This is a genomic window from Parathalassolituus penaei (assembly GCF_026626885.1).
GTDB classification, from domain to species: domain Bacteria; phylum Pseudomonadota; class Gammaproteobacteria; order Pseudomonadales; family Oceanobacteraceae; genus Oceanobacter; species Oceanobacter penaei.
Window position 1 is genome coordinate 285187 of record NZ_JAPNOA010000016.1, and the last position, 57671, is coordinate 342857.

The 57671-nt window shown below is 55.8% G+C and carries 54 protein-coding genes (2 of these 54 only partly in view); 29 read left to right on the forward strand and 25 right to left on the reverse strand.

Annotated features, from left to right (window positions below):
• Nucleotides 1–568: the 3' portion of a DUF1329 domain-containing protein gene (locus OUO13_RS04470; RefSeq protein WP_283172652.1), read on the forward strand. Its footprint begins 773 nt before the window's first position; only the last 568 of its 1341 coding nucleotides appear in the window; the start codon falls outside the window, past its left edge; it ends in the stop codon at nt 566–568.
• A 70-nt stretch (nt 569–638) separates the two neighbouring features.
• Here the strand turns inward: OUO13_RS04470 and OUO13_RS04475 are convergent, their stop codons facing one another.
• From OUO13_RS04475 to OUO13_RS04485, 3 genes are all read right to left on the reverse strand, one after another.
• Nucleotides 639–1130 (reverse strand): outer membrane beta-barrel protein, encoded by a 492-nt coding sequence (locus tag OUO13_RS04475; protein ID WP_283172653.1) that lies wholly within the window; start codon nt 1128–1130, stop codon nt 639–641.
• Nucleotides 1131–1191: 61 nt separating this feature from the next.
• The gene (locus OUO13_RS04480; protein WP_283172654.1) at nt 1192–2175 is read right to left on the reverse strand and encodes a serine/threonine protein kinase; all 984 of its coding nucleotides are present in this window, start codon (nt 2173–2175) and stop codon (nt 1192–1194) included.
• A 42-nt stretch (nt 2176–2217) separates the two neighbouring features.
• The gene (locus tag OUO13_RS04485) at nt 2218–2889 is read right to left on the reverse strand and encodes a ComF family protein (RefSeq protein WP_283172655.1); all 672 of its coding nucleotides are present in this window, start codon (nt 2887–2889) and stop codon (nt 2218–2220) included.
• A 216-nt stretch (nt 2890–3105) separates the two neighbouring features.
• On the opposite strand from OUO13_RS04485, the gene OUO13_RS04490 reads away from it, so the two are divergent.
• The 3 genes from OUO13_RS04490 to OUO13_RS04500 all read left to right on the forward strand — a co-directional run bounded on the left by OUO13_RS04490 (nt 3106) and on the right by OUO13_RS04500 (nt 5888).
• Nucleotides 3106–3369 (forward strand): hypothetical protein, encoded by a 264-nt coding sequence (locus OUO13_RS04490; protein ID WP_283172656.1) that lies wholly within the window; start codon nt 3106–3108, stop codon nt 3367–3369.
• 41 nt (nt 3370–3410) lie between these two features.
• The gene (locus tag OUO13_RS04495) at nt 3411–3692 is read left to right on the forward strand and encodes a hypothetical protein (RefSeq protein WP_283172657.1); all 282 of its coding nucleotides are present in this window, start codon (nt 3411–3413) and stop codon (nt 3690–3692) included.
• Nucleotides 3693–4079: 387 nt separating this feature from the next.
• Complete coding sequence (locus tag OUO13_RS04500) at nt 4080–5888, forward strand: acyl-CoA dehydrogenase C-terminal domain-containing protein (protein WP_283172658.1); 1809 nt, start codon at nt 4080–4082, stop codon at nt 5886–5888.
• 174 nt (nt 5889–6062) lie between these two features.
• Here OUO13_RS04500 and OUO13_RS04505 read toward each other — a convergent pair whose 3' ends face one another.
• Nucleotides 6063–6425: an HPF/RaiA family ribosome-associated protein gene (locus OUO13_RS04505; protein ID WP_283172659.1), complete on the reverse strand. Its 363-nt coding sequence runs from the start codon at nt 6423–6425 to the stop codon at nt 6063–6065.
• A 501-nt stretch (nt 6426–6926) separates the two neighbouring features.
• On the opposite strand from OUO13_RS04505, the gene OUO13_RS04510 reads away from it, so the two are divergent.
• From OUO13_RS04510 to trpC, 5 genes are all read left to right on the forward strand, one after another.
• Nucleotides 6927–7610, forward strand: a complete 684-nt coding sequence (locus OUO13_RS04510; protein WP_283172660.1) for an HAD family hydrolase — start codon at nt 6927–6929, stop codon at nt 7608–7610.
• A 238-nt stretch (nt 7611–7848) separates the two neighbouring features.
• Entirely contained in the window at nt 7849–9333 is a 1485-nt protein-coding gene (gene trpE / locus OUO13_RS04515) for an anthranilate synthase component I (protein ID WP_283172661.1), read from the forward strand.
• 48 nt (nt 9334–9381) lie between these two features.
• Complete coding sequence (locus OUO13_RS04520) at nt 9382–9969, forward strand: anthranilate synthase component II (RefSeq protein WP_283172662.1); 588 nt, start codon at nt 9382–9384, stop codon at nt 9967–9969.
• A 12-nt stretch (nt 9970–9981) separates the two neighbouring features.
• A complete protein-coding gene (trpD, locus tag OUO13_RS04525) occupies nt 9982–11028 on the forward strand; it encodes an anthranilate phosphoribosyltransferase (RefSeq protein WP_283172663.1) in 1047 nt (348 codons plus the stop codon).
• A 44-nt stretch (nt 11029–11072) separates the two neighbouring features.
• The gene (gene trpC, locus OUO13_RS04530) at nt 11073–11879 is read left to right on the forward strand and encodes an indole-3-glycerol phosphate synthase TrpC (RefSeq protein ID WP_283172664.1); all 807 of its coding nucleotides are present in this window, start codon (nt 11073–11075) and stop codon (nt 11877–11879) included.
• A 141-nt stretch (nt 11880–12020) separates the two neighbouring features.
• Here the strand turns inward: trpC and crp are convergent, their stop codons facing one another.
• Entirely contained in the window at nt 12021–12671 is a 651-nt protein-coding gene (crp, locus tag OUO13_RS04535) for a cAMP-activated global transcriptional regulator CRP (protein ID WP_283172665.1), read from the reverse strand.
• Nucleotides 12672–12859: 188 nt separating this feature from the next.
• Between crp and OUO13_RS04540 the strand changes: the two genes are divergently transcribed.
• The gene (locus OUO13_RS04540) at nt 12860–13282 is read left to right on the forward strand and encodes an OsmC family protein (protein ID WP_283172666.1); all 423 of its coding nucleotides are present in this window, start codon (nt 12860–12862) and stop codon (nt 13280–13282) included.
• Between the two features lie 77 nt (nt 13283–13359).
• Complete coding sequence (gene speD / locus OUO13_RS04545) at nt 13360–14151, forward strand: adenosylmethionine decarboxylase (RefSeq protein WP_283172667.1); 792 nt, start codon at nt 13360–13362, stop codon at nt 14149–14151.
• Nucleotides 14152–14176: 25 nt separating this feature from the next.
• On the opposite strand, the gene OUO13_RS04550 is transcribed toward speD, so the two are convergent.
• From OUO13_RS04550 to OUO13_RS04560, 3 genes are read right to left on the reverse strand one after another with little or no spacing between them, the layout of a single operon-like run.
• Nucleotides 14177–16054, reverse strand: a complete 1878-nt coding sequence (locus tag OUO13_RS04550; RefSeq protein ID WP_283172668.1) for a TonB-dependent receptor plug domain-containing protein — start codon at nt 16052–16054, stop codon at nt 14177–14179.
• An 18-nt stretch (nt 16055–16072) separates the two neighbouring features.
• Nucleotides 16073–17080 (reverse strand): class I SAM-dependent methyltransferase, encoded by a 1008-nt coding sequence (locus OUO13_RS04555; protein WP_283172669.1) that lies wholly within the window; start codon nt 17078–17080, stop codon nt 16073–16075.
• Nucleotides 17077–17997, reverse strand: coding sequence for a MerR family transcriptional regulator (locus OUO13_RS04560; RefSeq protein ID WP_283172670.1), 921 nt, complete (start codon nt 17995–17997; stop codon nt 17077–17079). The genes OUO13_RS04555 and OUO13_RS04560 overlap by 4 nt, the downstream gene beginning before the upstream one ends.
• 170 nt (nt 17998–18167) lie before the next feature.
• Between OUO13_RS04560 and OUO13_RS04565 the strand changes: the two genes are divergently transcribed.
• Entirely contained in the window at nt 18168–18629 is a 462-nt protein-coding gene (locus OUO13_RS04565) for a PAS domain S-box protein (protein WP_283172671.1), read from the forward strand.
• A gap of 77 nt (nt 18630–18706) precedes the next feature.
• Here the strand turns inward: OUO13_RS04565 and ppa are convergent, their stop codons facing one another.
• The gene (gene ppa, locus OUO13_RS04570) at nt 18707–19240 is read right to left on the reverse strand and encodes an inorganic diphosphatase (RefSeq protein ID WP_283172672.1); all 534 of its coding nucleotides are present in this window, start codon (nt 19238–19240) and stop codon (nt 18707–18709) included.
• 385 nt (nt 19241–19625) lie between these two features.
• Between ppa and OUO13_RS04575 the strand changes: the two genes are divergently transcribed.
• The 3 genes from OUO13_RS04575 to OUO13_RS04585 are packed head-to-tail and all read left to right on the forward strand — an operon-like array spanning nt 19626 to nt 24617.
• A complete protein-coding gene (locus OUO13_RS04575) occupies nt 19626–21812 on the forward strand; it encodes a TonB-dependent receptor plug domain-containing protein (RefSeq protein ID WP_283172673.1) in 2187 nt (728 codons plus the stop codon).
• A 16-nt stretch (nt 21813–21828) separates the two neighbouring features.
• Nucleotides 21829–22713: a hypothetical protein gene (locus OUO13_RS04580; RefSeq protein WP_283172674.1), complete on the forward strand. Its 885-nt coding sequence runs from the start codon at nt 21829–21831 to the stop codon at nt 22711–22713.
• On the forward strand, nt 22710–24617 hold the full coding sequence (locus OUO13_RS04585) for a response regulator (protein WP_283172675.1): 1908 nt from the start codon (nt 22710–22712) through the stop codon (nt 24615–24617). Before OUO13_RS04580 ends, OUO13_RS04585 begins: the two co-directional genes overlap by 4 nt.
• Nucleotides 24618–24658: 41 nt before the next feature.
• On the opposite strand, the gene OUO13_RS04590 is transcribed toward OUO13_RS04585, so the two are convergent.
• Entirely contained in the window at nt 24659–25630 is a 972-nt protein-coding gene (locus tag OUO13_RS04590; RefSeq protein ID WP_283172676.1) for a class 1 fructose-bisphosphatase, read from the reverse strand.
• Nucleotides 25631–25836: 206 nt separating this feature from the next.
• On the opposite strand from OUO13_RS04590, the gene mpl reads away from it, so the two are divergent.
• The 6 genes from mpl (at nt 25837) to OUO13_RS04620 (ending at nt 29800) form a co-directional block, all read left to right on the forward strand.
• A complete protein-coding gene (gene mpl / locus OUO13_RS04595; protein WP_283172677.1) occupies nt 25837–27210 on the forward strand; it encodes a UDP-N-acetylmuramate:L-alanyl-gamma-D-glutamyl-meso-diaminopimelate ligase in 1374 nt (457 codons plus the stop codon).
• Complete coding sequence (locus OUO13_RS04600; RefSeq protein WP_283172678.1) at nt 27210–27833, forward strand: flavin prenyltransferase UbiX; 624 nt, start codon at nt 27210–27212, stop codon at nt 27831–27833. The genes mpl and OUO13_RS04600 overlap by 1 nt, the downstream gene beginning before the upstream one ends.
• On the forward strand, nt 27826–28164 hold the full coding sequence (locus OUO13_RS04605) for a PA3694 family proteiin (RefSeq protein ID WP_283172679.1): 339 nt from the start codon (nt 27826–27828) through the stop codon (nt 28162–28164). Before OUO13_RS04600 ends, OUO13_RS04605 begins: the two co-directional genes overlap by 8 nt.
• A gap of 84 nt (nt 28165–28248) precedes the next feature.
• A complete protein-coding gene (locus OUO13_RS04610; protein ID WP_283172680.1) occupies nt 28249–28509 on the forward strand; it encodes a DUF2175 domain-containing protein in 261 nt (86 codons plus the stop codon).
• A gap of 26 nt (nt 28510–28535) precedes the next feature.
• Nucleotides 28536–28910 (forward strand): hypothetical protein, encoded by a 375-nt coding sequence (locus OUO13_RS04615; RefSeq protein ID WP_283172681.1) that lies wholly within the window; start codon nt 28536–28538, stop codon nt 28908–28910.
• Nucleotides 28911–28978: 68 nt separating this feature from the next.
• The gene (locus OUO13_RS04620) at nt 28979–29800 is read left to right on the forward strand and encodes a sugar nucleotide-binding protein (protein WP_283172682.1); all 822 of its coding nucleotides are present in this window, start codon (nt 28979–28981) and stop codon (nt 29798–29800) included.
• Nucleotides 29801–29862: 62 nt separating this feature from the next.
• Here the strand turns inward: OUO13_RS04620 and OUO13_RS04625 are convergent, their stop codons facing one another.
• From OUO13_RS04625 to leuS, 4 genes are all read right to left on the reverse strand, one after another.
• Nucleotides 29863–30456 (reverse strand): hypothetical protein, encoded by a 594-nt coding sequence (locus OUO13_RS04625; protein WP_283172683.1) that lies wholly within the window; start codon nt 30454–30456, stop codon nt 29863–29865.
• 267 nt (nt 30457–30723) lie between these two features.
• Nucleotides 30724–31722, reverse strand: a complete 999-nt coding sequence (gene holA / locus OUO13_RS04630; RefSeq protein WP_283172684.1) for a DNA polymerase III subunit delta — start codon at nt 31720–31722, stop codon at nt 30724–30726.
• Complete coding sequence (locus tag OUO13_RS04635; RefSeq protein WP_283172685.1) at nt 31719–32243, reverse strand: LPS-assembly lipoprotein LptE; 525 nt, start codon at nt 32241–32243, stop codon at nt 31719–31721. The genes holA and OUO13_RS04635 overlap by 4 nt, the downstream gene beginning before the upstream one ends.
• 3 nt (nt 32244–32246) lie before the next feature.
• Nucleotides 32247–34832 (reverse strand): leucine--tRNA ligase, encoded by a 2586-nt coding sequence (gene leuS, locus OUO13_RS04640; RefSeq protein ID WP_283172707.1) that lies wholly within the window; start codon nt 34830–34832, stop codon nt 32247–32249.
• A gap of 306 nt (nt 34833–35138) precedes the next feature.
• On the opposite strand from leuS, the gene OUO13_RS04645 reads away from it, so the two are divergent.
• The 5 genes from OUO13_RS04645 to OUO13_RS04665 all read left to right on the forward strand — a co-directional run bounded on the left by OUO13_RS04645 (nt 35139) and on the right by OUO13_RS04665 (nt 44051).
• On the forward strand, nt 35139–35768 hold the full coding sequence (locus OUO13_RS04645) for a c-type cytochrome (RefSeq protein ID WP_283172686.1): 630 nt from the start codon (nt 35139–35141) through the stop codon (nt 35766–35768).
• Nucleotides 35769–35851: 83 nt separating this feature from the next.
• Nucleotides 35852–39532, forward strand: a complete 3681-nt coding sequence (locus OUO13_RS04650; RefSeq protein ID WP_283172687.1) for a hydantoinase B/oxoprolinase family protein — start codon at nt 35852–35854, stop codon at nt 39530–39532.
• Between the two features lie 96 nt (nt 39533–39628).
• Nucleotides 39629–39946: a Grx4 family monothiol glutaredoxin gene (grxD, locus tag OUO13_RS04655; protein ID WP_283172688.1), complete on the forward strand. Its 318-nt coding sequence runs from the start codon at nt 39629–39631 to the stop codon at nt 39944–39946.
• A gap of 325 nt (nt 39947–40271) precedes the next feature.
• Nucleotides 40272–42761, forward strand: a complete 2490-nt coding sequence (locus OUO13_RS04660) for a LuxR C-terminal-related transcriptional regulator (protein ID WP_283172689.1) — start codon at nt 40272–40274, stop codon at nt 42759–42761.
• A gap of 117 nt (nt 42762–42878) precedes the next feature.
• Entirely contained in the window at nt 42879–44051 is a 1173-nt protein-coding gene (locus OUO13_RS04665) for a response regulator (protein WP_283172690.1), read from the forward strand.
• 59 nt (nt 44052–44110) lie between these two features.
• On the opposite strand, the gene OUO13_RS04670 is transcribed toward OUO13_RS04665, so the two are convergent.
• The 11 genes from OUO13_RS04670 to OUO13_RS04720 all read right to left on the reverse strand — a co-directional run bounded on the left by OUO13_RS04670 (nt 44111) and on the right by OUO13_RS04720 (nt 55459).
• Entirely contained in the window at nt 44111–45073 is a 963-nt protein-coding gene (locus tag OUO13_RS04670; RefSeq protein ID WP_283172691.1) for a LysR family transcriptional regulator, read from the reverse strand.
• Between the two features lie 205 nt (nt 45074–45278).
• A complete protein-coding gene (locus OUO13_RS04675; protein WP_283172692.1) occupies nt 45279–46535 on the reverse strand; it encodes an SAM-dependent methyltransferase in 1257 nt (418 codons plus the stop codon).
• On the reverse strand, nt 46516–47439 hold the full coding sequence (locus tag OUO13_RS04680; RefSeq protein ID WP_283172693.1) for a DUF1365 domain-containing protein: 924 nt from the start codon (nt 47437–47439) through the stop codon (nt 46516–46518). The genes OUO13_RS04675 and OUO13_RS04680 overlap by 20 nt, the downstream gene beginning before the upstream one ends.
• Nucleotides 47436–48749, reverse strand: coding sequence for an NAD(P)/FAD-dependent oxidoreductase (locus OUO13_RS04685; RefSeq protein ID WP_283172694.1), 1314 nt, complete (start codon nt 48747–48749; stop codon nt 47436–47438). Before OUO13_RS04685 ends, OUO13_RS04680 begins: the two co-directional genes overlap by 4 nt.
• A complete protein-coding gene (locus tag OUO13_RS04690) occupies nt 48746–49552 on the reverse strand; it encodes an SDR family NAD(P)-dependent oxidoreductase (protein WP_283172695.1) in 807 nt (268 codons plus the stop codon). The genes OUO13_RS04685 and OUO13_RS04690 overlap by 4 nt, the downstream gene beginning before the upstream one ends.
• Nucleotides 49549–49980: a nuclear transport factor 2 family protein gene (locus OUO13_RS04695; protein ID WP_283172696.1), complete on the reverse strand. Its 432-nt coding sequence runs from the start codon at nt 49978–49980 to the stop codon at nt 49549–49551. Before OUO13_RS04695 ends, OUO13_RS04690 begins: the two co-directional genes overlap by 4 nt.
• A gap of 33 nt (nt 49981–50013) precedes the next feature.
• Nucleotides 50014–51468 (reverse strand): deoxyribodipyrimidine photo-lyase, encoded by a 1455-nt coding sequence (gene phrB / locus OUO13_RS04700; protein WP_283172697.1) that lies wholly within the window; start codon nt 51466–51468, stop codon nt 50014–50016.
• Nucleotides 51461–52402 carry a MerR family transcriptional regulator gene (locus OUO13_RS04705; protein ID WP_283172698.1) on the reverse strand — a complete coding sequence of 314 codons (942 nt, stop codon included), beginning with the start codon at nt 52400–52402 and terminating at the stop codon, nt 51461–51463. The genes phrB and OUO13_RS04705 overlap by 8 nt, the downstream gene beginning before the upstream one ends.
• Nucleotides 52392–53375 (reverse strand): YbgA family protein, encoded by a 984-nt coding sequence (locus tag OUO13_RS04710; protein ID WP_283172699.1) that lies wholly within the window; start codon nt 53373–53375, stop codon nt 52392–52394. Before OUO13_RS04710 ends, OUO13_RS04705 begins: the two co-directional genes overlap by 11 nt.
• 609 nt (nt 53376–53984) lie before the next feature.
• Complete coding sequence (locus OUO13_RS04715; protein ID WP_283172700.1) at nt 53985–54449, reverse strand: sirohydrochlorin chelatase; 465 nt, start codon at nt 54447–54449, stop codon at nt 53985–53987.
• Nucleotides 54446–55459 (reverse strand): NAD(P)/FAD-dependent oxidoreductase, encoded by a 1014-nt coding sequence (locus tag OUO13_RS04720; RefSeq protein ID WP_283172701.1) that lies wholly within the window; start codon nt 55457–55459, stop codon nt 54446–54448. The genes OUO13_RS04715 and OUO13_RS04720 overlap by 4 nt, the downstream gene beginning before the upstream one ends.
• Nucleotides 55460–55568: 109 nt before the next feature.
• Here OUO13_RS04720 and OUO13_RS04725 point away from each other — a divergent pair, with 109 nt between their 5' ends.
• The 3 genes from OUO13_RS04725 to OUO13_RS04735 all read left to right on the forward strand — a co-directional run.
• Nucleotides 55569–56504, forward strand: coding sequence for a TIGR01777 family oxidoreductase (locus tag OUO13_RS04725; protein ID WP_283172702.1), 936 nt, complete (start codon nt 55569–55571; stop codon nt 56502–56504).
• A gap of 191 nt (nt 56505–56695) precedes the next feature.
• A complete protein-coding gene (locus OUO13_RS04730; protein ID WP_283172703.1) occupies nt 56696–57019 on the forward strand; it encodes a hypothetical protein in 324 nt (107 codons plus the stop codon).
• Nucleotides 57020–57221: 202 nt separating this feature from the next.
• A protein-coding gene (locus tag OUO13_RS04735) for an FMN-binding glutamate synthase family protein (protein WP_283172704.1) crosses the window boundary here: on the forward strand, nt 57222–57671 show its 5' end (the start). It continues 1080 nt past the right edge of the window; only the first 450 of its 1530 coding nucleotides appear in the window; its start codon is at nt 57222–57224; its stop codon lies off the right edge, out of view.

Below are 57671 nucleotides of genomic sequence, written 5' to 3' on the forward strand. Positions count from 1 at the left end.
GCGTGCTCCGGAAGTGGCTTATGACGGTCCGGGGACGGCATCGGATGGTATGCGTACCTCGGATAACTTCGACATGTACAACGGCAGCCCCGATCGTTATGAGTGGAAGCTGATCGGCAAACAGGAAATGTACATTCCGTACAACTCCTACGAGCTGAAGAGCAGCGCCCACAAATACGATGAAATCGTAAAAGCTGGCCACATCAATCAGGATCTCGCCCGTTACGAACTGCACCGGGTCTGGAAAGTCGAAGCCACCCTCAAGGATGGTATGCGTCATGTGTATGCCAAGCGGGTGTTCTACTTTGACGAAGATACCTGGCAAGCCAGTGTGATTGATCACTACGATGGCCGTAATGCCCTCTGGCGGGTGGCGGAAGCTCATGCCCTGATGTACTACGATGCCACCGTGCCATGGTATGCCGTGGAAGTGTTGTATGACCTGACCTCAGGTCGTTACCTGGCACTGGGTCTTGATAACGAAGAACAGGGCACCTACCAGTTCGGCTTCCAGCGTAGCCAGAACGATTACACTCCGGCCGCCTTGCGACGCTCCGGTAAACGTTAAACCCGGCGGTTTTCCGCTGTCAGAAACACAAAAGGCCGGATCATCCGGCCTTTTGTGTTTCTGGCTTGTGTCATAGTTTGACCACGACCGAGCCCAGCATCTGGGTGGTGGCATCACGGTTGATGTATTCGGCGCGCAGCTGCACGGCTGGATCAATCATAAAACCGAAACCAACCCCCATCAGAACACCATCGTCATCCCCCACATCCAGACCCACACGGCCAATCACCGACAGGCGAGGGTCAACCTCGCGCACGGCGCGTTGGCCCACCAGGGCCACCCATGGGCCAGCGACGTTGTCATGGTATTCGTCAAAACGGTCGGTGCGGTTAAAACCGACTTCCACGCTGGTATCAATGGCATTCCAGCCACTGTCGAATTCGTAACCCACAAACATGTTCACGCCATTGGCATCTTCACTATGGCCATGGCGAAAGGGTGAGTCGATCTGGTTGTAGGATAAACCGCCGCCAACTTGCAGATGGTCAATGGCATTTTCGGCATGTACCAGCGTGGCACCGCTGATCAGCAGTGGTAACAAGGCAATAACGGACTTTTTCATAACATGTTCCTTCAAGTGAGTCGGGCGACTGATCAGGCCCGGCTCACTCGAAAGAGCGCCGTCAGCCTGGTAAATAGAGTGGCTCACTGATCAGGGCCGCCTGTTGCTCGCGTAAGGTCAGAATGTGCTCTGACCAGAAACGGTGGCTTTCAAACCATGGGAAAGCCGCCGGAAATGCCGGGTCTTCCCAACGCTGGCACAACCATGCTGCGTGTTTCATGACCCGTACCGTTCGGAGTACCTCGATGCCGGAAAGTTCCTGGCGCGGGAAGGGCCGGAACATCTCATAACCTTCACGGATGGCGTCCAGCTGCGCCAGTTGCTCATCGCGCTGGCCGCTCAGCAGCATCCAGATATCCTGCATCGCCGGGCCTTGCATACAGTCGTCAAAGTCGACCAGATACAGCTGTTCATCGCGCAGCAGCAGGTTGCCGGAGTGCATATCGCCATGCAGACGCAGGGTGCGGAACTGGTCCGGGCTGTAGCGATCTTTTACCAGTGCCGACAGGTCACGATGCAGGCTCTGATACACCTCGCGATAGTCATTCGGCATCAGGCCGGACGACAGTACCGCTTCAGCCGCCTGATCGAGATCGGCGACACCCCGGAATTTTGGCCGGTGTTTGAAGGCTTTGGCGCTGCCGGTCTGGTGTAAACGGCCTAGCCAGCGTCCGATCAGTTCCAGATCGTCAAAACTGGCCAGCTCTGGTGCATGACCACCGCGACGCGGGAACAGGGCAAACCAGAACGGGTCGGCAAAAAACAGGGTTTCACCCTCAAATTGCAGTGGCGCGACTACTGGCACGTCGTTGGCGGCCAGCTCCAGCAAAAACGCATGTTCCTCACGAATCGACTCGGCTGACCAGCGGCCCGGGCGATAGAACTTGGCGATAATTGGCTGCTCGTCTTCAATGCCAACCTGGTACACACGGTTTTCATAACTGTTCAGCGGAAAGATGCGTGCATCACAGAAAAACCCGAGGGCCTCGATGGCGTCCATCACGCGTTCGGGGGTCAGGGTTGAATAGGGGTGAGTATTGGTCATGGCAGGTTCCGCAGTCAGATCATGGCGGAATTATGCCTGAACTTATGGCGCTGTGTGGGATTGTGGTGCGGGAGTGCGGGCCAGAGTCCAGACGCCGACCATCGCCGCTCCCTGTTGTTTCAGCAGCTGTGCCGCCCAGTTGGCGGTGGCACCGCTGGTGACCACATCTTCGATCAGTAACAGCCGTAACCCCGCCAATGGCTGCTGACCACCTTGCATACTGGTGCGGATTTGCCGGTGACGTTCATTGACCCGCAAATGCCGTTGTTCCAGATGACGCACCCGCAACAGGGTGTGGTCGAGCAAGGGAATATCCGAATAGCGGCTGATCTGGCCGGCCAGCATGGCGGCCGGGTTATAACCGCGCCACAACAGGCGTTGCCAGTGCGACGGGATGTAAACCAGCGCATCAACCATATCCAGCGGCGGTACAGGGCCGCTCCACATCAGCTGCGCCAGCCGCACCATCCACTCTGGCTGGCGTTTGTCCTTGCCGAGTCGAATCCATTGATCAATCGGGCTGCTGAAGCTGAAACGGCTGATGCAATAGTCGTACGCCGGTGGCTTTTGCTGGCAACGCAGACAGCGTTTGCCCCGGAACTGGCGTGGCAAACTTTCGCCACACTGGCAACAAGGGTTGTGCACCACCGGCAGTTGTAACCAGCAGTGCTGACACAGAAAGTGGCAAGGACTATTGGTCGTGAGTGATTCCATGCAAATTTCACAGCGGCACTCGCGTTTGAGCAAATCGCCGACGTTGGTTCGTAACGCCTGTATGAATGGTCGCCATGTTTTGCCGGACATTCCGGGTGGCCTCCTGCCGGGAGTGATCAAGGAATAACCGGTCAATCATGGCAGTGGTCTGGTTGTTTTGTGAACAGGCTGGTAGCGTGAAATGTGACGTCCTTTGCCAACAAAACGGAGGTGTCTATGAATATCGGTTCAACGTTTGGCTCCAGTATGAACAATCTCTGGTCCCAGGCGACTCAGCAAATTGCCGATGCTGGGCAACGATTAGCGGGGGTCAATCGTGAACCCGCAGCGGTAATGACAGAACGTGCAGTGGAAAATACCGGGGAAACGGCAGAAGCCGCTGTTGACCTGAACGAGGGAAAGCAGCTGGCGGCGGCAGCAGGCAAACTGATGGAAGCGGAGAAAAAGACTCTGGGTGTCCTCCTCGATACCAGCGCCTGAACGATCCTTCTGAACTGGTGATGGCGGCGCTGAGTGCGGATATGTCCGACTCCTGTCGCCAACAACTGTTAATAAGAGCCCGGGATCTGTCGGCCGCCATTGATGATGCACGCGGACGCAGGGATGCCATGCTGGAACCACTCACTTCTGCAGCCGGTACGGCACCGGGCGGCCTTGAGGAACAGCAATCGGTTGCGGAAAGTGCGGCGCTAACGTTGGCGAGATTGCGAATGTCGAATCAGGTGATTCTGACTCTGGCATTGCGGGCTCCGGTAACGGATGCCAGCCATCTGTTGGGGCAGTTATTCGATCAGCAGGTATAAACGAACATGCGTTAGAAATAACGGGAAATCAGACATCTGGTTTCCCGTTTTTTTATGGGCGCAATTTGCCTTGTTGCAGAGTGCGGATGACCTCGGTCAGCGATCACGAATCGGTATCGAGGTCAGTTTTGTGGGCCTGGTTGACGGTGTTCTGTTGTCGCTGTGCGGTTCCGGAATGTTGGATTGGTAAACCTCGTCGATGCAGAGCGGGTAACGTGCTTGACAATACTTTGATGCGAACGTATGTTTCAAACGGTTGTTTAAATTAAGCGCCCGGCAGACAGATGCCGTCGGATACAAAAACAAACAACAAGAAACCGCTAAACTGAAAACAAGAACCGGTGGATGCCTGTCCAACCGGAAAACGGAACAGCGTTGAGGTGTGTTATGCCAGACTACAAAGCTCCCCTGCGTGAGATCAGATTCGTAATGGACGAACTGCTGGAGATGCCTGCGCATTACGCTCGCATCCCGGCTTATGCCGAGGTGGCTACTCCGGAAATGATCGACGCCATCATTGCCGAAGGTGCCCGCTTTTGTGAGCAGGAGCTGGCTCCCCTCAATCGTGTGGGGGATACCGAAGGCTGTGTGCGTAACGAAGACGGTTCGGTGACGACCCCGACCGGTTTCAAACAGGCCTACCAGAAATTTGTAGAAGGTGGCTGGCCATCGCTGGCACACGAAGAACGCTTTGGTGGTCAGGGTCTGCCGGAATCGCTCGGTATCGTGATTTCCGAAATGATCGGTTCTTCCAACTGGTCATGGGGGATGTACCCGGGCCTGTCTCACGGCGCCATGAACACCATCGAGCAGCACGGCACAGAAGAGCAGAAAGAGCTGTACCTGAGCAAGCTGGTGAGTGGTGAGTGGACCGGCACCATGTGCCTGACCGAACCACACTGTGGTTCCGACCTCGGTATTCTGAAAACCCGGGCTGAACCGGCTGCCGACGGTTCTTACCGTATTACTGGCACCAAGATTTTTATTTCCGCGGGTGAACACGATATGGCCGACAACATCGTCCATATCGTACTGGCGCGCCTACCGGGCGCACCGGAAGGCACCAAGGGGATTTCCCTGTTTATTGTTCCGAAAGTCCTGCCAACGGCTGATGGCGGCCTGGGCGACGTCAATGCCGTCAGCTGTGGTTCGCTGGAACACAAGATGGGCATCCATGGCAACGCCACCTGCGTGATGAACTTTGATGGCGCTACCGGCTGGCTGATCGGGCCTGAAAACAAGGGCCTGAACTGCATGTTCACCTTTATGAACACCGCCCGTATCGGCACGGCCCTGCAAGGTTCTTCGGCGATGGAAGCCTCGTTCCAGGGCGCACTGACCTACGCCCGTGAGCGTCTGGCCATGCGTTCCCTGACTGGCCCGAAAGCGCCGGAAAAAGCCGCCGACCCGATTATTGTGCATCCGGACGTGCGTCGTATGCTGCTGACCCAGAAGGCTCTGAACGAAGCCAGCCGTGCTTTGGTTTACTTCGCCTCTCAGCAAAACGATTTGGTTAAAAAGTCCGAGTCAGAAGAAGAGCGCAAGGCTGCCGACGAACTGCTCGGCTTCCTGACACCAATTGCCAAGGCATTCCTGACTGAAGCCGGTTGTGAAGTGACCAACCTGGGTATGCAGGTGTTTGGTGGCCACGGCTTTATTGCCGAGTGGGGCATGGAACAGCTGGTGCGTGACACTCGTATTGCCACTATATATGAAGGTACAACCGGGATTCAGGCACTCGACCTGCTGGGCCGTAAGGTGTTGATGACCCAGGGCCAGAGCCTGAAGTCGTTCACCAAAATGGTTCACAAGTTCTGCAAGGCCGAAGAAGCCAACGCCGAGCTGGCCGCGTTCGTGAAGCCGCTGGCTGAGCTGAACAAGGAGTGGGGCGACGTCACCATGAAAATCGGCATGGCGGCCATGAAAGACCGTGATGAAGTGGGAGCGGCGTCGGTCGATTACCTGATGTACTCCGGTTATATCACCCTCGGTTATTTCTGGGCTCGTATGGCAAAAGTTGCACAGGACAAGCTGGCGGCCGGAACAACCGAAGAAGCGTTCTACAAGGCCAAGCTGGCAACCGCCAACTTCTATTTCAGCCGTATTCTGCCGCGTACCCGCGCCCATGCTGCTTCAATGCTGGCCGGTGCCAGCAGTCTGATGAGCCTGGAAGACGAACACTTCGCTTTCCTCTGATTGCTCGCATAACAACTGAACCACAGACACATTACCCGCTTCGGCGGGTTTTGTGTTTTGGAGAGGGCGGGCTATCGGCTCGAAATTGCGGGCACAAAAAAGGGCAGCCAGAGCTGCCCTTGTTGTTATTCGCCAATCACCATCGGGGCGGTTGGCATCTACAGATCTGAACCTTCATGCAGATTGGGCGGTTAACGTCGCCGGACGGCGGGTGCGGTCGACCCGTCTTTCGTGAATCTTGCGAATCTTGCGGTTGGCCTTGTCGAAGGCATCACGCAACGCTACGTACATATTCTCGTGGTCAGAGTTGTCATGGTGGTCGTGCGTAATGGCAACAACTTCACCGGGCAATCCTATTTCCAGGGAGACGTGGGCAATTCGGCCTTTGTAACTGTGGTTGTGCGGCAAGGCGACCACGGCACGGATGCCCGTAATGTCGTCATAGGTGGAGGTGAGTTTGGCGGCTTTTTCACGAATCTGATGCTCGATTGCGTCAGAATGTTCGATGTCACGGAAACTGATTGCCAGACCTTTCATAAACGCTCCTTGGATTCGATACGCTTTCAGGTAATACCGCGCTGGACAGAGGGATTCGAAAAATTCCGCCCGTCGCAGTGTGCGATACGACATTGCTGTCGCTCTGCGTTGCGTAACGCTCACATGGTTTGAAAAACTCATGTGAATGCAGTGATTGGAAGCTGGCCACTCAATCCCGGAGCCCCGTCCTGGGGTTCCGCCACTGCGAAGCACTACGCCTCGCGGGACTGCAAAAAACAGGTGAAACACCCGTCTGTCGTTCATCGGCTGAAGCGGATTTTCCGCCTTCAGCAACTTTCCATTTCTGGGAAGCTCACCTTCAGACTACATGAACTGACGACATGTTCAACATCATTTTGTAATGTTTTTGTGTTTTTGGCGCATCGTGGAACCTGCCTCACTACCGCGTTTGGATTCAACAGTCTGTTGCCTGTGATCCGTTTCGTTGGGTCGAACCCGCGTCCGTGCTAGTCTCCGGAGTATGTCCCGCAGGTAGACGATATGCAGGTATACGACGTAAAAGTGGTCTTTTTTGATCTGGATGATTCCCTGATCAACAAGGATGCCAACAGTCTCTGGATCAAATGGCGTTTCCGCCACGAGCGCTGGGCGCTGGTCGAGGGTATGGTGGCGCTGGCGTCGCTGTACCGTTCCTACAAGAAAGGGCGGGTCAGCTATGGTCGTTTGTCCCGTTACTACCGCACCCGGGCGCTGGGTATGAATCTGGACGAATACCGCCAGCGGGTTGCCCAGTTCTTCCACGAGCGCGGTCATTTGCATATCTATCCACAGGCTGCTTCGCTGCTGTTTGCCTATCGCCGTATGGGAGTGACCCTGGTGCTGATCACCGGTGCTGACGAGGAAGTCGCACAGGCGTTCGGTCGGGCGCTGGATATTCCCCACGTCATCAGCAACCGTCTGGCGGTTGAACAGGGCAAGATCACCGGTCTGCAACGACCACTCTGTTATGGTTCTGGCAAGGTTGGACTGGCGCGTGCATTCCTGCGTGAGCAGGGGCTGAAATTCAGCGATGCGGCGTTTTACACCGACAGCCATGCGGATCTGCCACTGCTCGAAAAAGTCGCTCAACCCGTGGTACTGAACCCCAACAATCGACTGCGGGCAACCGCGGCCGAGCGTGGCTGGCCATGCCTCGACTGGCGTATGCTGACGCCACTCGGTTAAGCCCGTAGTCCCGGTTTTCCTCGCTTCTGTGCTCGGCGGCCATTTGCTTGCCGGGTGATTCTCATCTGGTATAGTTCGGGAAACAGAAGATTAAAATGACAACGGAGTCTGTGGTGTTTTTTCCGCTCAACCGCCCCCTGCAACAGGGCCAGCTGCTGGCTCGTCGATGGTGTTAAACGCTCACTCAGCCTGATGGCTGGCTGCTCTTTTTTCGCGTTTAATCACTTTCAGGTGTTCTATGACTCCGCAAGAATTTGCTGCTCTGGCAAGCCAGGGCTACAACCGTATTCCTGTGTCGCGCCAGGTTCTGGCCGATATCGATACTCCTCTCAGTACGTTTCTGAAACTGGCATCCGCGCCTTACAGCTACCTGTTCGAATCCGTTCAGGGCGGCGAGAAGTGGGGCCGTTATTCCATGATTGGCCTGCCAAGCCGCCGTGTTTACAAGATCAGTGGTCTGGTGGTGACAACCGAACTGGATGGCCAATGTGTGGCTCGCGAAGAAGTTGCTGATCCGCTGGCGTGGGTGGATACCCTGCAGAAAAGCTTCCGTGTGCCTGAAATGCCGGGCTTGCCAGGGTTTCAGGGGGGGCTGGTTGGTTATTTCGGTTACGACACCGTGCGGTATATCGAGCCGCGTCTGGCCGCCAGCTGCCCACCGGATGCGCTGGGCACTCCCGATATCCTGCTGATGCAGTCAGAAGAAGTGGTGGTGTTTGATAACCTCAGCGGTCGTTTGCATCTGATTGTGATGGCGGACCCAAGCGAAGCGGATGCGCTGATCAAGGCCGAAGCCCGACTGGAAACATTGCGTGAGCAGTTGCGTGCGCCGTATCAGGGCGATATTGGCAAGCCGCTGGTCAATCCCCGTGAGGTTGCCGAAACCGATTTTCGTTCATTGTTTGGTGCTGATGAATTCCGCAATGCGGTCAGTCAGGTGAAGGAATATGTACTCGCCGGTGACATTATGCAGTGTGTGTTATCGCAGCGTATGCAGATTCCATTCAGCGGTGACCCGGTCAATATCTATCGTGCCCTGCGCACCCTGAATCCGTCGCCTTACATGTATTGCCTGAATCTGGGTGATTTCCATGTGGTGGGTTCTTCTCCGGAAATTCTGGCGCGTCTGGAAGATGGTGAAGTGACGGTGCGCCCCATTGCCGGTACCCGCAAGCGTGGCCGTAATGCCGACGAGGATCGCGCGCTTGAACAGGAGCTGCTGGCCGACCCGAAAGAAATCGCCGAACACCTGATGCTGATCGACCTTGGCCGTAACGATGTGGGCCGGGTTGCTCGTACCGGTGAGGTTCGGGTGACGGAACAGATGGTGGTTGAGCGTTACAGCCATGTGATGCACATCGTTTCCAACGTCACCGGCAAGGTCAAAGAGGGCATCTCGGCCATCGACGTATTACGCGCCGTGCATCCGGCTGGCACCCTCAGTGGTGCTCCGAAAATCCGCGCCATGGAAATTATCGACGAGCTGGAATCCACCAAACGTGGTGTTTACGGCGGAGCTGTGGGTTACCTGAGCTGGAACGGCAATATGGATACCGCAATTGCGATCCGGACGGCGGTAATCAAGGACGGTGTTCTGAACATTCAGGCGGGGGCTGGCATCGTGGCGGATTCGGTACCTGAAATGGAGTGGCAGGAAACCCTGAACAAGGGCCGCGCCATGTTCCGTGCTGTTGCGCTGGCGGAAGCCGGGCTGGATCAGTAATCACCGAATACGTAACCGGTGGCCAGGCTGCCGGTCGAGGAGTTTTCCATGCTGGTTATGATTGATAACTACGATTCCTTTACCTACAACATCGTCCAGTATTTTGCCGAACTGGGTGCTGATGTGCGGGTATTTCGCAACGACAGTATCACCATTGAGGAAATCGAGGCCATGCAGCCTGATCATCTGGTGGTAGGCCCCGGTCCTTGCACTCCGAATGAAGCGGGTATTTCCATGGCAGCCATTCGCCATTTTGCTGGCAAGGTGCCGGTGCTGGGTATTTGCCTTGGCCATCAGGCCATTGGTGCGGTATTTGGCGGCGATGTGATTCGTGCCGGACAGGTCATGCACGGCAAGCTGTCGGCAATTCATCACAACAACAGTGGTGTGTTTGCTGGCCTCGGTAATCCTTACCGTGCTACCCGATACCACTCGCTGGTAATTTCCAAACAGAGTCTGCCGGAGTGCCTTGAGGTAACGGCCTGGACTGAAAATAACGACGGCAGCATGGAAGAAATCATGGGTGTTCGTCACAAGACCCTGGCGGTCGAAGGTGTGCAGTTCCATCCGGAGTCTATCCTGACAGAACACGGACACGATCTGCTGGCCAATTTCCTCAAAACCCGCCTGAACTGACAGGAGTATCCCATGGATATGCGAAGCGCCCTTTCCCGGGTGGTGGAACGACAGAATCTGACGACCGAAGAAATGGCTGACGTGATGCGTCTGGTCATGACCGGCCAGTGTGAAGAGGCCCAGATTGGTGCCTTCCTGGTGGCCCTGCGTATGAAGGGTGAAACCATCGATGAAATCGTGGGTGCCGTACAGGTCATGCGTGAGCTGGCGTCCGGTGTCAACGTGCATCCGTTGCATGCCGTGGACATTGTTGGCACCGGTGGTGATGGCGCCAATATGTTCAACGTGTCGACTGCCTCGTCGTTTGTGGTAGCGGCGGCCGGTGGCAAGGTGGCCAAACACGGTAACCGTGGAGTGTCGTCCAAGTCCGGCGCGGCAGACCTGCTGGAAGTGGCTGGCGTCAAACTGAATCTGAACTCGGTTCAGGTTGCACGTTGCATCGAAGAGCTGGGTGTGGGCTTTATGTTTGCGCCGCAACACCACAGCGCCATGAAACACGCAATTGGTGCTCGCAAGGCGCTGGGTCTGCGTACGATTTTCAACATTCTTGGCCCGATGACCAATCCGGCCGGTGTACCCAACCAGCTGATTGGTGTGTACAGCAAGGACCTCGTGCGTCCCATTGCCGAGGCACTGCAGCGTCTGAACGCTGGCCATGTGATGGTAGTGCATTCCGAAGATGGTCTGGACGAAATCAGCCTGGCCACTCCAACCTGGGCCTGTGAACTGTACATGGGTGAACTGCGTGAGCGTGTCATTCGTCCGGAAGAACTGGAAATTGAACCGCGTTCACTGGATGGTCTGATCGTCAGCAGCGCTGAAGAAAGTCTGGCGCTGATTCAGGATGCCCTCGGCAAACGCAAGACCGAAGCCGGTCAGAAAGCTGCGGATATGATCGCCCTGAACGCCGGTGCCGCGATTTATGTTGCCGGTCTGGCCATGAACCTGAAAGATGGTGTCAGCATGGCGCAGGATGCTATCTATTCCGGTCTGGCGCTGGAAAAAATGAAAGAGCTGGTGAGTTTTACAACCTATCTGGTTGAAGACGCCGCCAAGTGACAGTGCCCCGCGTCGGTCGCGGGCCAACACAAAAGAGTTAATACGTGAATACCAATACTCCGGACGTTCTCAAGAAAATCATGGCCACCAAGGCAATCGAAGTTGCCCAGCGCAGCCAGCAGCTGCCATTGGCGGAACTGCGTGCCCGTGCCCGTGATCGTGACCATTCCGAACTGCGTGGTTTCCATCGCGCCATGGCCGCCCGTATCGCTCGTGGTGAGCCTGCCGTGATTGCCGAAGTCAAAAAGGCATCGCCGTCCAAAGGCGTGCTGCGTGAACACTTTCTGCCGGGTGTTATTGCCGAGTCTTACGAAAAGGGTGGTGCTACCTGTTTGTCGGTGCTGACGGACCGTGACTACTTCCAGGGTCATGAAGACTACCTGATCGAAGCCCGTGGTGCCTGTTCGCTGCCGGTGATTCGCAAGGACTTCCTGGCCGATCCTTACCAGATTTACGAAGCCCGCACCCTCAACGCTGACTGTGTGCTGCTGATTGTATCGGCGCTGTCGGACATGCAGCTGCAAGACCTCGAAGGCATCGCCCACGAGCTGGGTATGGATGTGCTGGTGGAAGTTCACGATGGTGAAGAACTGCAATCGGCACTGAAGATGAAAACCCCGCTGGTTGGCATCAATAACCGCAACCTGCGTACCTTTGATGTGACACTGGAAACCACCTACGGTCTGCTGTCACAGGTGCCAGCGGATCGTCTGCTGGTAACCGAAAGTGGCATTCTGACTCGTGACGATGTGCAGGCCATGCGTGCTCACAATGTTCACGGTTTCCTGGTGGGCGAGGCGTTTATGCGTGCGCCGGAACCGGGTGAAGAGCTGCAAAAGCTGTTTTTCTGATCGGTATTGCGATCAGACAGGGATAGCGGCCAGTTCTGACACTGGTCGCCTGACCCGCCGCTGTGGTGGTCAGGCAATAAAAAAACCGCGCGGTGCGAACCGGGCGGTTTTTTTATGGATACGTTTTGGCGGGTGGCGGTATTACTGGAATGTACGACGAGCGCCAAACACCACCATGGTTTTGCCTTTTACCGAAACCAGTCCGCTGTCTTCCAGATCTTTCAGAACACGACCCACCATCTCACGGGAACAGCCCACAATACGGCCGATCTCCTGACGGGTGATCTTGATCTGCATACCATCCGGATGGGTCATGGCATCGGGCTCACGGCTCAGTTCCAGCAGGGTGCGCGCCACACGACCGGTTACATCCATAAACACCAGGTCACCGGCTTTACGGGTGGTATGGGTCAGGCGGTTGGCCATCTGGCGGAACAGGCGGAACATCAGGGTCGGGTTAACCTTGACCAGTTCCTCGAATTTGGCGTAGCTGATTTCAGCCACTTCACATTCGGTTTTGGATTTGACCCAGGCGGTACGGGGTTTCTGTTCTTCATCGAACAGGCCCATTTCGCCGAAAAAATCACCGGGATTCAGGTAAGCCATGATCATGTCGCGACCGTCTTCATCTTCGATGATGACACTCACGGAACCCTTGATCAGGTAATAGAGCGTGTTGCTCTCTTCTCCGGCGTAAATCAGGGTACTACGCGCCGGGTAACGACGGCGGTGGCAATGAGACAAAAAATCCTCAATGTAGGGATCTTTCTGCGGCAATCTGACCAGGCTCATAAAGTGGGCTTCCAATCCAAAACTTTCTTGATTCGTGCGCGCGGCACCTGACAGGGAACAATATCGCATATTGAGGGTGACCTGTTAGCGCTTTTCGGTCCACACTCGAACCCGTTCACACTCCACAGTTATACCGGGTCACGGAGTATGGTACCCTTTGCGTTTTACCTTTTGCTGACGGAGCCAAAATGAAAGCGACGATCAAGTGGGTGGACGGTGCCATGTTCCTTGGGGAATCCGGTAGTGGTCACTCGGTTGTGATGGATGGTCCGGCGGACCACGGTGGACGCAACATGGGCGTGCGTCCGATGGAAATGCTGCTGCTGGGACTGGGTGGTTGCACCAGTTTCGACGTGATGAGCATTCTGACCAAACAACGTCAGCCAGTCACCAACTGTGTTGCTGAACTGGAAGCGGAACGCGCAGATGCCGTACCGGCCGTGTTCACCAGTATTCACGTTCACTTCAAGGTGACCGGCAAAGGACTGAAAGAAAGTTCGGTAGAACGTGCGGTCAAATTGTCTGCTGAAAAATACTGCTCGGCTTCCATCATGCTGGAGCAGGGTGGCGTCAAGATCACCCACAGTTTTGAAGTTATCGAGACTGAATAACCTGCTGCGTGCCCGGCACGACGTTACTTGCACATCCCGGTCTGGAAACAGGCCGGTGTGATTCGAGGAATGAACGATTGAATAACAAGTTGCGCCTTCACGGCTTCAACAACCTGACCAAGTCCCTGAGTTTTAACATCTACGACATCTGTTACACCCGTACAGAAAAAGAACGTCAGGAATACATCGAATATATCGACGAGCTGTATAACGCTGATCGCCTGACCCAGATTCTCAGTGATGTGGTTGATATCATCGGTGCCAATATCCTGAACGTTGCCCGTCAGGACTATGATCCGCAAGGCGCCAGTGTCACCATCCTGATTGCTGAGCATGAAGTGACGCCAACCGAGGAGTTGAGCCAGGAGAAGCCGGGTCCGCTGCGCGATACCGTGGTTGCTCACCTCGACAAGAGCCATGTGACGGTTCACACCTATCCGGAAAGTCACCCTCATGGTGGCATCAGTACCTTCCGTGCGGATATCGACGTGTCGACCTGTGGTCTGATTTCACCGCTGAAGGCGCTGAATTATCTGATCCATGCGCTGGAATCCGACATTGTGACCATGGACTATCGCGTGCGTGGTTTTACTCGTGACGTGGATGGTGTGAAGCACTATATCGATCACAAGATCAATTCGATCCAGAACTACCTGACCGAAGATACCCGCAACGCCTATCAGATGATTGACGTGAACGTGTATCAGGAAAATACGTTCCACACCAAGATGATTCTCAAGGACTTTGACCTCGACAATTATCTGTTCGGTGAGGCCATGACCGACCTGACGACGGCCGAGCGTAAGGAAATCGAGGCCAAGGTGCGCAAGGAAATGCTGGAGATTTTTTACTCCCGCAACATGCCTTGAACCTGCCCTGATGATCAGCGGCTGCTTACAGCAGCCAGCTGATTCCCACCTGCCAGCTGGTGATACTGTCGGCGGCCTGCATGGCGCCGGTTTCGCTGTTACTGGCACCAAAGCGATTCAGACGTCCCATCGTACTCAGATACCAGTTGCCACTGAAATGTTGACGCACGTACAGACAACTATCAAAACCGGCAGCACGGTTGATGGTGACCTCGCCATCTGAGCCAATGGCGGTGCTGTGTGACGCACTGACCAGATTAAAGCGCAGGCCGTACAAGCGACCCTGATCGTTCTCCGGACGGTCGATCTGCACGCGCAGACGCACGACCGGTTCGCCGGAATCGCCACTCATACGATAAAAGCCGATATCGCTGCCCAGCATCAGGTTGGCGCTGTCCCAGTTCCAGTCGCGAATGCCACTTTCAATTCCCTGGGTGCGGCCGCTGCGGCCGGTGTTGTTCAGGTAAACCTGGGTCGGGTCGATTGAGTCGATCTGCCAGGCCACGGAGTTCTGGCGAATATGTTGCAGCAGGCGCACATGTACCAGCGTTTGGCCTTGTCCGCTGGTGCCTGGCTGGTACTGCCATTCCATTTCATGGCGATTGATAATTTCGTCCATGGCGTCACGGTTGCCATGCCAGGTGTGGTTATCCAGCCCGATGGAGTAGGGAATCAGGTTAACCGGGTCCAGTGGCCGTACACTTTGTGAGGCGCTCATGATCAGGTTGTGATGTTCACCGAGGCGCTGGTACAGGGTGACGGAAGGCAACCACCAGGTCGCAGAGGCAATACGCTCACTGGCGACGTTGGGCGCTTCGTACTGGTTGATGTCATATGACTCCAGCCGCACCCCGGTGTGCAGGCGAGCATCTGCAGTCAGCTGCCAATTGTCTTCGGCAAACGCCTGATAGTGATTCTCGCGGGTGCGAATCGCCATGGACCCGGAGTCGGCCTGCTGGCTGACGGTTTCGCGCAGGCGCTGATAACGATAGTTGGCGCCAAACGCCCAGCGGTGTTCATCCTGTAACTCTTCCAGCATAAGCCCCAGCTGGTAACGCTGGATGGCCTGATGGAAATAGCCGTTGTCCCAGATCTGATCACGTTCATGAGTCGCCAGCTCGGTATTTAGCGTCAGACGTTGCTGGTCGATATTGACGGTCATCTGGTTGGACCAGCTTTGCAGGTTCATCCACAACTCGTTGGCACGCGCACCGGCATCCAGCGCTTCCAGTTGCAGGTCCGGGCTCAGGAAACTGTCCTTACGCGACTGTTCGCTGCGCCAGTCGTGTATGGCGCTGCTCAGACGGATATTAGGGGTCGGGGCTGTGTGCCAGTCGAGATCGGCATTTTTGTGGCTTTGGCGGCTATTGCGTTCATCCTGACGGGTGGCGGCCTGCTCACTGAAACCGGCTTGCCAGTCATGGCGGGAGTGGGTGTCGATACTGAGACCGTGGCCGGCATCGGCATCACCGCCGTGTATGCTGAAATGGCTGCTGCCTTCCTGTTCGGAAATAATCAGGTTGATGGTGGCGGCACCGCCGCCCCATTCCTGACGGGCGTTGCCTTCGCGATCCACTTCAATGGCGCGTACGCGACTGGCGCTGATGCGTTGTAACCAGGCTCGGCTCTGACCATCCGGTGCCGGGATCGGGCTGCCATTAACCAGAATCTGCAAATAACTGGAGCTGAGGCCACCAAGACCGATCTGCTCGGTTCCGGTGGCGGTCAGCATCTGGAAAAAGCCGGGAATCGCCAGCAGCAGGTCGGCCGCGGTGCTGGCGCTGGAAGATGGATCAAGTGTATGGCTGTCGTAACGCTGGGGTGCTGCCTGTAACGGCACTGCCAGCAGCAACGCCAGACTGGTAGCCAGTGCAGAACGGCAAAACAGCGTCCTTGTCGACATAAACACTCCTGTCAGGCATCAGCCCGGATGGCTGGCGCGAATAACCTTGAAGCCGTAACCTTGATCAATCATTTCAACATCGGCGAAATGACGTTGGGCCCACTCTTCATACGGCAGATGACGGTTGGCAACCAGCCACAGGCTGCCATGCGACTTGAGGTGCCCGGCACATTCGCTCAGCAGCTGTTCGGCGAACCGATAGTCGGTTTCCTTGCCTGTATGGAACGGCGGGTTGCTGACGATGGTATCAAAACGGCCTTTGACTTCACTGAAGCCGTCACTGGCGATCAGTGTGGCATCCAGCCCCAGACGCGTACAGTTGAGTGCGGCACTGTGCAGGGCAAAGGCGTCAGTATCCACCATGGTCAGGTGCAGCTGATTGTTCTGGTGTTTCTGGCTGAGACCAATCACACCGGAACCACAGCCTATGTCGAGCAGGTTGCCTTTCAGGCGTGGCAAGTGTTGCAGCAGCAGGGCCGTGCCCTGATCAAGGCTACCGTGGCTGAATACCCCAGGCAGGGTCAGCAGTTTCAGGTGCTGATACTGGAAGGCCTTGGCCAGTTTGATCCAGTTGAAATCGTTGTTGCCGCTGGTCAGCGGAGTCAGTTCCCAGAGGCTGCAATGGCGCGCGCTGTCGAGGCGTTCGGCCGTGGTGAGATTTTTACAGGCCGTGCCAATACTCTTGCCACCGGCGTCGTTGGCACCAATCGCAAACACCGGAATACCGGCTTCACAGGCAAGACCAATCAGCGCCAGTGCCAGCACCTTGGATTTGGGCCACACCAGTACAATACGGCTGAAACCGGCGAGAGCGGCGGTATCGGGTACTGCAAAGCGGACTTTGTCATCATCCGGGCGGAACACCGCGCAGCGGGTCATCCAGTCCCAGGTATGGAAGGTCGCCTGACGGTCGCGCAGTTCCTGCAGAAAGGCTCCGGGTACACGTGGTTCGGCGCTCAGCACCAGAGTGTCAGCCGCCAGCAAATCCGGGTGGCGAAGAATCAGTTCGTAGGGAGCAGCGCTCATGCAGAAATTTCCTGGACTATATCGCGAACATCAAGGGCGGCTTGCTGGATATCAGCATCCAGTGGAATCAGGCCGTGGTCACGCAGTTGCTGGGCGTATTCAGGGCCGGGGCCGCTGATAAAAATCGGGCAACCGGTTTCAATGTTCAGGGTTTTTAATTGACGCAAACGGTCGGTATCAGGGTGCTGGGCGATTTGCAGCAGCAACGCTGGCCATTTGCGTTGGCTCTGTACCAGCTCCTGAAGTTGCTCGATACCGAGCAAGCCATGCAGCAGGGTAATACCGGTATCCATACGACTGAGCATGACACCGAGTAACAGCAGGCTGGTGGATGAGTCCTGACTGAGGTTTTGCATCAGCACACGCGGGCGTTCATTACCAATTTGCTGTTCCAGCAAACGTGCGCCCAGACGGGCTTCAATAAATGCCGAATAAAACGCCAGGCGGGCTTCGCCCAGTTCGCGACCACGACCGTCACGCATCTGGTAATACAGCGGAATAAACAGAAAGCGCAGCGACATTTCCAGCGGGAAGTAACGGCCGGTTTCTTCGTACAGGTTGGCCAGTGCCGTGTCGTCGAATTCCTGTACGGCCTTGTATAACTGCTCACGATATTGCTGCCAGCGCGAAGGTGCGACAGCCGACGGCGCAGGTGTTTCTTCCTGCGGTACGTCACCATTGAGCATGGCTTGTGCCTGAGAAATCGGAATGCCGCGATTGAGCAGCGCAACGACCCGGCGAATCAGGTCGATATCCTGTTCGGTATAGAGTCGATGGCCCTTGGCGGTGCGTTTGGGCTCGATCAGGCCGTAGCGGCGTTCCCAGGCTCGCAGGGTAATGGCGTTGATACCTGTTTCGGCTGAGACGACACGAATCGGGTAATACGCCGCGTGGGAGTCGGAACCGGTTCCCGTCATGGTACTGAATCCTGGAAAGATGGAGTTGGCGTTACCGGCTGGGTAACTGTACAAAACTGTACAGATTCTATTCTCTGAACGATACAAAGTAAAAAAGCACCGCCATAACAGCTCTTGACCCTTCTGGCATGGCTGATTAACGTGCCTCTATTCGCATCCGGAGAGTCATCATGTTTGTTGATACCAATGATCGTCAGGGGCCCATCAGTCTCGATCTTCTCAAAAAGGCAGTGGATGCCTCCAATGACGGCATTGTGATTGCCGAGCAGGAAGGAGAAGACAATATCCTGATTTATGTGAATCGTGCGTTTGAGCAGCTGACCGGTTACAGCGCCGATGAAATCCTCTATCAGGATTGCCGTTTCCTGCAGGCTGGCGATCGTGATCAGGACGCGCTGGAGCAGGTGCGTCTGGCGATTGCCGGTCAGGTGCCTGGACGAGTGGTGCTGCGTAATTATCGCAAGGACGGCAGCCTGTTCTGGAATGAGCTGAGTATTTCGCCGGTCACCTGTGCGGATGACGGGCTGACCTATTACATTGGTGTCCAGAAGGATGTTACCGAGCTGGTACGGATGCAGGAGCGCCTGGCTGCCCTGGAAGCGGAGCTGGCTGAGCTGAAAAAGCTGCTGTAACGGAGAAGAAAAGAACGGAATGCAGAAAAGGAGCCTGAGCAGGCTCCTTTTCAAAAGGGAGCATTCGCCGAAAGCGATTATTCGCCTTTGTTGTAAGCAGCTGCCGCTTCAACGATCAGCTTGCGAGCAGCTTCGGCATTGCCCCAGTCACGGACTTTAACCCATTTGCCAGCTTCCAGATCCTTGTAGTTTTCAAAGAAGTGAGCAATTTGCTTACGCAGCAGTTCTGGAACGTCTTCAATGTCCTGAACGTCATCGTAGATCTTGGTCAGTTTGGTGTGAGGAACAGCCAGCAGTTTGACGTCTTCACCACCTTCATCTTCCATGTTCAGAACACCCACGGCACGGCAGCGGATCACAGAACCTGGAGCAACCGGGTATGGAGTAACTACCAGAACGTCCATTGGGTCGCCGTCGCCAGCCACAGTGTTGTTGATGTAACCGTAGTTGGCTGGGTAGAACATTGGGGTTGCCATGAAACGATCCACCATCAGGCAGTCCATGTCCTTGTCAATTTCGTACTTGATCGGAGCGTGGTTTGCCGGGATCTCGATCACTACGTAGATATCGTTTGGCAGATCTTTGCCTGCAGAAATTGCGGTGAAGCTCATTGCTGTTTCCCTGGGTTGGTTAGTAATTTTCGGACGATTATAACGATATGCCTATTGTTCTGTCAGTTATGCCTCAGTATAAAGCGGGTAACTTTTGACGTCAGGGACTCTCGTATAAACCCTGCACTGCTCTGCGCAAGTACTGCAGCGCGCGTGGACCATGCGAATAATGCAGTGAAATGTCGAGTTCTTACCGGTTCACCAACGACATCTCGGGGGGTTTTAGTATGTCCCAGGCTTGCAGCCCTGTTCCTGATACAGGTAAACGTACCGGATGCCTATAACACTAATGAACAAGCTGGCGACCAGGATGTTGCTATTAATAGCATTGCCCGCAACCAGCTTCGGGCTGACAGAGGACTCTTCCGAATTTGGTGAGCTGGCCATGCCAGCAATGCCCGAAGTGCTGACGGCTACGCGTTTGCGCCAGCCGCGCTCCGAGGTACCCGCCAGTATGACCATTATTGAAGCGGAGCAGATCGAGGCCTGGGGCGTACGTACCTTGCCTGAGCTGATGCGTTTTGTGCCGGGGATGTTTGTGGGTCATGGTGATGACGAAAACAATCCGGCGGTGGTTTATCACGCTTCATCACCAAACGTCATGCGCCGCCTGCAGGTTCTGGTCGATGGTCGCTCGGTGTATCGCGCCGGTATTGCCTCGGTGGTCTGGGATGATATTCCGGTGGCATTGGAGGATATCCAGCGTATTGAGGTTACCCGTGGTCCCAACTCGGCTTCCTGGGGTGCCAATTCTTTTCTTGGGGTAATCAATATTGTGACCCGACATCCGGCGGATACGGCTGGCACGCGCTTGCGTTACCGTACGGGCAGTCAGGGTGTTGACGACGGCTTTGTCAGCCACTCCTGGCAAAATGCCGGAACTGCCTGGCGGGTTTCCGGTTCAGTTCAGGCCGATGACGGCTTTGATGGTGCCAATTCGAAAAACAGCAGTGATGATCAGCGCCGGGACAGTCGTCGCCATGGTTTTGTGAATTTTTCTCGTCAGCAATGGCTCGATAATGGCTGGCAGTGGGAGTCGCAGGGTGCGGTGAAACGTGGTCATACCGACATCCGCAAGGAGAGTTATGACCTGGATCCACCGGATCAGGATACTGATCAGGCGTTTATCTGGAACCGTCTGTCTCGCGAATTCAATGCTGACCATTCGTTATCCGTTCAGGGATACTGGCAGTACGACCATCGCCGTGTGCAGGCGCGCTCTTGCGCACCTGTGGTCGGATTTGAGCCGGCACTGTTTGATTTGTACCGCAGCAATCCTCAACTGGTGAATCTGGTGGTACAGCAACTGGCGCCGACATCTGGCAGCAGTGCCACCGTTCAGGGATTGGTGGGGGCCGTGGCGTCTGGTGCTATAGACGCGCAGGGGTTACAGCAAACACTGAATGCGGCTGGCTACGATGTGGCGGTATCCGATACCGATCTGGATGTACTGCAGCAGGTGCTGGCCAACAGTTATAACGGCTCGGACTTCAGTGATCTGTCGTCGTTTGTCTGTGGTGATACTGACCGCAGCATGTACGAGGAGCGTTTTGATCTGGAGGTCCAGGATACCCGGCGCTGGAATGACCAGTGGCGTAGTGTTCTGGGTGTTAACCTGAGACGAGATCAGGCGCTGTCGACTACCTATTTTGATGGTATTGTAAACAACGATACGTATCGCCTGTTCGGAACCCTGGAATATCGTCCGCTGTACTGGTTGTTGCTGAATCTTGGTGGCAGTTTTGAAACCGAGGACGTTAATGGTTCTGTGTTTTCACCTCGATTGGCAGCCAACTTTCTGTTGACTCCTGAGCAGAGTATTCGGCTGGTGTATTCAGAAGCCGTGCGCTCACCGGATTTGCTTGAACAAGACCCAGAGTACAGTATTCGTATGACGGGCATGGATGATAATTATCTGGGCATTACGTCCGGACGCTACTACATGAATCAGTGGGCAGGGGCCCGCACCCTGGATAGGGAGCACATAGTCAGTCACGAAGTCGGGTACTACGGGCGCTATTGGAACCCTGATGTCGAGCTGGATATCAAGCTGTATCACGATGATCTGTACGATCTTATTTCGGATCCAATTGCTCTGAATACGCTGCGTATTGCTTCAGATACCCGCATGGAAATCCGTGGGGCAGAAATGCAGCTGGGGTGGCGTCCGGTTGGAGGTCATTGGTTGTGGCTGAATGCCGCGCATACCGAAGCGAGCGTTGAGCTGGGCGATATCAGCGGTCTGACTGCCAAACAGATCGCCAACAAGGAAGTTCTGGAGCTGCGTATGACGCCATCCAGCAGCCTGGTTGCCAGTTGGCATTATCAACAGAAACGTTGGGGCATGACGCTGTCTCATTTCTGGTATGACGCATACAATGATTTCAGTTCAAATTCCAACCGCTACCGTCGTTACGAGATGAACGTCAGGACTAACATGCGCATAGGAAGATTTAATCCGTGGGTTGGTGTCTGGTTTCAGCATCAGATCAGTGATGATGCTCTGGTCTACAACAATCAGCGTTACGGTGTAAGGAATATCGGTTTTGTCCAGATCGGACTGAACTTATAGGAGTATTAGGCCAAGCATGGATGCCTGTTTTCGTTTCTTTTGGATTCTGATCGTATTGGTGGGGGGGAGCCCGGTTGCCAGTGCGCTTGGTATTGCTCTGGTGACCGACCGTCAGGTGTCATCGGTACAGGAGCTGGAACAGCATCTCGAAAAGAGACTGAATGCCGATTGTGATGTGATTCTGACGGATGATGGTTTTACTGCAGGCAAGAGCTACGATCTTGTGTTGTTGGCTGGCCCTGGCGCTCTTGAGCAGTGGCCTCGGATCAATAACCGTCCCAATGTGCCGGTGATTGCCGCGTTCAGCAGCAAGCAGGATATCGAACTGGCCGGGGTTCATCTCGACAGTGCGGTTTATCTGGAGCCCCCACTAACCCGCCAGATTGCGCTGGCTGAAGGTGTGCTCGGTGCAGAGGTTCCGCTCGGTGTGCTGGCTAACAACGCCGCTTCATTGCAGAAAATCGGTGTGGATATCTCCAGATTGGGAAGACACACCGATATTTTTTATGTCGACGATTACGATTCCCTTAATCGTGCCTTGGTAGCACTGCTACGCGACAACATGGCACTTGTGGGGGTATATGATCCCGAACTGTTCAGTGCCAGCAATATCAAGAATATCCTTATTACGGCTTATCGTCAGAACCGGCCGTTGTTTGGGCCTTCCAGTGCCTATATTCGTGCCGGTGCTCTGGCCACTACCTTTAGTGATGTCGAGGATGTGGCCGCTCGTCTCTCCGATATTATCCAGCAAGGACGCAGTGGTCGAGGCTGGCCCGTACCGGATTACAATCCGTATTTTCGTGTTCGTTACAACCAGCAGGTTGCGCGTTCCCTGAACCTCAGTCTGCCGGATGCCGATGAGCTTGCTCGTAAACTGGGCAGCAAGGTGGCCCCATGAATTGGGTGCGACGTTGGTCTATCCGTCGGCGGATCATGCTGATCGGTGTGGTTCCTGCCGTGCTCGCGGTTCTGATGATCACCGGTTATCACATGTACCATCGCTGGCAGGAGTTGCATCGTGAAAACGAAGCGGTGGTGGGTATTTTGCTGGAGCACCTTGCAGCAGCAGCTGAGTACCCTGTCATATCTGGTAACTACGGTCTGCTTGAGGCCGTTGTTGGTGTGGCATTGCGGCAGCCTTCGGTGATGGTGGTGCAGGTTCTGGATAGTGATGGCGTCGTGTTATACGAACAGCATAGTCCTCGCTTTGAGCAGGTCCGAAAAAGCGACTTGCAGCCATATAATCGACCGATTATTCAAGAGGTCCCGGATCTCGGCAGTTTTTCTGATTTTGATGACACTCCTATGGTGAAACGCACTCTGGGAGCGGTACGGATCGAGGTCACGGATATTTTTACCCGTCAGCGTGAAGCCAGCATTCTGCGCCAGTCGTTATTAACCGGCTTGCTGGTGGTGGTGTTGTCGATGATGGCCGCGTGGGGGATTTCCACGACCACAATTCCGCCACTGGAGCGTCTGGCGCGGTTTATCAACCGACTTGGTGGTGAGGCGCCGGTGGAGCGTCTGATCGTGGAAGGGGATACCGAAATCGGTCTGCTGCAAGGTAATGCCAACCGCCTGGCGGATACACTTGATCAGGCGCGTGCCAGCCAGCGAGCTTATACCGCCCAACTGATGGAAGAGCAGCGCAAGACCCAGTTGGCGGCGCAGGCCAAAAGTGAATTCCTGTCAATGATGAGCCACGAACTGCGGACGCCTCTGAACGGTGCTGTGGGACTGGTACAGCTGCTGTCACTGGATAATGGTCAGGCGGAGTTCGACGAGTACAAGAAAACCGCTGAAGAATCCCTGATGCACCTGACTCAGCTGCTGGAAGACGTTCTGGTACTGGTCGACAGTGAAAAACGTAATATCACGGCGGTATACGATGATCGTGATGTCGCCAAAGAGCTGGATGGTCTGGTCAAGGAGTTCAGCCAGAAAGCGCTCGCCAAGCGAATCTCGTTTGTGGTCGAGTACGATGAATACCTGCGTAATAACCGGGTTGGAATTGATTCATCGGTACTGCGGCAACTGGTGCGGCACGTTGCAGGCAATGCGGTGAAATTCACCGATCGTGGTTATGTTCTGATGCGGCTATCGGTGATCAGTCACCCGGGGCGGCGTTTTCTGCAGGTTCGGGTGCTCGACTCCGGTATTGGTATTCCGCATGACAAACGTGAGCTGGTATTTGAAGCGTTTTCTCAACTGAACAGCTCGTTCTCACGTCAGTACGATGGGTTGGGTGTTGGCCTGACCATTACTCATCACATTCTGAAGTCTCTGGGGGGCGTGATTTGTATTAATGATAATCCTGTTGGTGGAACGGAAGTGACTTTGGAAGTACCGATTACCAGAGATCCCGTTCCTTCCTTGGGCGATGATGCTCTGTTGCGGTTGCCGATGAGAGTGCTGGTCGTGGAGGATAACAAGGTAAACCAGAAAGTCATTGAGCACATGATGCAAAATGTCTGCCCACAATTGGTGATTCAGATAACTGATTCCGGTGAAAAGTGTCTGGCTACGCTGGCAACAACGCCACGGCCGTTTGATCTGGTATTGATGGACTGCCATATGCCAGGTATTGATGGCTTCGAAACGACGCGTCGAATGCGCGAACTGGATGCCGAAACTCCGGTGGTGGCGTTTACTGCCAACACCTCGGATCAGGTGTTCCAGCAGTGTCTGGACGCCGGTATGAATGATTTTCTGGGGAAACCGGTAACACGGGATGCATTGCGGCGGGTGATGCTGAAGTGGGCAGCGCCTCGTTATATGGCAATGCCCCCTTCCTTGCGGTAAAACACCGCGGGAGCTCATCCGCGGTGCTTCACACTCAGCAATCAGGCTTCGTGGTAACGTTCCACGGTGGCCACTTCTTCGGCGGAACCGATCACGACGGAAACGCGATCGTGGATGCCCAGCGGCTGTACAGACAGGATAGACTCGGTTGAGGTGCTGCCTTTACCGCCAGCCTGTTCCATCAGCAGACTCATCGGGTTGGCTTCGTACATCAGACGCAGTTTGCCTGGTTTTTTCGGCTCACGGCTGTCCCATGGGTACATGAATACACCGCCACGGGTCAGGATGCGGTGAATTTCGGCCACCATGGAGGCAACCCAGCGCATGTTGTAACGCTTGCCGAGAGGGCCTTCTTCACCGCGCAGCAGGTCGGCTACGTAGTTCTGCATGGCTGGTTTCCAGAAGCGCTGGTTAGACATGTTGATGGCGAATTCTGCTGTCTTGGTGTCGACACGAATGTTTTCGCGTTGCAGCAGGTATTCACCCACACGGCTGTCCAGAGTAAAGGAAAATACGCCGTTGCCAGTGGTCAGAACCAGCAGGGTAGATGGACCATACAGCACGTAACCGGCGGCCAGTTGCTGTTTGCCTGGTTGCAGAAAGGCGCGCTCATCGCCTCCATCCAGTTCAGCCGGAGCCGCCAGAATGGAAAAAATAGTACCAACGGTAACGTTGATATCGATGTTGGAGGAGCCATCCAGCGGATCGAACAACACCAGGTAACGGCCGTCCGGGTTGCAGCCTACTGGCAGGGTTTCCTCTTCACTGGCCAAACCTTTGATTGAGGGCAGTGCTGCCAGACCGTCTTTCAGCAGGTCGTTGGCAATAACATCCAGTTTCTTCTGGTTTTCACCCTGAACGTTTTCCTGACCGGCACTGCCCAATACGCCAGCGAGGTCGCCGAGCTGAATGAGGTGGGCGATGTCCTTGCTGATAGTGGCAATCTGATCAATGACTTCGATCAGTCCATTGTCACTACAGTGCTGTTGCAGAAAATTCCTGAGTCGTTGCATAGGGATGCTCCAGTGGTCACATGCTTTCCGTGGCGCGGATACTACCGTAAAGACGTCACAATTTCAGTCTTCGGGATGAGGTAAAACCGACGAATGTATCCTACAGGACGCAATAATCGACGCCGACAGGCAAGTGGCGCCATTGCTTGGGGAATAACCCGCTTGCCGCTACACTAACGGCTTTTCAGGCAGCATCGGTCTAATACATGCAGGACACAAAGCGTCTTCATATTCTGGGTATCTGCGGCACTTTTATGGGGTCGCTGGCGCAACTGGCGCGAGAGTTGGGGCATCAGGTTTCTGGCAGTGATGCCGGGGTGTATCCGCCCATGTGTGACCAGCTGGCTGCCGCCGGTATTGAACTGACCAGTGGCTATGATCCATCCGGTATCCCTGAGGATGTTGATGAGGTGATCATTGGCAATGCCATGTCGCGTGGCAACCCCTCGGTGGAATATGTGCTCGAACGCGGTATTCCCTACACCTCTGGCCCGGAATGGTTACGTCGTGAGGTTCTGCAATCCCGTTGGGTGTTGGCGGTGGCCGGTACTCATGGCAAAACTACCACATCCAGTATGGTGGCCTGGATTCTGGAAGACGTGGGCATGGCGCCAGGCTTCCTGATTGGGGGGGTGCCAGGCAATTTCCCGACTTCTGCCCGCCTCGGGCAGACTCATTTCTTTGTGATTGAGGCTGACGAATACGATACGGCGTTTTTCGACAAGCGTTCCAAGTTCCTGCATTACCTGCCACGTACCCTCATTGCCAATAACCTCGAATACGATCACGCCGATATTTTCCCGGATCTGGAGGCGATTGAGCGCCAGTTTCAGCATCTGATGCGTCTGGTTCCTGCTTCCGGCCGGGTGGTGTTGCCAGCGGGCGAAGCCGCTCTGGAGCGGGTTCTGGACAAGGGACGCTGGTTCGATGTTGAGCGCTTTGGTGCAGAGCAGGATTGGAGTTACCAGTTGCTGGCCGCGGATGGCAGTGCGTTTGCATTCTGTTATCAGGGGGGGGGTCAGGCTGAGGTGCGTTGGGGGCTGACGGGTCTGCACAATGTGCGTAACGCCTGTGCGGCGATTCTGGCTGCGCGCCATGTTGGTATACATCCCGCTCAGGCGGCAAAAGCCCTGTGTGATTTCCGTGCGGCACGTCGTCGTATGGAGCTGCTGGCGGATCATGATGGTATTCGGGTGTACGACGACTTTGCTCATCACCCAACGGCTATTGCCACCACTCTGGAAGGCTTCCGTGCCTCTCTCGCGGCAGGCACGCGGGTGCTGGCGGTGTTGGAACCACGTTCCAATACCATGAAGGCGGGCGTTCATAAGGACAGCCTGGCGACTTCTGTTGCGGCGGCGGACCACAGTCTGTGGTTGCAGCCGAGCGGCCTCGGCTGGTCATTGCAGCAAGTGGCGGACGCCTGTGGCGGTGAGTGTCTGGAAACCGCAGAGGCGGTTCTGGCGTCGTTAAAAGCGCAGACTCAACCGGGTGATCAGGTGATTTTTATGTCCAACGGTGGCTTTGCCGGTTTGCCTGCACGCTTTGCCGAGTGGATTGCCAACGGGCGTCCACTGTAATGAGGGTTTGTCTGGCAGTAACCGGAGCCTCCGGTTCAGTCTATGCCCTGCGCCTGCTGGAAGTGCTGTTGCAGGCTGGTTGCGATGTAGACGTGATTTTTTCCAAGGCCGCCCTGTTGGTGTTTGCTACTGAAACCGGCCTCAGCCTGCCGCCCAAACCCCAGGCGCAGGCACAATGGTTGCAGCAACGTTTCGGTGTGGATGACCAGCGCTTGCGGGCATTTGGCCGCGACGACTGGATGGCGCCCTGGGCTTCTGGTTCTGGACAGCCGGGGCCGGTTGTGGTCTGCCCGTGCAGTACCGGTACGCTATCAGCCATTGCCACAGGCGCCAGCGACAACTTGATCGAGCGTGCCGCTGATGTAGCGCTTAAGGAGCGTCGCAAACTGGTGCTGGTGCCACGGGAAACACCGTATTCTGAAATTCACCTGCGCCATATGCTCGATCTGACCCGTATGGGAGCGGTGATTCTGCCCGCCAGCCCGGGGTTTTATCACCAACCTGCCACTATTGATGATCTGGTCGATTTTGTGGTGGCCCGAATTCTTAATCAGCTTGGGGTGCAGCATCAGTTGATGCCATCCTGGGGACAATCTGCCAGTGGAGCGACTGAACGTGACTGAGCCTGTAAAACCGGAAGAAAAGCCGGATAACGCCCGTACTCTTGGGATTGGTTTTATTGTCGGTGTAATAGTGGCGGTTCTGGCGCTGGAGTATTATGGATATATTCGCCACTCTGATGCCTCCGATGCCGCCCGAATCGACCAGTTCAATTTGATGGAGCTGAGTGAAAACGTTGATCTCAAGGTATCTGATAAAGAGTCCGGTAAACTGGCATTTTGCAGTGATGGTTATCTGTTGATGCGTCCGGACAACAACAAGCCAGTCGCTGGTATTCTGGTTGATAGCCATAACCGTGCCGTGCGTTGTAAACCGGGTATGAGCGACGAATGACAAGAATATGAGCTGCAGATTGGAAGACGGGGCGATTCCTTCATAAACTGTAATCAGTAGTGATGAATAACCGGGAATAGTCTGATGTCGCTGAACTGTGTGTTCTGCAAAAAACCGGTGTTTGGGGTGGGAGGGTTGACGGTTCCTGAGCTGGGTCCGGCTCACAAGAACTGTTATGACGCCTACCGCACCATGCGCCGGACATTTCGTACAATTGATATTACACGTCTGAGCGATGCGGAATTGGCAGACCTGAAGGACTTGGTGCTAGCAGAGGAAAACGATCGCAAGCGCCATTCCGGGTCGGACAAGTCGTCGTTGAATGATGATATCGAACTTTTCTGAGCGGGTGTCAAAGCCCCGGGTTAGTCATGCTTATTGAAAACAACTCCAATCTGATTCGTGGTGTGTTTGCAACTACTCTGGCGTCTGGTGCCAGTGTTGATGTTGCGGAGCTAGTCAATGATCGTTTTCTGGCTGTTGCCAGTGAATCCTTGTCGCTGTTCAGTACCCGCAAAGCTGTGTCTGACCCATTGGGGAACGGTTTGCTGCAGCGTGTCGGTATTCCTGAGTCTGACTGGCTGCTAGCTGAAGACGGTGATTTTATTCTGGAGCACCGTGCTGGATATGTTGGACTTTGCAGTGGAAAGGTTCTGCTGATTGGTTTGAATGATGCTCGTCTGTTTTCTGGGCCAGCGGACGCACTACGAAATCGCAATGAAATCGTCAGAATTCCGCTAGCTTGAGCGGTTGTCACTACAACTGACCTTGTTACACTATCTGACCGATAGCTTTATAGATTTTGGAGCCGGAGTTGCCCATCAATCCCTTTCACACATTGATTATTGGTGCTGATCGTCCGTTAGGCCAGTATTTGGCTCGCGCTCTTGCTGCCGACAACCTGCATTACAAGAGTTACTCGATCGAAGGTCGTGAGCGTGTGGCTATTTTGGGTAGTGGTCAGCCATTTTTTGTGCTGACACCTGCGCTTGCCAATGGTTCTGATATCGAAGACGCCCTGTACTGGATTGAAACCCTTGAGGAGCACGATGCGCCGATTGTTCTGGTTTCATCACTTGCAGTCTTTGCTCCCCAGAATCAGGCGCGTCATACCGAAACCTCTACCCGATTTGCGGATAATGATCATGCCCGGCGTTTGCTGGCATTGGAGCAGCGGGTCAAGCAATGTCGTCGTCATCTGATCTTGCGTGTTGGACAGTCATTCTCGGTGCAGGCGGGGGATTTTGCGCATGCCTTGCTTATGGCGTTGCGTGATCGTGTTGAGTTGACGGTAGATGATGTAGAGTTCTTTTGTCCAACTCCTGACGACGATATAGCAACTGTGTTGCTGGCGATGATGAAACAGGCTGATTGCTCAGATGATCTATGGGGGCTGTATCACTTTTGTGGTGTTGAACCGGTTAACGCTTTTGGATTTACCGAAGCTCTTCTGGCAGAAGCCAGTCAATACGAAGATCTCTCCAATGTGCGTCTGGAATCGGGAGCTGGTGGTTTCCGGCCAGTATGGCAGGTGCCCTGTGGTGATGTGACGCACCTGTTTTATACCTTTGGTATCAAGCGGCGTCCGTGGCGTTCTGGACTTGGGCGTTTATTGCGCCGTTATTACCGGGCATAATCGTTCCACAGACATAAAAAAACCGGCACATGCGCCGGTTTTTTGCTTTCTGAAGCCTGGTTTTACACCAGGTTCAGAGCGCTGGACTCTTTGTACAGAGTCATCAACTTGTCAGTAATCACTGAGCGAATGCCTTCACGGTCCAGAGATGACAGTGAGTGCAGTTGCTTCAGGCGCAGACGGTGCAGGTGCAGGCATGGCAGCTGATCATTGAATTCGCGCAGGTCACCTTTCATAAGAACCGGCAGAAACGGATCCTCGGTGTTGGAACGACGCAGAATCTGGCGAATACCTTCCTGGAATGGAATCGGTACTGAGCGGACGTTCTTGTCACGATGAGAAATGATCAGGTACAGACCGCTTTTGCCGATCAGGTTACCTGGGATTACGTGCAGGCCGGTGGACTGTACTGCTTCCGGATTCAGGTGACTGAATGTGTCGTGGAAAGCATACGGATCCGGCAGAATTACCAATTGGCGGTTTGCTTCTTCTGGGAAGAACACGCTGTAGTTTGTGTACAGCTGTCGTACTGCAGACGAAAAGACGCAAAACCGGCTTTCAAACTGTTTTACAAAGCTAACGGCACGTTTGTGCTGGTGAATCTTTTCAAGATCCCACACAAGATCCGCATTGCGCTGCTGCTTCACAGAGTTCATTTCGGTTACCCTTCCATTCCAGTTCGATTCACTGCCAGACATTCACCATACTAGATGAATGTTAAAATTTAACTATGACTTGGGTCGCAGTTTGTCAGCTTGTGACGAAAATTGTCAGGCAATCGGCTAAAGAAACAATTGCCACATCAGTCAGCATAGTATGGTTCGTTCGTTTGGCTGTATCTGTGATCTGTCTATTGTTGCTATGTTAACTGCATCACGGATTTCGCCCAACTTCTATTTTGTCAGACAGTGCCAGCTTATTGTTTAGCGGTGCTTTTTCTTACACAAAAACAAAGCCAGCTCACTTAAAAGGCGCCACGGGTCATCTCCACGACCTTTGGCGGCTTCGTCAACATCCGCTGCAAGACGGATAGCGGTGAACAGGCGTCCTTCGTCAATCCGGTCCAGAGCCTGGCGATAGGCCGGTTGCTGGCGAGGCCAGATCCGGCAATCCTTGAAAGCATTGGTCAATTCCTGACCATGCAGTCCGGTAAGTTGAACCAGCTGATGCAATTTGTGCACCAAAGCCCCAAGGATTGAAATTATTTCTTGTCCCTCACTGCGCAGATGCCCAAGAATCCTGCTGGCATTCCTGACATCTCCCTCAATACAGGCGTCGGCGAAGGCAAATGCATCGTATCGGGAGTTGTCTCCCAGTGCACTGATTAGTTGCTCTTCGCTAATGCTGTGCACGCCGCTGATGCGCAGTTTTTCGATTTCTTGCACCGCTGCCAGCAGGTTGCCTTCGGTTTGCTGGGCCAGCAGGGCTACGGCCGCCGGATCTGCCTGAATGCCTGCTTGTTGCAGGCGATTACGCAGCCAGCCCGGGTAGTGATTGCGTTCAATTGGCCATACCTGAATCACCACGCCGTGACGTTCGGCAGCCTTGAACCAGGCGCTGTTCTGGGTTGCGCTGTCGAGGCGCGGGCAGAGCAGCAGCAGGGTGTTATCCGGTGATGGATTTGTCAGCAGGGCTTTGAGCGTTTCGCCCTTGTCGGAGGGTTTGCCATTGGGGATACGTACTTCCAGCAGACGCTGGGTCGCAAACAGCGACATTGAATTGGCTTCTTCATGCAAGGATTTCCAGTCGAAACCGGCTTCGGCATGAAACACCAGGCGTTCTTCAACGCCGCGTTTACGGGCCGCCTGACGGACCTGATCTGACAGTTCATTGATCAGCAGGGGTTCGTCACCACTGATGAGGTAAACGGCTTCCAGCCCTTTTTTAAGGGCTTCTGTCAGCTCTTCACTGCGTAGTTTCATGAAGACATCGGATTGTGCAGGGCGCCCAGACGCAGCAGCAGACGTTCCACCAGTTCGTTCTGGATGGCGCGTTTCTGTTCCGCTTCTTCGGTAGTGGTGGCAATTACACGGTTCACGTCGTTGTCAAAACGGCGCATGGCGGTAACCACCAGATCGGTGTCGCCATAAAATTCGTGAGAGACATGAGCGGTCAGCTCTGCTGTCAGTTCGTAACTGGCAATCTGACCGGCACTGTTGATGGTCAACGTGCGACGATCGTAACTGACGGGTTCGATGTGGATGCTGGCTGGAGCATTCTGGTTGTTGGTGGCCACTTTCCAGCCGCGCAGGTTCATCTGGCGATTGAGGATGCGGGTCAGCTCAGGGCTGGCATCGCTCAGTACCACAATGTTGCGATAGGCCGGTGATGGCTGGTAATCACCACGCAGGTGCCAGCCACAGGCTGACACCAGCAGGGTAGAAACCAGCAGCAGGGCGGCATAAAGCCGACCTGTGCCTGTCAGGGCTTTAAACAGCGCCACGGATCAGCCCGCCACGATGTTGATCAGTTTGCCCGGAACCACAATCACCTTGCGAATGCTCTTGCCGTCGAGTTGCTTCTGCACACTCTCGTCAGCACGAGCCTGGGCTTCGATGCTTTCCTGGCTGGCGTCGGCGGCTACTTCGAGCTTGGCGCGCACCTTGCCGTTCACCTGAACCACCATCAGCAGGGTGTCGGCAACCAGTGCTGACTGATCGGCCACCGGCCAGGAGGCGTCAATCACCAGACCGTCGTTGCCGAATTGGCTCCACAGGGCCTGAGTCATGTGCGGTGCCATCGGGCTCAGCATACGGATCATGGCGTCCATGGCTTCCAGCGCTACCGAGCGGCTGCCAGCCTGGGTCAGATCCAGTTTCTGCAGGGTCTTCATCAGTTCCATGATGGCGGCGATGCCGGTGTTGAAGTTGTAACGACGGCCAACGTCATCGGAAACCTTGTTGATGGTTTCGTGCAGCTTGCGACGGGCGTCCTTGTCGGCTTTTTCGAGCTGGTCGGCAGGAACACTGACGGTTTCGTGCTGCAGCAGTTCGTAGGCCAGACGCCATACACGTTGCAGGAACTTCTGGGCACCCTGAACACCGGAGTCTGACCATTCCAGAGTCTGCTCTGGTGGCGCTGCGAACATGGTGTACAGACGCACGGTGTCGGCACCGTACTTGCTGATGGCATCCTGCGGATCAACACCGTTGTTCTTGGACTTGGACATCTTGCTCATGCCGGCATGTTTCAGCTCGAGGCCATCAGCCGCACGACGGGCACTGGTCATACGACCCTTGTCGTCACGTTCCACTTCCACTTCAGTCGGGTTAACCCACTCTTTGCCGCCATTCTCGTTGTTGTAGTAGAAGGCGTCGGCCAGCACCATGCCCTGGCACAGCAGGCTCTTGAATGGCTCGTCGCTCTGTACCAGACCGGCATCACGCAGCAGCTTGTGGAAGAAGCGTGAGTACAGCAGGTGCAGAATGGCGTGTTCGATACCACCGATGTACTGGTCTACCGGCAGCCAGTAGTTGGCTTCGGTCGGGTCCAGCATGGCGTCGTGGCTGTCCGGGCTGCAGTAGCGGGCGTAGTACCAGGAAGACTCCATAAAGGTGTCGAAGGTATCGGTTTCACGGAACGCAGGCTGACCGTTGAATTCGATGTTTTCGAATTCCGGGTTGTTCTTGATTGGCGAGTTAACGCCATCCATTACCACTTCGGTAGGCAGCACTACTGGCAGCATGTCAGCCGGAGCTGGCACGGTGTCACCATCGGCGGTGCGGATGACCGGGATTGGAGACCCCCAGTAACGCTGACGGCTTACGCCCCAGTCGCGCAGACGGTAGTTGGTTTTGACTTCACCCAGATTGCGGGCAACCAGCCAGCCAGAGATGGCATCAAAGGCCTGTTCGAAGTCCAGACCGTCGAACTCGCCGGAATTCACCAGTACACCTTTTTCGGTGTAAGCGGCCTGGGTCAGGTCGATGCTGGCATCGGCGTCGGCTGGACGGATCACCTGATGCAGTTCAATGCCGTACTTCTGGGCGAATTCCCAGTCACGCTGGTCGTGGGCTGGAACGGCCATTACCGCACCAGTGCCGTATTCCATCAGTACAAAGTTGGCAACCCACACCGGAACTTCCTTGCCGGAAATCGGGTGAATCGCGGTGAAGCCAGTGGCCATGCCTTTTTTCTCGGCGGTGGCGATGTCGGCTTCAGCAGTACCGGAGCGGTTACATTCTTGCAGGAATTCCGCCAGCTCGGCGTTGTTCTCGGCGGCCTGACGCGCCAGGGCGTGGCCAGCGGCGACCGCTACGTAGCTCACACCCATCAGGGTGTCAGGACGAGTGGTGTAAACCTCCAGCTGTTCGCCGCTTTCCTTGATACCAAAACGCAGCTGCACACCACGGGATTTGCCAATCCAGTTGCGCTGCATGGCTTTTACCTGGTCTGGCCAGCCGTCGAGCTGGTCGAGGTCATTCAGCAGTTCGTCGGCGTAAGCGGTGATACGGATAAACCACTGAGGAATTTCCTTGCGCTCAACCGGGGTGTCACAACGCCAGCAGCAGCCTTCGATAACCTGTTCGTTCGCCAGTACAGTCTGGTCATGCGGACACCAGTTAACGGCAGACACTTTTTTGTAGGCCAGATCTTTTTCGATCAGCTTGGTGAAGAACCACTGTTCCCAGCGATAGTACTCGGGTTCGCAGGTCGCGATTTCACGCTGCCAGTCGTAACCGAAGCCCAGCGATTTCAGCTGGTTCTTCATGTAGGCGATGTTTTCCTTGGTCCATTTGGCCGGAGCCACCTGGTGTTTGATTGCCGCGTTTTCGGCTGGTAGACCAAACGCATCCCAGCCCATCGGCTGCAGCACGTTTTTGCCCTGCATGCGCTGGTAGCGGGAAATCACGTCACCAATGGTGTAGTTACGCACGTGCCCCATGTGTAGACGACCACTTGGATACGGGAACATCGACAGGCAGTAGAACTTTTCCTTGCTGGCATCGGCGACAGCCCGGAATACCTGTTTTTCCTCCCACTGTTGCTGGACAGCGGGTTCAATCTCGTGGGGCAAATAGGTTTCTTGCATCATGGCGACTTTGACTGGTTACGTGAGTTCGGGAGCAATGTTGCTACAACACTGCTGGAGGTCAGGGAGTTTACCCCAATGATAGGGCAGGATGCACATACGGCGTACCGGCAGGGCTGAAACAGCCTTGTTCTGGAAATTACCGCGAAACGGGTCAAACTTTTGTCGCAATCAAGGGTAATCGGGTGACGGCCGTTGATACAGGTCAGGTATAGTCCGACAAACGCCCAAAACTACAATTGGACGTATTGGAGCCACTGCAGCGCGATAGTATCGTAGCCGCACAGTCATGGATAAGTCGCAAACATGAACATTAAAATCCTTTTTCTGATCGTTTTATCAATACTGCCTGTGATGTCGCAGGCTGAAACGGTTGATGAACTTCAAGCGGACATGGCCCGTATCCAGGCTAATCCGGAAGCACTCAAGTCCGCCGTACAGATGGGTGAAGACCGGGCTATTCTCTGTTTTTCCTGTCATGGCAAGGATGGTAACAGCAAGCGGGATTATATTCCCAACCTGGCTAGCCAGAATGCTACGTATCTGTTTAACCAGTTCGAAAACTTTGCCACTGGCAAGCGTACTGACTATGTTATGAGCAAGCTCGCCAAACAGCTGACAGGCCCTGAACGCGTGGCGATTGCCCTGTATTTTGCTGATCGTCCGGTCAAAGAGCGTGAAGAGCCGGTGGCCATGTCGCCAAAAGGTAAGCAGTTGTATGAGTCTGTTTGTTTCGCCTGTCATGGCCCTAGTGCTCATGGTGACCATCAATACCCACGCATTGCTGGTCAGCCGTACACCTACCTTGAGGCAACGCTGATGAAATTCCTGAAAAAAGATCCGGAGCGTGCCAAGTCGCCAATGGTCGCTGTGGTTCAGAATATGACAGAGGAGCAGTTGAAAGATGTGGCTTCTTATTTGACCCATATGCCATAAGGCATCCTTGACGCTGACTGTTTGATAAGATCCCGTTTCAAGACGCCCTCCGTGGCAATGCTCTGACTGATCCGGGATCTGACATGACTGACCAATCTTCTGCACAACCCCGCACCGCCTGGCGTTTCTGGGTGGATCGCGGGGGCACCTTCACCGACATCGTCGCCGTTCACCCGGATGGTCGCCTGCTGACCCGCAAGCTCTTGTCGGAAAATCCCGGACATTACGACGACGCCGCCATGGCGGGTATTCGCCAGCTGCTGGACGAAAACGGCCGTAATGATCAACCCCTGCAATTACAGATGGGCACCACGGTGGCCACCAACGCCCTGCTGGAACGCAAAGGTGAACCGGTTGCCTTGTTGATCAGCCATGGTCTGCGGGATCAGCTGCAAATCGGTTATCAAACCCGCCCGGATATTTTTGCCCTGCAAATCGAGCAGTGTGCGCCCCTTTACGATCTGGTGCTGGAAGTACCGGAACGAGTGCTGGCCGATGGTACGGTGGATATGCCGCTGGATCGTGAAGCTGTCTGTTTGCAACTGCAGGAAGCGCGTGCCGCTGGCTTTACGGCTATTGCCGTGGCGCTGATGCACAGCTGGCGTTATCCGCAACATGAGAAGCAAATTGGTGAGCTGGCGCGTCAGTTCGGGTTTGAGCGTATTTCCCTTTCTCATGAAGTCAGCCCTTTGATCAAACTGGTGCCGCGTGGCAGTACTACCGTAGCGGATGCCTATCTGACGCCGGTGCTGGCTCGTTACGTTGCGGGGGTCCGCAAGGCGTTGGATGAACTCGGCGTCGAAGCCAGTCTGCGGTTTATGCAGTCTAACGGCGGCCTTGCCGATGCCAGCCGTTTTCAGGGCAAGGACGCAGTATTGTCCGGCCCCGCAGGTGGTGTGGTGGGGATGGTGAATACCGCTCGCGCCGACGGCTTTGAGCAGATTCTCGGTTTTGATATGGGCGGAACTTCCACCGATGTCAGCCATTTTGCCGGTGAACTGGAGCGGGAAAACGAAACCCTGATTGCCGGTGTGCGCCTGCGTGTGCCGATGATGAATATCCACACCGTCGCTGCCGGTGGTGGTTCGATTGTGCGGTTTGCCGATGGTCGCCTGCAGGCTGGGCCGGAATCCGCTGGTGCCTATCCGGGGCCGGCTGCCTATCGCCACGGTGGTCCGTTAACCGTCACCGACTGCAACCTCCTGCTCGGCAAAATCCAGCCGCAGTTTTTCCCGGCGATTTTTGGCCCTGAGGCCAATCTGCCGCTCGACCTTGAGGGTGTTCGCCAGCAATTTGCTGAGCTGGCCAGTGCGGTATCCGAGGCCAGCGGTCGTCAATGGACGGCGGAAAGCCTGGCTGAGGGTTTCCTCACGGTGGCTGTCGACAACATGGCGTCGGCCGCTCGCAAGATTTCCGTACAGCGTGGTTACGACGTACGGGATTACGTCCTTAACGCGTTTGGTGGTGCCGGTGCCCAGCATGCCTGTCTGGTGGCGGAGTCGCTGGGTATGCAGCAGGTGTATCTGCATCCGCTGGCTGGCGTGTTGTCGGCCTATGGAATTGGTCTGGCGGATGAACGCTGGTTGGGCGAAGAGGGGATTGATGCTCCGTTGGCCAGTCTTGCCACCGACTTTAATGAGGCAATTGAACAGAGGTTGTGGTTTCGCAGTGAGTGGCAACCATCAGCGACGGATGATGCCGAAATCAGCCGGATTGTGCGGGTCTGGTTGCGCTACACCGGCAGTGACACCCGTTTGCTGGTGAATCTGGCCGATATTTCCACCATGCAGGCAGAGTTTGAACAGCAACACCGGCAGTTATTCGGATTTATTCAGCCGCAGCTGGCGCTGCATGTGGATGCCCTGCAGCTGGAGCTGGTTCGCAGCGGTTATCCATTACAGGTGCGTCCGCCGGAAAGTGCTGGGTCTGATGCCTCGCGTGGTGTGGTGGAAATGTATATGAAAGGGCAGTGGCGTTCGGTGCCAGTTTGGGCGCGTGAACAATTACCGGAGCACTTCCGGGCGGTTGGGCCGTTGTTACTGACCGAAGCCAACAGCACCATTGTGGTAGAGCCGGGCTGGATGTGTCGGCGTTTGCCATCGGCAGCGCTGGTGCTGGAACGTTTGCCTGAAAGTGCAGAGGATTCCGACTCGGCCCAGCCGGATCTCGCCGATCATGGCCTCGACCCGATGCAGCTGGAAATCTTCAATAACCTGTTTATGGCTCTGGCCGAACAGATGGGGCTGGTGCTGGAGAAAACCGCATCGAGCGTCAATATCAAGGAGCGCCTCGATTTCTCGTGCGCCCTGTTTGACCAGCACGGTGAGCTGGTGGCCAATGCGCCCCATATTCCGGTGCATCTGGGCTCCATGAGTGAAAGTGTGCAGGTGGTGATGGCCGAGCATCCGCACATGAGTGCCGGTGATGCCTTTGTGCTGAACACTCCTTATAAAGGAGGCACTCACTTGCCGGATGTGACCGTGGTGAAACCGGTGTTTATTGCGGGTTCACACGCGGGACGCCCTGACTTTTTTGTGGCCGCTCGCGGTCATCATGCCGATATTGGTGGTATCACACCGGGCTCGATGCCGGCCAACAGTCACAGCATTGATGAAGAAGGGGTAATGTTGGATAACCTGGTGCTGGTGCGCGCCGGGGAATTTCAGACTGACGCCCTGTTGCAGGTGCTGACCGATGCCGAATGGCCTGCGCGTAATCCGCAGCAAAATATTGCCGACCTCAAGGCCCAGCTGGCGGCGTGTGAAGCCGGTGCCCGTGAGCTGGAGCGTTTGTGCCAGCGTTACGGAGTGGACGGTGTGCAAACCGCCATGCAACAGGTGCAGGCCAATGCGGAGCAGAGTCTGCGTGACTGCTTGCAGCAGTTGCCGTCTGGCTCGTTCCGTTACGATATGGATGACGGTACGCGCTTCTGTGTCCGTATCGATGTGGACCAGCACAACCGAAAGGCTCTGATTGATTTCACCGGCACTGGTTGGTTTGGTAATCCGGAACGTGGCCACACCATGCATCCGGGGAATTTTAATGCGCCCACCTCGGTAGTCAAAGCAGCGGTGTTGTACAGCTTCCGAGTGCTGGTGGCACGAGCGGTACCGCTGAATGCCGGGTTCCTGCGTGCGCTGGATATTCGGGTGCCGGAAGCGTCCATTATTGCACCGCAATATCCGGCTGCCGTTGTGTCCGGCAACGTGGAAACTGCCCAGTACCTGGTCGATTGCCTGATGGGCGCACTGGAGCTGATGGCGGGCTGTCAGGGCACCAACAACAACTTCACGTTTGGCAACCAGCGTCATCAGTACTATGAAACCCTGTGTGGTGGCGCCGGCGCCTGTGCATTAGGGGTTGGTGCCAGTGCGGTGCATACCCATATGACCAACTCGCGTCTGACCGACCCCGAAGTACTGGAACAGCGTTTCCCGGTTGTACTGGAGCGATTCCATATTCGTCATGGCTCTGGCGGTGAAGGTGTGTTTGCCGGTGGCAACGGTGTTGAGCGGCATATCCGCTTCCGTGAAGACATGACCGCCAACATTATCAGCGGTCATCGACAGGTAGCGACCTTTGGTCTGGCCGGTGGTGGTGAAGGGCGTCCGGGGCATAACTTTGTTATGCGGCAGCAGCCTGGACAGGCACCACGTATCGAGTGGCTGGGCGGTTGTGCCCGGGTCGAAATGAAGGCGGGTGATGTGTTTGCCATTCATACTCCGGGTGGTGGTGGTTGGGGGACTGAACCCCGCGATTTGTAAGGGTTTTTACGGTTTTCAGGGTGTCGCTGGAGGCTACTGGAGTGGCCAGAAGTTGTGATACCCTGATACAAATTCACCAATGTGAGAGTTGTTGTCATGGACATCATGGAAACTATCAAGAACCAGATTGAACAGAACCCTATCCTGCTGTACATGAAAGGTTCTCCTAACCAGCCAATGTGCGGTTTCTCTGCCCGTACTGTGCAGGCGGTGATGGAATGTGGTCAGAAGTTCGCTTATGTCGACATCCTGTCCAACCCTGAAATTCGTGCCAACCTGCCAATTTATGCCAACTGGCCAACCTTCCCACAACTGTGGGTAAACGGTGAGCTGGTAGGCGGTTGTGACATCGTGACTGAAATGTTCGCCAAGGGTGAACTGAAGCCACTGCTGGAAAGCGCTGGTCAGCAGTAATGCGATTCAGCAAAGGCCACCTTCGGGTGGCCTTTGTGTTTTCCGGGAGCCTGATTGACAGACATTGGGCCTCGGCTCGCCATCGATTACACATGCACACGGCATGACCGTAACGGCCATTCAGGCACAGGCGACCGGTTTTGGTGGCCCATCATGACCCATATCAGCCTCGGACCTCGGCCGGGTTTGCTGTCGTAAATGCAATCTGATCATAATGATCAGATGTTTTCTGAATGTTCGGGGTTTGTTGGTGTTACCTTTCGACGGTATCAGTCTGCCGGAAGTGACAAACAGTTCACGACCGTCTTTCGCTGTTTTACGGCCAGTGGCGCCGCCTCCTCGTAGCCCTTCGGTTGATCCTGCGTTGCTTGATCATGCCGATGATCATACCTGCTGCCTGTTTCTCGCCCCTGGCGGGGCTGGCAAGACCCAATTTCTGTTACGAGCCATTGCCAGCTGGCATCAACGTCATGCCAGCCCGCCCTTATGGTTGCCATTGCAGAGTGGTCACGCAGGCCCGCTGCAACTGCTGGAAATGCTGGCACGTGCCAACGGTCAGCCTGAGGATAGCGGCCTGCAAGCGGCGGACCCTCTGGTCAGTCTGCAAGAGTGGCTGGTGGCGGTGGCAGCTCAGGAATTACCGGTACTGATCTGTATCGACGATATCCAGCACCTGCGTGACAGCGCCAGTTGGCAGTTTGTGCAAACGCTGGTGAATCAGCGCCCGCGCAATCTGCGATTACTCCTGGCCGGGCGTGAGGCACCAGCACCGCTTGGCAAGTGGCAGCTGTTACCCGACTGGCAATTTGCCGGACTTGAAGCGGGTTGTTTCAGTGCCGCAGACACCAGCCGTTGGTTTCTGCTGCAGGAGATTGAGCTTGATACGGTGGCGCTTGATTCGCTGGCCTCGGCGTTTGCTGGCTGGCCAGCCGCGTTGACGATCTGGCTTGGCTGTTATCGGGCTGCGGGGCGTCATGGCCAGGGCGGTGTGGCGTTTGGTCCGGAACTGGCGCGCCCGGCGCTGGAAGATTACTGGCGTGGTGAAATCGAATGTGAGTTGGCGCCGCAGAGCGGCCGCCTGTTACGGCTGATGGCGGCGTTGCCGCGTTTACCGGAAGCGGCGTTGTCGTCAATGCTGGGGACCGATGTGGCCCCGCTGCTGCAGCAACTTCAGCAGCAGGGGCTGTTGGTCTGGCGTCATGATCATTACCGCCTGGTTGCTGCCTTCCAGTGGTTGCTGACCGGCATGAGTTCGGAAGTGGAGCGTTGTGACTGGAACCAGAGTGCATTCCGCTGGTACAGCCAGCAAGGGCAGCCAGTCAAAGCCTTGCAGCACGCTCGTTTGAGTAACGAGCTGGAAACACTGGCGCCCTGGGTTGAAGCTCATGCGGAAAATATCCTCGCCAGTCTCGATTTTTCCGGACTGGTGCGCTGGTGTGAAATGGCCGGAGATGAGCTGCTCGGCTGTTCTCCGCGTCTGATGCAAATTGCCTGCTGGGCCTGGTTGTTGACCTGGCGACCACGGCGGGCTGAACCCATGCTGCGCCAACTGCAGCAACGTCAGTATCTGAAAGAAACCGAGTTGCTGGCATTACACGGCTATCTGGCCCGCCTGCGGGGTCAGCAACGCAGTGCTATCAAAATGTGCCGTCGCGCCTGGCAGCATCTGCCGGAGCGGCGTGCCAGCGTACGTTTCCTGATGGCCAACAGCATGGCTTATCTGGCGCTGGGCGAGAACGATCTGGATGCCTCGCGGCGCTGGAGCCAGCAAAGTCTCGAGGTCGCCCGCGAGTTCGACAAACCGGCGCTGGAAGCGCTGGCGCTGTTTGATCTGGCTCGTGTTGAGTTGCACCGTGGATTGTTACCCCAAGCCCTGGAACTGGTGGAACGTGGGCTGCAGTGCTGCCAGCTGAATGGGCTGGAAGACAGTATGGCCATGGGGCGTTTGCAGTTGTATCGGGTGTTTCTGGGCTGGGTTGCAGGCGACACTTCCAGTGAACTCGACACAATCCTGCTGCAGGGAATTCACTGCAGTCAGCGTCACAGCGACGTGCTGGTGTGTTATGGCTTCGGATTACAGGCCATGCAGGCTGCCGCACGTGGCCATTGGCGGCAGGGGCTGGATATTCTGGATGAGGCCGAACGCCTGATGCAGCAATGGGGCGTAGATCGTGACAGTTATCGCTGGCTGGTGTTGGTAAAAGCCAACGTTTGGCTTACCAATGGCAACTTTCTGCGTGCACACGATTGCCTCGACGACCTTTTGCAAGGCCAGAGTGTGCAGCAACTGCCACGCGCGGATGTGTTTCCTATGTTGCCGGACTTCGCTGCCGCTACCCGTGCCCGTCTGTTCTTGCTGGCAGGTGAATACGAGCAATGCCTGCAGGAAGTGGATGAGTGGCTGCGTTGCCATTCAAGCCCGGTGATCATGCTGCTGGTACAGCTGATTCGCGCTGCCGCCTTGCGTGGTTGTCAGCAGGATGACGAGAGTCTGGCGCTGTTTGCACAAGTACAACAGCAGCTGCAGCGTTTGCAGATGCCCGAGGTGTTTGCCTTCTGGGTGCCGGAAATTCATGCGCCGGTGATTGTTGCCGACGATGACGGGCGTACGCCTTTGACCCGAGTACAGTTGAGCGACCGTGAGCACGACGTGTTGCGCAAGATTGCAGAAGGGCTGTCCAACGAGGAGATCGCCCGCCAGCTGTTTATTTCCCTGCATACCGTCAAAAGCCATGCCCGTCGTATCAATGCCAAACTGGGGGTTCGTAATCGTACCCAGGCCATTCATCGTGCCCGGGAGATGTTATTACTCTGATTTCCTGACCCGTATCATCGATTGGCGTAGCAGCGGTCATTGCCGACGAAAACGACTGGCAGCGACCGGATTCGTCGACTAAACCTGAAGGTTAGCAATGCAAACTGGATGCAAGATATGGCTAACAGGTACAACGCACTGGTGATCACCCATGTGGCTGTGACAGCACTTGAGGAGTTATTGGGGGATCGGTATCAGCTGTCAGTCGCAGACTCTGTCGCATCGGTGGCTTCCATGGTCACCGCGCTGACACCCAAATTTATCCTTCTGGATGTTGCCAGCCTCGGCGCAGAGGCTGGAATCCAGGCCTGTCGTGAACTGCGTGAGCAGCCGGAAACGGCCGAGATTCCGCTGATTGCCGTGGCGGATGATCAGACGCTGCCACACCGCATGAGTGCCTATGAAGCGGGCTGTGATGATTATCTGGCCTACAGCGATCTCGACGAATTAAAGGCGCGCCTTGAGCGGGTGCTGTTTAACAAGATCGCCAACGATCAGCTCAAGTTACAGCTGCGCCAAGCCAACGAAATGGCGTTTATCGCCATGTCCGACACCTCTGATCTGGGGGTAAACGTCCAGTTTCTGCTGGATGTAAATCAGTGTGACAACCTTGATGTACTGGGGATGCGGCTGTTTCAGGCGCTGCAGAGTTATGGCATTTCCTGCAGCCTGCAAATGCGCAGCCGTTACGGTGCCAAGAATATGGAAGCCAACGGTATGGCCAAGGATCTTGAATCAGCGTTGTTGATGGAGTGCCGCAACAAGGGCCGTTACGTCGATTTTGGTCGGCGCTCCATTATGAATTACGGCTGTGTGTCACTGCTGGTGAAAAACATGCCGCTCGACGATCCGAAAAAATACGGTGCCATCAAGGACAACGTGTTTTCACTGCTACAAGGCGCGGATGCACGGGTACAGGCGCTGGATAACCTCAAATCACTGGAGCTGGAGCGCATGCTGGTATCACGCATGGCAGCACAGATGCGGGCAGTGGTAGCGAGTACCGATGAGTCCTATCAGGCGGTGATGCGCAACATCGCCATGATTGTGGAGGGTATGGCTGAAGGGGTTGAACACAGCGTGCAGTTTTTGGGGCTGGATGAATACCAGGAGCGCGCGATTCAGGACATTATGGAAAGAGGTATCAGCGAAACAACCCGTGTTTTTAATGACGGCGTGCGGGTTGATGAAGGGTTGAGCCAGTTTTTACAGCGGGTCGACAAGCTGTTTACCGGCAACGGTGTCGACGCCAACGAGTTGGCGTCGCTCACCCAGATGCTCAGTCGCTGAGGCTCTGCTTAAGCTTAGGCGCTGCTCAGGCTTTGGCGGTGCTCAGGCTTTGGCGGTGCTCAGGCTTTGGCGGTGCTTTTGGCAGGTGCTGCAGCTTTTGGCAGCTCCACTTCCCATGGAGGATTCGGACGAATGCTGTCGATCACAAAATCAACAAAGCTGCGTACCTTGGCGGACAGGTGACGGTTGCTCGGGTACAGCGCGTGAATCGGGCTGGCCTCGAACGGGTATTCACAGCACAGTGGTACCAGGTTGCCGGAATGAATCGCCGGAGCCGCAATCAGGGCTGGCAGTGGTGTGATACCGGCACCGGACAGCGCCAGTGCATACAGGGATGCAAAGTCGTTGGCCTGCAGTTTTGGCTTCACCTGAACGGCAATTTCCTCTTTGTCCGGACCTGTCATGTTCCACTGCACCCAGCGTGACGCGCTGATCAGACGGTGGTTGCTGAGGTCATCCGGATGTTCCGGAGTACCAAATCGTTGCAGGTATTCCGGGCTGGCGCACAGCAGTACACCCACATCCCCCAGGTAACGACCAATCAGCGAGGAATCTTCCAGCTGGCCGATACGGAATGCCACGTCGATACCTTCCTGCACCAGATCCAGCAGTTGATCGGACAACACCAGATCAATGGTCAGCTGTGGATGCTCTTCCATAAATTCGGCGACCAGGCTTGCCAGCACGGTAGAACCAAACAGAACCGGCGCGGTAATACGCAGGGTACCGGTCGGAGTGGTTTGCATCTGGGTCACAGCAATGTTGGCTTCCTCGATTTCACTGAGGATACGGGAGCAGTGGCTGTAGTAGGCGTTACCGGTATCGGTCAGACGCAGACTGCGAGTAGTACGCTGAATCAGGCGCACACCCAGACGTTCTTCCAGCTGGGTAATCTTGCGACTGACAGTCGACTTGGGCAGGCCCAGATTTTTGGCGGCGCCGGTGAAGCTGCCTGCTTCTACTACGTGAACAAAAATCGCCATCTCGTTCAGGTCGAATTCTTCTCGTTTGCCTATCTGCATCGGGTGCCTCCACAAAAATCCTGGCCGTGGCCAAGCGTAATCAACCTCGTTAAGTTGCCATAATTATTGGAACAGTCAAACAAATTTTAATCCCATTGTTGTTTTGGTGATATCTAGTGCTGATTTTGTAGCCAATTTCTCGCCTGAATACGACCTCGGTTTGTTCTATTGTGGTGCGACGGGTCACAGGGCTTTGATACACGAATCAGTGCCCGATTGGTGTTATCAGCGCTTGATCACGATTGCCCGGCCGCGCCATCAGCAGTTGCACAACACTGATCACCCGTTCGTCAAAACCGCCTTCACAGTAGGCAAAGTAGTAGTCCCACATGCGGATAAAGGTGTCGTTGTATCCCATGGTTTGCAGCTGTTCGCGTTTGGCCATAAAAGCCGCGCGCCAGTGACGCAGGGTCTGGGCGTAATGAGGACCAAAGTCTTCAAGATGAATGGTGCGCAGATCGGAGGCGGCGGTCATGGCGCTCTGTAACACGGTGAGACTGGGCAGGAAGCCGCCCGGAAAAATGTAGCGTTTGATGAAGTCGACATTACGCAGGGCGCGGTTGTAATGCTGGTCCTGAATGGTAATGGCCTGAATCAGCGCCAGCCCGTCCGGCTTCAGAAGCTGGCGGAAACAGTTGAAGTAACGCGGCAGATACTGATGACCAACCGCTTCTACCATTTCGATGGACACCAGTTTGTCGAAGCGCCCTTGCAGGTTGCGGTAGTCCTCTTGCAGCAGGGTGATAAGGTCTTCCAGCCCGGCCGCACGAATCCGTTCGGCCGCCAGTTCGTACTGCTGGCGCGAAATCGTGGTGGTAGTGACCCGGCAGCCATACTCGCGGGCGGCGTGAATGGCCATGCTGCCCCAGCCACTGCCGATTTCCAGCAGGTGATCATCCGCGCTCAGTTGCAGCTTCTGGCAGATACGGTCGAGTTTGTAGACTGACGCCTGTTCGAGGCTGCTTTCCGGCTGCGGGAACATGGCACTGGAATACATCAGGGTTGGGTCGAGAAACAGCTCGAACATGTCATTGCCGAGGTCGTAATGGGCGGCAATATTGCGGCGAGACCCCTTCTCGGTATTGCGTTGTTGCCAGGCAACCCCCCGTAACAACAGCCGCGCGACTCTGGCGATGCCGTTATCAATGCCTTGCAGCACCTGCTGATTGCGGCTGAATACGCGGATCACCGCTGGCAGGTCGGGGCTGCTCCAGTCGCCGGTCATGTAGGCTTCACCCGCACCCAGCCCGCCATTCAGTGCCATGCTGCGCCAGGCTTCAGGATCGTGGATATACACCTCAGCCTGCAGCTCGGCATTGGCTTCACCACACACGTAGTGATGGCCATCTTCGTGAATCACCAGGCGGCCGTTGCGAATTTGCTGCAGGCGTTTTAACACCTGTTGGCGGCATACACGTTCCAGCCAGCTGCCACGAGGTGCTTCAAGAGTGATGGATTTCATCATGAGTCTCCCGGATGGTGAAGGATTGCGGCTCTGGCCGATGGCCAGGATGTTTGTGAAAACGGGCACCCCGCCACCACAGACGGGCGGCTTGCCAGTAAATACCGATAGCGACTTGCAGGCTTTGCAGTGGATAACGCCACAATAGCCGTCCGAGGCTTCTGCGGCTGATGAGCTGACGCTGCAAGCACAGGGTGGCATCAAATGCAGGCTGGCCCTGACGTTGAAGCGCCAGATGGCTGATCAGCTGGTGGTTGGGCAATTCTTGCGGGCAATTCAGCAACCACTGGTAGCTCATATCCATCGGGTTGAATGGCGATACATGGAAGGCTTTGCTGAACTCAAAACAGAACTTCGGATCACCCGCGCGATGCTGACGCACCTCTGCGGGGTAATGGATATCCGATTGAGTGCCCTGGTCTGCAGCGGTTGCGTCGAGCCGGGTCGAAAGCCAGTAATGATGACGTTCTCCCCACGGGGTGTTGGTGACTTCAGCCAACATGCCCACACACTGGCCCTGCTGGTCAAAACCGAAATAACAACTGAGCGGATTCATCACCACACCGAGCCCACGCAAGTTGGTCAGCACACTGACCCGACAGGCTGGCAAACCCGCTTGCTGAAACTTCAGCAACAGCCGTTGGCGCAGCTGTGGCAGGCTGGTGTCTCCCAGAAAATAGTCGGCACTGTGAAAACCAGACAGCGCCCAGCGTGATTTCCCCCAAAGCGGATGCAAGGCTAACACTCGTTCTATTTCGTCCAGATCCAGCAACATCATGTACAGCGGGTAACGGAACTCATGGCGGGTAACGGCAAAACGCCGATGCCGCACCCAGCCTTCGTAAATTGCGCTGTGCTGAATGCCCGCTGCTTCGGGTTGGCCTGAGCGCTCGAACAGGCTCATGGCATGCTCACTCCCAGCGCCTCACAAACTCGTACCGCACTGCGGACACCGTCTTCATGAAAACCGTTAAACCAGTAGGCGCCACAATAATGGGTGTGGCGGGCACCGCTGATCAGGTAGTGCTGTTGCTGGGCGGCCATACCTTCCAGCGTGAACACCGGGTGGTCGTAACGGAAACGGCGGATGATCTTGTCTGGATGAATGGCATGGCTGCGGTTGAGGGTGACGCAGAACGGCCCGACGTTTTCATCAAACCCCTGCAAACGATTCATGTAGTAGGTAACGGCGGCGGTCTGCTGTTGCTGGTCGTCGAGATGATAATTCCAGGCTGCCCAGACCTTGCGTCGGCGTGGTAACAGTGATTCGTCGGTGTGTAACACCACGTCGTTGCCCTGATAGGGAATGGCACCCAACAGGCGTTGTTCATCAGCCGACGGTTCGGCCAGCAGGGCCAGCGCCTGATCGCTGTGACAGGCCAGAATTACCTGATCAAACGTGCGCAGGGCAACACCGTCGGTCGTTTGTACTTCCAGCTCTACTGCACTGTTATGGCGATGAATCCGCAGCACCGGTGTATCCAGATGCACGCTGCTCTCAGGTAACTGCGCCAGCAGGGTATCCACGTAAGTGCGGGAACCACCTTCGATGACTCGCCATTGTGGGCGGTTTTTCAGACTCAGCAGGCCGTGGTTGTTAAAAAAGCGCAGGAAAAACGCCGCCGGAAAATCCAGCATCCCGTCACAACCCGCTGACCAGATCGCTGCGCCCATCGGAATAATGTAATAACGCCGGAAAGCCTCTCCGTAACCACCGCGTTGTAGGTAGTGGCCGAGGGTTTCGTGTGGGTCGAGACGATTTTGCTCAACGTCGGCCGTGGCTTCGCGGTTAAACCGCAGGATGTCCCGAATCATGCTCCAGAACGTTGGGCTCAACAGGTTGCGGCGCTGGGCAAACAGGCGATCCAGCCCCTGACCGTTGTACTCCAGCCCGGTCTGCTCGCATTTCACGCTGAACCCCATATCAGAAGCTCGGGTTTCCACGCCCAGTAATTCCAGCAAGCGGATAAACAGCGGGTAGGTGCGATCGTTGTACACAATAAACCCGGTGTTGACCGGATAACTCACACCTTGCCATTCAACAGCGGTGGTCTGGGTGTGGCCTCCGGGTTCCTGATTGGCTTCAAACAGCTCAACCCGGTAACGCTGGCGTAACAGCCAGGCGCAGGTCAGACCGGAAATACCGCTGCCAACGATGGCAATCCGTGGTCGAGGGTCGTGCAGGCGTTGTGGGTCGGAATGAGTGCCGGTCATGCTCGGGGTTTCCTTTGCGAACGGGTAAACAGCTTCAGGAGTGGCCACTGCAGGCAATCGGGGAGCGCCCCCAGTAATCGCAGTATTCGGGTAAAACCTTTGGGAAAATGAATGCTGTGCTGGTGTTGCTGCATGCCCGCCACGATGGCCTGAGCGGCCTGTTCGGCGCTGATCCGCATGGGCATGGCGAAGTGGTTGCGGTCGGTGAGTGGCGTTTTGACAAAACCGGGTGCCACCAGGCTGACATCAATACCTTCCTGGGCCAGATCCAGTCGCAGGGATTTTGCGAAGTAATCCACGGCCGCCTTGCTGGCGCCGTAGGCTTCGGCGCGTGGTAACGGCAGCCAGGTCACACTGCTGGATACCGCAACCAGATAACCGCGCTGACTGGCACGCAGCAGGGGCAGGGCGGCAGCCACCGTATTCACCAGTCCATCAAAGTTGGTGTGCATGACCCTGCGGACCAGAGCCGCATCAAACTGGCCAACGTCCAGATACTCACAGGTGCCGGCGTTGGCAATCAGGGTATCTATATAACCAAAAACCTCGTCAATATGGTGCGCGACCAATGCCAGCGATTGTGGATCGGTAACATCGGCGGGCATGGCACTGACGTTGGCATACTGCTCAGCGATGGGCATCAGGCTGGATATATCGCGGGCGCTGATCACCAGATGTCGGCACTGCGCTGCCAATACCGGCACCAGCGCCGCGCCTATGCCGGAGCTGGCACCGGTCAGCCAGATAATCTGGCCGGTTAACGGGTAGTGGCGGCCTCGCAGCCGGTTGATGAGGCGCTTCATGCCAGACGCTTCCGTAACCAGCGGATGGCGGTGCCCATCACGGGCAAGTGCTGGTACAGCATCTGGCCTGCATCAAACAGGTCCTGGTGGCGAATCACCCGATGATGGTTCCATTCCAGCACGGTGCCGCCTTCGACGGTAATCCAGCGTCCGCCACCAATGCGCGGGTGACGGTAATGCATTTGCCAGGGCAAAAAGTCGCGGTTCTGATTGCTGATGGCGTCGCCGTACTCAAAGCGGATGCCATCTACCGACCGATAGAGTCGTTCAAAATAGCGATGCAACTCTGGCAGGCCATGCACCTGATGCAGCGGGTCCGAGAACAGGATCTGCTGGTCGTACACCATGGCCAGCAACGGCTGGCTAAGGCTGTCGCGATCCAGATGCTGGTACAGATGCTGAACGCGTTGTATCCGTTCATGGCTCATCTCTGTGCTCCTGTTGGCGGGCCCTGTGTGGGCTCAGAGTGGTAATTCGGGATGGGCGGCCGGGTCGGTGACCGGTTTACCCAGTACCCCAAACGCATCCAGGGCACGCTGGCGTCCAAACGAATGCTCAACAATCGCAGTGGGATACCCACAACGACGACGCTGCAGGCCGTCTGGTTCATGGCGGCTGTCGGGAGGCAGGCTCGCCAGAGCCGGTACAAAACGGGCGATAAACTCACCGGTAGCGTCAAACTTGCGGCTCTGCAGCAGTGGATTAAAAATCCGGAACCAGGGTGCACCATCGGCTCCGGTGGAGGCACTCCACTGCCAGCCGCCGTTGTTGGAAGCAAGGTCGGCGTCGAGCAGATACTGGTTAAAAAAGGCCTCACCCTGACGCCAGTCGATCAGCAGGTGTTTGGTCAGGAACATGGCACTGATCATGCGCAAGCGGTTGTGCATCCAGCCTTCCTGCAACAGTTGTTGCTGGGCCGCATCGACAATCGGGTAACCGGTGCGGCCTTCGCACCAGGCGGCAAATTCGTCGGGGGCATGACGCCAGCGGATAACCTCGGTTTCTGGCTTGAAGGCGCGGTGTTTGCACAATTCCGGGAAGGCAACCAGCAGATGGCGGTAGAACTCACGCCACACCAGTTCGTTAATCCAGGTCTGGAAACCGGAGCGGCCACCATCCAGACGACCGTCGTTAAATCGCACCGCGGCGTACAGACACTGACGCGGAGACAACAGCCCCAATGACAGCGGCACCGACAGGCGACTGGTGCTGTCGAGGCCCGGGAAGTCGCGTTCCTGATGGTACTGGCGGGCGCGTTCGTCGATAAATTCCTGCAGCTGCTGGTGGGCGTCATCCTCGGAGGCCGACCAGAGTGGATCAACGTTCGGTTCTGCCACGCTGGATACCGGCATCAACAGATGGTCCGGCCATTCAAACGGAGCCTGAACTGCCGGAGCAGGCAGTGGAGCAGTTAGCGCTGGACCGGCATCGGCCATCCACGCCTTGCGGAATGGGGTGTACACCCGGAATGGCAAACCGGCCTTGTTGTTGACGGAACCGGGAGCCAACAGGCACTGGTCGTGGAAGCGTTGCACGTCGACGCCCTGCGCCGCGGCGTCACGACATACCATGATGTCGCGCCGACGTTCATTCACTTCGTATTCATTGTTGAAAAACAGCTGACGGGCACCTAGCGCCTGTAACCAGTGTGCGATCCGCTGACGGCTGGCTTCAAAGTCGGCGACGGTTTCAATCAACAGGGGAATATTGCGCGCTGCCAGGCTGTCGTGCAGTGATGCCATGGCAGCCCGCATCAGATTGATCTTGCGCGGGCCAATGCCATGGCGGGCCCACTGGTGGTGGGTTTCAAACACGATGGCCACCACCGGACGCCCCTGTTGGGCAGCTGCGTGCAGGGCAGGGTTATCGTGAATTCGCAGGTCTGTGCGAAACCACATCAGTACCGGTTCAGTCATGGTCATTCACCTCGTGGGTAATCGACCACGGCGCAGCGACTTCTCCACCACGTCCGTAATCAAGAATATAGCTCTGGATCTGCTGCTGCAGTGGCAGGCGACGCAGGTCGTTAAGGTCTGGCAGGTCATAAATGACAAAACTCTGGCAGCCACTGAGCCAGAATGAACGCGGGCTGCTGACCAGTGCCTGCCATTCCTGATGCTGGCTGTCGGTAGCGGGTTGCCAGTGCAGCCACAAATGGCTGGCCTGCAAGGCATCAGCGGCCAGACGCACATCACTGGCGGGCAGGCTGGTGTCGAGCAGCTCGACCCGGAGCCCGGCGGCACCAATGGCACAGGCACGGATCAGCAGATCAAGCGTGGCACTGCGGCAATTGCTGCTCAGTAACAGCCGTGGGCCGGATGCATGGCGCTGTTGCTGATGCATCAGCACTTGCAGGCGCTGGATCAGGCGGCTTTCCAACAGGCTGGCGAGCAAGCGGCCATGACTGTGCCCGCGCAGCTGTTCAAGGGCGGGCAGCAGTGCCCGCTCGTAATAGATCGCCACCGGATAATGGGAAAAACCGTCGTTGAGGCTCTGGTCGAGTACGCCCAGCTCAAACTGTTCAACACTGCTGACAACCAGCAATTGCTGTTCACTCCAGACGTCTGTGCGTTCACTGGTTGTCTGGTTACTGGACGGCTGATTCAACAGCAGCTGTACCTGACGCACCGGATAGCCCTGTTCCAGCCAGTACAGAATTCGCCGTACATCCTGCAGATGCTGGTCGTTGTAAAAGCGATGGCCCTTGGGAGTACGCAAGGGTTTGACGATGCCATAACGACGTTCCCAGGCCCGCAGGGTGGCCGGGTTAACCCCGGACAGCCGCGCGAATTCGCGGATCGGGTAGGTGCCGTCGGGCCAGCTGACTGGCTCGTCCTGTTCAGATCGCATTACGCAGGCCCAGCTCATAAGGATGCGGGTTCAGATACACCTGATTGCGGGCATATACACTCACATCCTGGCTGTGGGCGAGGTGATGCTTGAGCAGGGTCAGCGGCACAATCAACGGCACAATGCCCTGACGGTATTGGCCGATCAGCTCGGTCAGTTCTTCACGGTCACCGCTGTCGAGGTGATGGCGCAGGTAACCTTGCAGGTGTTGCAGGGTGTTGGTGTGGCTTTTGCGGCTGGCGGGTTTGGCCAGAGCGGTCATCAGCGCCAGGATGTAATCATCAGCGATGTCTTCCAGCGCCCGGCTGCGCAGGTCGGCCAGCAAACGCCCGATGGTTTTGTATTGGGCCACGCTGTGGGCCATCACCAGATATTTGTAGCGAGAGTGGAAGTTGATCAGGCCGTTGGCGGTGAGCGGCTGGGACCGGAACTGACGCCAGTCGTGCAGGGTGAATACCCGCACCATAAAGTTTTCGCGCAGGGTGTCGTCGTTCAGGCGTCCGGCTTCTTCCATAGGCACCAGTGGCAACAGGCGTTGCAGCTCGGTGGCAAACACTCCACCGGTAGCACCTTCCGGATGGCCATTGGCCAGATATCGCTTCACGCCGAACAGGCCACAGCTTGGGCTTTTTTGCATAAAGATGTAACCGCACAGCTGGTCGAGGCGGGCGGCTTGCTGATGGGCGTAGTCGCGCAGTGGAATGGTGACATCCAGATCCGGGTTGTCAGTACCCAGCGCCCGAACTTCGGGGTCATTGGCATTCTGGCTGACCAAGCGGATGGGGGGCCGTGGAACCGGCATGCCAATACCCATTTCCGGGCAGACGGAGGTGAATTCGAAATAACGCGACAAGGTATCGGTGCAGAAGCGTGAGCGCTTGTGCGAGCCATTAAAACGCACCGGTTCACCCAGCAGGCAGCTGCTGATTCCAACCGGGATGCGGACAGAAGAGGAAGTCTCGGTGTTGGCCATGATGTATAACCCTTGCCTGTTTTGTATAGGTTTTAGCATGGCTTCTTGTATAGGTTTGGTCAAGTATTCTTGTACAGGAAACGATAATTTGTACAGCTTGACCGGATCAACCGCCCAAAACCTGCTGGCAGTGTGCAAAACAGCGGGGGTGCACTAATTCCGATCAGTTAAGCATCCGTCGGCATTCTTACACTTCGTTACCGCATCGGATGGTCAGGATTTGTTCGGCTTGTTAATTGGCTCTACCGCTTGCCCTCTTGTGGGACCTTGTCCCCCGGCCGGGTCGGCCGTTGCGGTGAATTCCGGCTCGCCCAGATGGGCATTGGGCAGCCAGCTGCGCTGGGCACATTCGGAAATCAATGATCAGGCTGTTTGAACAGTCCTTAACTGATCAGCATTAAGGGGTTGTACAGGTGTGGTTCTGGTGTGGTACAGAGGAGCAGGCGCTGGAGGTATAAGGGAAGTTACGAGAAGTAGCGGGAAATAGACGCTGACGAAATACCCACCAGGCAGGACAAAGCAGGCCGACCGTGCGGAGCGGGGTGTTGTCCTGACGGCGGATACAAAGCCTGTCGATGACAGGCTTTGTATCACGTGGAGCCAGGCGTATCAGATCACCTGACGTATCACTACTTCGGCAATGGCGCGTGCGACTTCCGGTTCCAGTCCTACTGGCGCCAGCAGGGTCAGTTGGATCAGATGCTCTTTTTGCAGCTCCTCGATCTGCAACGGAACATCGATACGCAAATGGCGGCCGGCGGCAAAAAACAGCGGCAGCACATCGATGTGGGTATAACCTGCTTCGGCCAGCAGTGCGACCTGGTTTTCCAGCGACGGCTCGGCCAGTTCCATATAGGCCAGATCAACGCGATTGCCATCCGCTTGCAGGCTGCTGCGAATCTGCGACAGCAGTTCATCAAAGGGTTTTAACCAGTGTGGATCACTGCTGCCGTGGGCCAACAGAATGGTCGCCTTGAGGTTTTTCTTGTTCATCTTGTCACCTCCTTCCGAATGGTTCTCCGAGACCGGCGTCAGGGAACCGGAATGGTCGTACAAGGAGGAAAAGCCGGTCATGCGTTCGCCCCCGTCACGCGAGAATTGGACAACTGCGCTTGCAGCGCAGTTGCAGCTGCCTGACCACTGAGCCAGGCACCTTCGATACTGGCCGATTGCAGCCAGTCGCCGCACAGCACCAGTTTTTGCTGCGGGTCGAGCTGATACCCCCTGGTATCAGCACTGTTGTCCGGGAAGGCGTATAACCAGCGGTGCAGCCAGGATTCGCGCGCCTTGAGGGCATCCAGTCCGGTGGTATTCCAGAACGCTTGCAGCAGCTGTTGTTCAACCCACGGACGGGTGTGGTCGATGCAGTTCTGGCTCCATTCATGGTTGGCCAGCACCACCCAGGTTTCACCGCTATCCCGGCCGGGTTTGCTGTTATTACGCGCCAGCCAGCTGATAGCACCTGTGTGTACAAATGCGGCGTCAAACGGCGTCGCCAGCGGCTCGTCAAAAGCCAGCAATAATGCCCAGCAAGGCAGCATACTACTTTGCAGGCAGGCCTGTTGCAGATTGACCGAATTACGGACAAATGGTTCAGCCTGTGCTGGCGGAGTCGTGACCACCACCGCATCAAAGCCATCAAAGAGGTCGCCGGTTTCACTTTCCAGCGTCCAGTGCTGGTCATGTCGGTGCAGGGCAGTGATACGGGTAGAGGTGTGCAAGGCGCTGGCTTTTTCGGCCAGGGTGCGACTGAGGGCTGTCATACGTGGTACGGCGACATAACGAATGTCGTCGTCCGGTGATGGCCGGGCATCGTCCTCATCAATCAGCCAGGGAGTGATCTTCCAGGGTTCGATCAGCCCCTGCTGGTGCCAATCGGCGAGGATAGCTGCAAACGCCGGAGTATTGGCCTTCATAAACTGGGCACCCATGTCCCAGCTGGCCGATTGACCACGCTTGCTGGCCATACGCCCACCCGTGCCGCGGCTTTTTTCAAACAGTTCGACCTGATGGCCGTGGTGATTAAAAACCGCCAGTGCGCCGAGCGCCGCCATTCCGGCACCTATAATTGCAATACGGGCCATCTTGTTTCCGCCACATAACTTTGTACAGGTTTTGTAGTTTAGCATTGCCAGATACTATGTATAGGTGTTGTATAATAAATGACAGCCAAACCATGCGAGGTAAACAATCATGGGCAAACGAATTCTGATTACGGGGGGCAGTGGGTTTATTGGCTCCCGTCTGGTGTCGGCCTGGCGTCTGGTCGGCCATGACATCTCGGTTCTGACCCGACAGCCGGGCAAAGTACGTCAACGCTGGCCGGGCATTACCGCGGTGGATGATTTCAACGAACTGGAAGGTCGCTTCGACTGGGTCGTGAATCTGGCCGGTGAAGGCATTGCTGACCAACGCTGGAGCGAAGAGCGCAAAGCGATTCTGCGCGCCAGTCGTATTGCTCTCACCGAAGATCTGGTGGCCTGGGCCAAACGTACCCATCAGCACTTCGAGGTGGTGGTGAGTGGTTCGGCGATTGGTTATTACGGTGGCAAACACGGTAAGGCGGGCGAGGTCTGGCTGGATGAACAGAGTGACAACGGTCGTGATTTTGCCGCCCGTTTGTGCCGTGACTGGGAGCTGGCAGCTCAACCTCTGACGGCTTACTGCAAACGACTGGTGATCGCCCGTACCGGCGTTGTGCTGGGTGCTGAAGGCGGCATGATGAAACGCCTTTGGTTGCCGTTCCGGATGGGTATGGGCGGCCAGATTGGTGATGGCAGCCAATATCTGGCGTGGATTCATATCGACGATTACTGCCGTGCGATTCACGGCCTGCTGGATGGCCAGTTGCCACTCAGTGGTGTGGTGAACATGACGGCACCCGAACCGGTGACGAATACTGATTTCACTCACAGCCTGGCAGCCGCTCTGGGACGTCTGGCGTTGTTGCCGATGCCAACTCCGATGGTGAAACTGCTGTTCGGGGAAATGAGTACACTGCTGCTGGATGGTCAGCGGGTGGCTCCTGTAGTACTCAAACAAGCCGGGTTTGAGTGGCAGTTCCGCCAGATTGATTCGGCACTCGGTAATCTGGCTCTGGAACGCCAACACGAAGCACATGCAGCCTGACAACTGTTAGAGGTGTGGGTTTGACGCCAACATCGGCTGACTAACCTGCACCTTCTGTAATTCTGTTATAAAGGGATCACAGGTTTCTGACGGGTAACTGGAAACTGTAGTTTTCTGTTACTTGTGTTTGCAAGGTAAGCGGCAGGGAACTAAACCTAGGTTAACGAGACCCATTTTACGTAGGGCACATCATGAGCCGTCAGACACTTGAACACTATCTGTATGAATTCGACTCCGGATACCGGATCAGTTACGTGAATTTTTCCCGTGCCAGTGATCTGACCGACGCTCAGTTGATTCTGACTCTGGAACGTGGCCACGAACGCCGCACCTTTGTATTTACCCAGCCACTGTTTAATGACATCGACCGTAATCTGGTGTCTTGCCGTGGCCTGTACATCGCAACTCTGAAGAGTTCGCCGTTGTCTCCGAATCGTGTTGAGGTTGGAGATCTTGAAGGCAATTTTGCCTACTTCACCGCTCGTACCGTGAAGAACATTACTCCGACTGCCTGACAGTGAGGATTCCTGTCAGCCCGGCGCTGCCGGGCTTTTTTATGCCTGCTTGTTTGCCTGCTGTTACTTTCTCCTGCCTGCAGTTCCCGAAACAGGCCAGTTGTTCACAGAAACAGTCTGGTCTGCCCGTAAAGACTTCTCTCACTTCTTCCCTGCGGTTAGGCTGGCGGCCTGATGAGCAAACAAGACACCGGAGTGTGGAGTGACTAACGAGGTTTTTACCCTGGCCGCCTGGGGCGTGCTGATTCTGATCGGTTTATTGGGAACCCTGACCGTTGGAGTATTGGGCTGGCTGGCCTATGCCTACTGGGTGGATATTCACCAGACCCAACACACGGTACGCCGCAACTTCCCGGTGATTGGCCGTTTCCGCTATTTCTTCGAACACATGGGAGAGTTTTTCCGGCAGTACTTTTTTGCCATGGATCGCGAGGAAATGCCGTTTAACCGTGCCGAACGTGCCTGGGTGTATCGTGCCGCCAAAAAAGAAAGCACCACGGTTGCCTTTGGTTCCACCCGTCGTCTCGATGTACCGGGCACCGTACTGTTTGTGAACAGTCCTTTCCCGGCACTCAAACAGGATTTTGCTGAATCCGGCCCACTGACCATTGGTGAACACTGCCGGATGCCATACACCACTTCCTCGCTGGTG

Coding starts and splice junctions, on each gene's coding strand:
- OUO13_RS04645 (WP_283172686.1), top strand. CDS start 35,139: ATGAACATTAAAATCCTTTTTCTGATCGTTTTATCAATACTGCCTGTG.
- OUO13_RS04565 (WP_283172671.1), top strand. CDS start 18,168: ATGTTTGTTGATACCAATGATCGTCAGGGGCCCATCAGTCTCGATCTT.
- OUO13_RS04685 (WP_283172694.1), bottom strand. CDS start 48,749: ATGACCGGCACTCATTCCGACCCACAACGCCTGCACGACCCTCGACCA.
- holA (WP_283172684.1), bottom strand. CDS start 31,722: ATGAAACTACGCAGTGAAGAGCTGACAGAAGCCCTTAAAAAAGGGCTG.
- trpE (WP_283172661.1), top strand. CDS start 7,849: ATGACTCCGCAAGAATTTGCTGCTCTGGCAAGCCAGGGCTACAACCGT.
- OUO13_RS04715 (WP_283172700.1), bottom strand. CDS start 54,449: ATGACCGGCTTTTCCTCCTTGTACGACCATTCCGGTTCCCTGACGCCG.
- OUO13_RS04665 (WP_283172690.1), top strand. CDS start 42,879: ATGGCTAACAGGTACAACGCACTGGTGATCACCCATGTGGCTGTGACA.
- OUO13_RS04615 (WP_283172681.1), top strand. CDS start 28,536: ATGCTTATTGAAAACAACTCCAATCTGATTCGTGGTGTGTTTGCAACT.
- OUO13_RS04480 (WP_283172654.1), bottom strand. CDS start 2,175: ATGACCAATACTCACCCCTATTCAACCCTGACCCCCGAACGCGTGATG.
- ppa (WP_283172672.1), bottom strand. CDS start 19,240: ATGAGCTTCACCGCAATTTCTGCAGGCAAAGATCTGCCAAACGATATC.
- OUO13_RS04610 (WP_283172680.1), top strand. CDS start 28,249: ATGTCGCTGAACTGTGTGTTCTGCAAAAAACCGGTGTTTGGGGTGGGA.
- trpD (WP_283172663.1), top strand. CDS start 9,982: ATGGATATGCGAAGCGCCCTTTCCCGGGTGGTGGAACGACAGAATCTG.
- OUO13_RS04585 (WP_283172675.1), top strand. CDS start 22,710: ATGAATTGGGTGCGACGTTGGTCTATCCGTCGGCGGATCATGCTGATC.
- OUO13_RS04550 (WP_283172668.1), bottom strand. CDS start 16,054: ATGTCGACAAGGACGCTGTTTTGCCGTTCTGCACTGGCTACCAGTCTG.
- OUO13_RS04500 (WP_283172658.1), top strand. CDS start 4,080: ATGCCAGACTACAAAGCTCCCCTGCGTGAGATCAGATTCGTAATGGAC.
- OUO13_RS04520 (WP_283172662.1), top strand. CDS start 9,382: ATGCTGGTTATGATTGATAACTACGATTCCTTTACCTACAACATCGTC.
- OUO13_RS04710 (WP_283172699.1), bottom strand. CDS start 53,375: ATGGCCAACACCGAGACTTCCTCTTCTGTCCGCATCCCGGTTGGAATC.
- OUO13_RS04540 (WP_283172666.1), top strand. CDS start 12,860: ATGAAAGCGACGATCAAGTGGGTGGACGGTGCCATGTTCCTTGGGGAA.
- OUO13_RS04495 (WP_283172657.1), top strand. CDS start 3,411: ATGTCCGACTCCTGTCGCCAACAACTGTTAATAAGAGCCCGGGATCTG.
- OUO13_RS04650 (WP_283172687.1), top strand. CDS start 35,852: ATGACTGACCAATCTTCTGCACAACCCCGCACCGCCTGGCGTTTCTGG.
- OUO13_RS04475 (WP_283172653.1), bottom strand. CDS start 1,130: ATGAAAAAGTCCGTTATTGCCTTGTTACCACTGCTGATCAGCGGTGCC.
- grxD (WP_283172688.1), top strand. CDS start 39,629: ATGGACATCATGGAAACTATCAAGAACCAGATTGAACAGAACCCTATC.
- OUO13_RS04575 (WP_283172673.1), top strand. CDS start 19,626: ATGCCAGCAATGCCCGAAGTGCTGACGGCTACGCGTTTGCGCCAGCCG.
- mpl (WP_283172677.1), top strand. CDS start 25,837: ATGCAGGACACAAAGCGTCTTCATATTCTGGGTATCTGCGGCACTTTT.
- OUO13_RS04705 (WP_283172698.1), bottom strand. CDS start 52,402: ATGCGATCTGAACAGGACGAGCCAGTCAGCTGGCCCGACGGCACCTAC.
- OUO13_RS04560 (WP_283172670.1), bottom strand. CDS start 17,997: ATGACGGGAACCGGTTCCGACTCCCACGCGGCGTATTACCCGATTCGT.
- OUO13_RS04675 (WP_283172692.1), bottom strand. CDS start 46,535: ATGAAATCCATCACTCTTGAAGCACCTCGTGGCAGCTGGCTGGAACGT.
- OUO13_RS04720 (WP_283172701.1), bottom strand. CDS start 55,459: ATGGCCCGTATTGCAATTATAGGTGCCGGAATGGCGGCGCTCGGCGCA.
- OUO13_RS04725 (WP_283172702.1), top strand. CDS start 55,569: ATGGGCAAACGAATTCTGATTACGGGGGGCAGTGGGTTTATTGGCTCC.
- OUO13_RS04485 (WP_283172655.1), bottom strand. CDS start 2,889: ATGGAATCACTCACGACCAATAGTCCTTGCCACTTTCTGTGTCAGCAC.
- leuS (WP_283172707.1), bottom strand. CDS start 34,832: ATGCAAGAAACCTATTTGCCCCACGAGATTGAACCCGCTGTCCAGCAA.
- OUO13_RS04625 (WP_283172683.1), bottom strand. CDS start 30,456: ATGAACTCTGTGAAGCAGCAGCGCAATGCGGATCTTGTGTGGGATCTT.
- OUO13_RS04555 (WP_283172669.1), bottom strand. CDS start 17,080: ATGAGCGCTGCTCCCTACGAACTGATTCTTCGCCACCCGGATTTGCTG.
- OUO13_RS04695 (WP_283172696.1), bottom strand. CDS start 49,980: ATGAGCCATGAACGGATACAACGCGTTCAGCATCTGTACCAGCATCTG.
- OUO13_RS04730 (WP_283172703.1), top strand. CDS start 56,696: ATGAGCCGTCAGACACTTGAACACTATCTGTATGAATTCGACTCCGGA.
- OUO13_RS04510 (WP_283172660.1), top strand. CDS start 6,927: ATGCAGGTATACGACGTAAAAGTGGTCTTTTTTGATCTGGATGATTCC.
- OUO13_RS04680 (WP_283172693.1), bottom strand. CDS start 47,439: ATGAGCCTGTTCGAGCGCTCAGGCCAACCCGAAGCAGCGGGCATTCAG.
- OUO13_RS04670 (WP_283172691.1), bottom strand. CDS start 45,073: ATGCAGATAGGCAAACGAGAAGAATTCGACCTGAACGAGATGGCGATT.
- OUO13_RS04690 (WP_283172695.1), bottom strand. CDS start 49,552: ATGAAGCGCCTCATCAACCGGCTGCGAGGCCGCCACTACCCGTTAACC.
- OUO13_RS04590 (WP_283172676.1), bottom strand. CDS start 25,630: ATGCAACGACTCAGGAATTTTCTGCAACAGCACTGTAGTGACAATGGA.
- phrB (WP_283172697.1), bottom strand. CDS start 51,468: ATGACTGAACCGGTACTGATGTGGTTTCGCACAGACCTGCGAATTCAC.
- OUO13_RS04505 (WP_283172659.1), bottom strand. CDS start 6,425: ATGAAAGGTCTGGCAATCAGTTTCCGTGACATCGAACATTCTGACGCA.
- OUO13_RS04580 (WP_283172674.1), top strand. CDS start 21,829: ATGGATGCCTGTTTTCGTTTCTTTTGGATTCTGATCGTATTGGTGGGG.
- crp (WP_283172665.1), bottom strand. CDS start 12,671: ATGAGCCTGGTCAGATTGCCGCAGAAAGATCCCTACATTGAGGATTTT.
- OUO13_RS04600 (WP_283172678.1), top strand. CDS start 27,210: ATGAGGGTTTGTCTGGCAGTAACCGGAGCCTCCGGTTCAGTCTATGCC.
- OUO13_RS04490 (WP_283172656.1), top strand. CDS start 3,106: ATGAATATCGGTTCAACGTTTGGCTCCAGTATGAACAATCTCTGGTCC.